The following is a 54,810-nucleotide window of genomic DNA, read 5'->3' as shown; positions in this document are numbered from 1 at the left end:
CTCGCGCTGCTGGCGGACGCCGCGCACATGTTCACAGATGCCTCGGCGCTCGTGATCGCTCTCATCGCGAGCACTGTCGCCGCTCGCCCGGCCGACGACCGCCGCACATTCGGGTATCAGCGTGCCGAGGTCCTCGGCGCGCTGGTCAACGCGGTGATCCTTATCGTGCTGTCGCTCAGCGTCGGCATCGAGGGCGTCCGGCGTCTCGTCGAGCCCGCCGCCACCGAGGTCGCAGGTCCCCTGATGCTCGTCGTCGCCGTGATCGGGCTGCTGGCCAACATGATCGCGATGTGGCTGCTCAGCTCAGCGCAGAAGACCAGCATCAACGTCCGCGGCGCATATCTCGAAGTCCTCGGCGACATGATCGGCTCGGCGGCTGTCATCGTCGCCGCGATCATCATCGTGACGACAGGGTGGATGCCGGCGGATGCCATCGCCTCGCTGTTCATCGCCGTCATGATCATTCCTCGCGCTATTACGCTCCTGCGGGAGGTGTTCTCGGTGCTTGCGGAGTCTGCGCCCAAGGACACCCACGTCAGCGAGATCCGCGATCACCTGCTCGGCTTCGATGGCGTCACCAGCGTGCATGACGTGCACGTGTGGCAGCTGACCCGCGGCGCGCCGGTGTTCACTGCCCACGTCGGGGTGAATCCGGGGGTGTTCGCACAGGGACGCGCGGGCGAGCTACTTGAGCAGCTCCAGGGCTGTCTTTCGGATCATTTCGACGTCGCGCACTCCACCTTCCAGCTCGAGCCCGATGGGCAAGCGGAATGCACCGATTCGCACGCCTGAGGGTGGTCACTCCCTGACGATGTCTGCCACGTCCTTGTCGGGGCGCAGACCCCGCCAGCGTGCGTGACGGAGCGATCCCTCCGATGTCCAGCCGGCGAACTCGACTTCGCCGACGAGTTCCGGCCGTAGCCACAGCGCATCGCGCGCATCTGGCGCGGGGACGCCATCCAAGGGATTCTCCGCAGTGCGCAGCGGGGTGAGACGCGTGAGCAAATCGCGCAGCATCCGGTCATCGAATCCTGTGCCGACCCGTCCGACGTAGCGGAGAGTGCCATCCGCGTCCGGAACGCCCACCAGCAGGGAGCCGAACGTGCCCGCACGGTTGCCGTTGCCGGGACGGATGCCGGCGATCGCGACCTCTTGCATCCGAGTGTGCTTGAGTTTCAGCCAGTCGCCAGAGCGGATGCCGGGGCGATACTTCGATCCGGATGCTTTCACTACGACGCCCTCGAGCTCCAGCTCGCGGCTGGTCTGCATCGCGGTATCCAGATCGTCGAAGACGGGAGGCACGATGATCGGGCCTTCTGCGCTCTCGGCGAGGGTTTCGAGCAGAGCACGGCGGTCGCGCAGCGGAACGCCGGTGAGGTCGTGCCCGTCGAGACGCATCAGATCGAACAGGTGATACGCGATCGGCGTTCGCACCACCTCTCGCTCGATCTCGCGCGCCTTCGTGAGGTGCATGCGCCGTTGGAGGAGTCCGAAGCTCGGTCGTCCAGAGGCATCCAGCGCGACGATCTCACCGTCGATGACCGCGTCGCTCGAGGCGAAGTGCGGCGCGCCATCAGCGGTGAGTTCAGGGTAGCGCTCAGAAATGTCCGTGCCGCTGCGGGCATGCAGGCGCAGGCGGCCATCCCGCCAGGTGCCCACGGCGCGGATGCCGTCCCACTTGATCTCGCTCCACGGGTCCGCGAGCGAGCGCGCAAGACCCGGCGTGCCTGATTCGGCGAGCATCGGGCGGATCAGTCCGGGCGAGCCGGAGGTGGAGGGGTCCTTCATGCGGTGCAGCAGCCACGATGACTTCTCACCAGAACCATCCGTGCGGATCAAAGCGAGCCGAGCACGGCCGAGGGGGCCTGACCCCGTGAACGTCCCGATGACTTCGTCCTCGCGCCATTTCTCGAGCTCAACCGTCCCGGTGTCCCAGATGGTCATGGTTCCGGCCCCGTACTCGCCGCGGGGGATCTCGCCGTGGAAGGTCAGGTACTCGAGCGGATGCGGCTCAGTCATCACAGCCAGGCGGTTGCGAGCGGGGGACTCCGGGACACCCTTGGGCACCGCCCAGCTCACCAGCACCCCGTCGCGCTCGATGCGCAGATCGAAATGGGTCGCGCGTGCGTGATGCTCCTGGATGACGAAACGAGTCAGTGGCCCTGCCGCGACGGCGAGGGCACGCTCCGGCACAGGCTCCGGGGTGCGCGCGGCATCGCGCTTCGCCCGGTAGGGGGCGAGGGCGGCATCCGCGGGCGAAGGCCCGATCCCCTCGAAAGGATCGATGCCAGCCTCGACGCGCGCGATGACCTCGTCGAAGCGGAGTTGACGCAGCTCAGGATCGTCGAGCTCATCCCACGTGCGCGGAGCAGCCGCGGTCGGAACCGCCCGGCCCCGAAGAGAGTATGGCGAGATCGTGGTCTTGGAACCGTTGTTCTGGCTCCAATCGATGAAGACCTTGCCGTCACGCACAGATTTCGACATCGTGCTGGTGGCGAGATTCGGATGGTCTGTCTCGATCGAGCGGGCGAGCTCGCGGGCGAGAGCGGATGCGTGATCGCTGGTCTGGCGTCCGTCGAGATGGCAGTACAGGTGGATGCCCTTGCTACCGCTCGTGACGGGTACCGGGTCGAGGCCGATATCGCGAAGGATGTCTCGGGTGATCCGGGCGATGAGTGCGCACTGGGCGAGGTCTGCGCCCGGCCCCGGATCGAGGTCGAGGACGAGACGGTCAGGATTCTGGCGTTCGTCGTTCGCACCGAACCGCCACTGCGGCACGTGCAGTTCAATGCTCGCCACCTGCGCCATCCACACGAGTGTCGGCACATCGGCCGCGAGAGGGTATTCCTTCGCACCGCCCGAATGCTCTATCGGCAGTCGGCGCACCCACTCCGGCGCACCGCGCTCCAACTGCTTCGCGAAGAATGCCTCCTCCGGAGCATCCGCAGTGCCGACCCCCCCGACCCACCGCTTGCGCGTGATCGGACGACCGGCCAGCAGCGGCAGCATCCGAGGGGCGACCTGCGTGTAGTACGCGATCACCTCGCCCTTCGTCGTGCCCGTCTCGGGGTACAGGACCTTGTCGAGGTTCGTCAGGCGCAGCCGTCTGCCGTCGACCTCGACCATCTGCGTCTCGCCTGGCATGTCGTCAGAGTAACGGCAACCCCCTGGTCAGAGGTGGAGCGGACAGTGTGTACTGGTGTCATGAGGTCGATCTGGAAGGGCGCCCTGACATTCGGGCTGGTGAACGTGCCGGTGAAGGTGTACTCCGCCACCGAGGACCACGACGTCTCGCTGCATCAGGTGCACGATGAGGACGGCGGACGCATCCGATACAAGCGCACGTGCGAGGTATGCGGACAAGTGATCGCGTATCAGAACATTGACCGCGCCTACGAAGACGATGGGCAGATGGTCGTGCTCACCAAGGACGATCTCGAGGCCCTCCCAGCAGAGCGCAGTCGAGAGATCGACGTCGTCGAATTCGTGCCGAGCGACCAGGTCGATCTGCTCACGCTCGATCGGGCGTACTACCTCGAGCCGGACTCGAAGTCCCCGAAGGCCTATGTGCTGCTGCGCAGGACGCTTGAGGAGACCGACCGCACCGCGATCGTCCGCTTCACACTGCGGCAGAAGACGCGGTTGGCTGCGCTTCGGGTACGCGGAGACGTGCTCGTGCTGCAGACCCTGTTGTGGGCTGACGAGGTGCGAGAGGCCGTGTTCGAATCATTGGAGGAGGACGTGAAGATCTCGAAGAAGGAGCTCGAGCTGTCTGCCAGTCTGGTGGAGAGCTATTCGAGTGACTTCGAGCCCGATTCATTCGTGGACGAGTATCAGAAGGAGCTCCGAACGCTCATCGACGCGAAGATCGAGGCCGGTGACACGTTCGATGTCGCCGAGACCTTCGCGGAAGATCAGGCAGAGGGCAAGGGCGGCGAAGTCATCGACCTGATGGAGGCGCTCAAGGCGAGCGTCGAGCGATCACGTGCGAAGAAGAAGGACGCCGGTTAGGACGAGCTTTCGGCGTCAGTGCTTGCCGTCGCCGTCGAGATCGGGTGCACGGTCGAACACATCGGCATCGAGCGTGAGCTCTTTCGCCTCGTCGGCATCGGTGTCGGGGTCGCCGCCCGAGGCGAGGGCCTTCTTGACCTTGTGACGCTCGGAGAAGTAGTGCCAGAGCGTGATCAGCGCGGTACCGCCGACGGCGGCGAGCAGGATGATGTCGATGTAGTCGGTGACCAGCTTCGCGATCCATGGGATGAATGCGATCAGGTAACCGAGCATCGTCAGTCCGAAGCCCCAGAGCACGGCTCCGATGAGGTTGTACAGGCTGTACCGCTTCCACGGCATGTGACCGACGCCCGCAGCGACGGGCGCGAACGTGCGCACGATCGGCACGAAGCGCGCGAGGATCACGGTGACTCCGCCGAAGCGCTCGAAGAACGCATTCGTGCGTTCGACGTTCTTGCGACTGAAGAGGCCCGATTCCTTGCGTTCGAACACCGCAGGGCCACCCTTGTGGCCGATGAAGTAGCCGACCTCACCGCCCAAGAAGGCAGCAAGGGCGATCAGCAGCGACACGATCCAGATGTTCACGCCGAACACGTTGCTGGTGTGGGTCAGCAGCCCCGCGATCACCAGCAGCGTGTCGCCTGGCAACAAGAACCCGACCAGAAGACCGGTCTCTGCGAAGACGATGAAACATACAACCAGCAGAGCCCATGGCCCGGCCGCGCCGATGATGACCTCGGGGTCCAGCCACGGGATGAGCGCAATGTGATGCATGTGCGGAAGGCGGGACTTGAACCCGCACGCCCTAGAGCACAGGAACCTAAATCCTGCGTGTCTACCAATTTCACCACTCCCGCGCAGAGATCAGTCTAGGGGTGCGATCGGGTGTGGAAGAAGTGGGGGCATCCGTCTTCGTAGGGAGGGAAAACCCGACTTCGCGCTGACCCGTTCATCCGACGAAGACCGGTGGGCGGTCTGTGGATAACTTTCGAGGCCGCCCGCCGATCTTTGCGAGGATGCCGGGGTGAGTCACCCCTCCCTCGTTGTCGCCGAGCGCGTTCGCCGTCGTCTGCGCGCCGAACAGACCGATCCCTCGCTCGCGCCCGATGAAGCAAGACGGATCACTCAGGCAGAGGTGCGTAGGCACAACGACCTCGCGCTTTCACGTGGGGATGCGACCATCGATGACGAGTCCGCCTGCGTGCGCGACGTACTGGCGTCGATCAGCGGCCTCGGACCACTCCAGCCCCTTTTGGATGATCCGAGCATCGAAGAGATCTGGCTGAATGGATCTGATCGGGTGTTCATTGCGCGCGGAGGAGTTTCGGAGCGGCTCCCGCTCGCACTGACAGACGCGATGGTGCGCGACTTGGTAGAGCGGATGCTGCAGTCCACCGGGCGCCGCGTGGATATCAGTCAGCCTTTCGTCGATGCATCTCTGCCCGACGGCTCCCGCCTGCATGTCGCGATCGCGGACGTCGTCCGTGGCTCGTGGGCTGTGAACATCAGGAAGTTCCTCCCGGGCCACCGCACGCTGGAGTCCCTGGTGGAACTGGGGTCGATGCCGGTCGAGGTCGCCGAGATGCTGCGTCGCGCGATGGGGGACGGGCTCAGCGTCATCGTGTCGGGGGCTACTCACGCGGGCAAGACGACCCTTCTCGGCGCATTGCTCGCTTCCTGCGCCGATGCACAGCGGATCATCACTGTCGAGGAGACGTTCGAACTCGCAGTGGATGGCCCGGATCTTGTGGCGCTGCAGGGCCGTCAGGCGAGCCTGGAGGGGACCGGGGAGATCACCCTGCGCCGTCTGGTCAAAGAAGCGCTGCGTATGCGACCTGATCGACTGGTGGTGGGGGAGGTCCGCGATGCGGAGGCGCTCGATCTCGTGCTCGCGCTGAACACGGGTGTGCCTGGTGCGGGAACTGTGCACGCGAACTCCGCTGTCGAAGCACTTGACAAGCTCTCGATCCTGCCGCTGCTCGCCGGGCGCAACATCGATCGCGCGTTCATCGCGCCTGCGCTCGCCGCATCGGTGTCATTGGTCGTGCACTGCGCTCGCGACGCGGTGGGTGCGCGTTACGTCGCCGAGGTGATCGCACCTACCGGAGAGGTCGTCGAAGGTCGCATCATCACCCGAACGGTGTACCGGGCGGAGGCGAGGACATGACGCTGCTTCTGGGCGCGCTGCTCGCAGCCGGGCTCCTGCTGAGCGCATCGCCGTGGCTGTGGCCCCGCACGTCTGAGCGGAAGCATCCGCAGCGTCGTGACGACCGGCTCACGCGGCTTATGGATGAAGCCGGCTTCGCGGCTGTCGAGCGGCATCGAGTGGTCGCGGTCATCGTGACGCTTGCCCTTGTCGTGGCTGCGGTCGCATGGCTCGGCACCGGAATCCCCGTGCTCGCAGCGCTGGCGGCCATCGCAGCGGGTGCTGCGCCGATCGCATTCCTCCGATCGCGGAGGCTTCGACTGCTGAGAGCACGCCGTCAGATGTGGCCGGACGTCTGTGATCTGCTGGTCGCGGCGATCAGAGTCGGCCTCTCGCTGCCCGATGCCGTCGCAAGCCTCTCCGAGTCAGCGCCGACGGCTGTGCGACCCGCGTTCGCGGTGTTCGCCCGAGATCTGCGCGCCACTGGCCGCTTCGAGAGCAGCATAGATCGCCTCAAGACGACGCTGGCCGATCCGACTGCCGATCGCATCATCGAGGCGTTGAAGATGGCGCGCCAGGTCGGCGGCACCGAACTGACCGGTGTGCTTCGTGCCCTGTCTTCATCTGTGCGTGCGGATGCCGCGCTGCGCGGCGAGATCGAGGCCAAGCAGTCCTGGATTCGCGGAGCAGCGGTGCTGGGCGTCGTCGCGCCGTGGGTGATCCTCGCGCTTCTCGCTCTGCGGCCCGAGGGCGCCCAGGCCTATGCGAGCGCGGAAGGCGTGATGGTGATCGTCGGCGGCGCAGTCGTCTCAGTGATCGCATTCCGCATCATGGTGCGAATCGGACGACTGCCAGAGCCGCGGCGGTGGTTCGCGTGAACCTCGTGACGGATGCTTCGATGGCGGTCCTATTGGGCGGACTGCTCGGCGCTGGCCTCATCTGTGTTCTGGCGGCATTGCCGCGATGGCGCGCGGCGTCGCTCATGACCCGGATCGCGCCCTACATACGCGATTCCGTCGATGATGTGTCGTTGCCACCGGGAGTCCTTCCGGCCGCTGGCATCTTGCCCGTCGACACCGCGTCAGGATGGCATCGCCTCCGAACGCGGCTGCTTCGTGGCGTTGGCGATAGCGAGGTCCTCGCTTTGAGGCTTGCGCAGTCAGGCTCGGATGAGACACCAAGCGCGTTCCGGGCCCGGCAGCTCGGCTGGGCGATCGGCGGCTTTGCCCTGGGAAGCCTTCTGGTGATCGTCCTCGCGGTGGCGGGGCGGATGACGCCGCCAGCAGCTGTGCTTCCAGTGATTCTCGGCGTCGGCGGTGCGATCGGCGTTGACATGGTGCTCACCTCCCGCGTCAGATCACGATTGGCACGGCTCAGCGATGAGTTGCCGACGACCCTCGAGTTCCTTGCGCTGTGTTTGTCGGCGGGGGAGGGATTCTTCGATGCCCTTCGCCGTGTCGCCGCCATCGGTTCGGGCGAGCTCACCCAGGAGCTGCGGGAGGTGGTGCTCGCCGTGGGCACCGGTTCGCCCCTGGCGGATGCACTCGGCGAGATGGCAACGCGTCTGCGTCAGCCCGGATTGTCGCGTGCCGTTGATCAGGTGACAGCAGCGCTCGAGCACGGCGCGCCGCTTGCCGCAGTGCTGCACGCGCAGGCGGCCGATGCGCGCGAGGACGCCAAGCGGGTGCTGATCGAGCAGGCCGGACGCCGAGAAATTCTGATGATGCTCCCGTTGGTGTTCTTGATCCTGCCGCTGTCAGTTCTGTTCGCCGTTTTCCCTGGAATGTTCATCCTGCGGCTTGGGCTCGGCTGAGCGATCCGGGGGCGGATCGAGGGCCCTGTGGATAACTTCTGCGGCGCATTGCGCTCACGCACCATACTCATCGACATGATCAAAGCGCGTATCAACAGGTTCCGATCACACGTATGGGCCTTCATCGAAGACGAGGCCGGTGACGTGCCCGGATGGGTCCTCGTCACGCTCATGACTGCCGGACTGCCAGTGGTAACGCTATTGGGGTAATATCAAGGCATGGTCGCCCACTCATCCCGCTACTCGCTTACGGACTTCGATGCGCTCGGTCCGGAAACGTGCGTCATCTACCTGCGCATCTCCCAGGACCGCACCGGACAACAGCTCGGTGTCGAGCGCCAAGAGAAGGACTGCCGCGCGCTCGCCAAGAGCATGGGGCTGCGCGTTGCTCGCGTGTACCGTGACAACGACATCTCAGCGACGAAGGGGAAGGTGCGGCCCGAATTCGAGGCGATGCTCAAGGCTCACCCTGAGGTGATCATCGCGTGGCATCAGGATCGTCTGCTGCGCTTGACGAGCGATCTGGAGAAGGTGATCTCGCTCGAGGTTCCGGTGCACATGGTGACCGCTGGATCTCTGGACCTCTCGACGCCAGCGGGGCGTGCCGTCGCGCGTACAGTAGCCGCGTGGTCGCAGTACGAAGGCGAGCAGAAGGCACTGCGCCAGCACGCTGCGAACCGCCAACGTGCTGAGAACGGCCATTGGCAGTTCAGCCGTCGACCGTACGGCTACGAGCGCCGCGATGGGCGCGTCGAGATCGTCGAGGCGGAGGCCGAGATTATCCGTGAGGGATACAGCCGGTACGTGGCGGGAGCGAGTTACTACGAGATCGCGAACGATTGGAACGATCGCGGTGTGCCGACGTTCACCGGCCCTTGGTCGATGGAACGCGTGCGGCAGATGTTCCGGAACCCGCGCTACGCGGGCATTGTCGAGCACAAGGGGACGCGGTTCGATGTCGAGCCGCAGTGGACGCCGATCATCGACGAGCGCACCTGGAGCGACTACATTTCGACCCGTGACGGGCGCAAGCGCGCGGGGTCGTGGTCGACGTCAACCAAACATCTGCTGAGCGGTCTGCTGCGCTGCGCTGTATGCGGCGGCAGCATGCTGGCGCGTCCGGATCGTGGCCGCCAGGTTTACGCGTGCACGAGCAATTGGTGCGTGTCGATTGGCGCGGATGAAACTGAGCGGTTCGTCGAGGCTTTGGTGCTCGGTCGGCTGGCGGATCGCAAAGTGATCGCAGCGCTGCGCCACGCGCCCGATACGGCGCCGCTGCAGGATGAGATGGCTGCGCTGCGCAAGCGTCGTGAGGACATCACCGACCTGCTGGCCGATGGCATTCTCGACCGTCGCAGCGCTCGAGCAAAGGCGACCGAGTTGACGCAGAGAATTGATGCCCTGTCAGGTCGATTGGCGGCGATGCGCCGCGAGTCGCCGTTGACAGATCTGGCATTGGCGCGTTCGGTGCCATCGCGATGGAGGAAGCTCCGCGTGCTGGACCGCCGCCGTGTGATCGAGGAGATCGGGCTGCGGGTGACGATCGAAAAGGGGCGCCCTGGGCGTGCCAAGCGTGACGATCAGGGCCGTCGGCTGCTGGACGTGCGCCGCGTGCATACAGAGTGGGTCGACCTGGATGCCGAGATCGAGACTATGACAGAAATAGCTTAGCTGACCTGGGCTTTACATGTGACCCTTCAAGCCCTAAGCTGAACACAACGCGAGGCGCATCGATATCGCTCGACTCTCAGGCTCATGACCTGAGGCGCTGACGAAAGGCCCCGTCTCCGGGCATTAGGCCGACTGCTCCAGTCTCGCACGCGGGAAGAGTGCAGCGGCTCACGGAGAAGGAGCCTGGCGTACCCGATCGGGGCGTCACCTCTCCACTGGGAGCCTTTCGTGTACGACACTCGCTTAGCAGGCCTCGCCGGTCGCGCCGGATCCACGAAACGTCATTACGGCGCCGATTCCAAACGCGCAGTCGAGGCCGCGCAGGATCTCACGGCAGCCCTCATCCAGCGCGACATCGAGCGACGCCTGGCCGCTGCACCGCCGCTTACAGACGAGCAGGCCGAGCGCCTGGCCGACCTGCTGCGCGGGGATCGATCATGAGTGCACGCATGGCCGAATTCCGCGCCACGCAGCGCAAGCTCCAGAGGGCTCGCGAGCAGTTCCGAGAACGGGAACGGCGCCATGAGCTGCCCGAGCTGCGGCGTCCGATAACGACCGACGACGAGTTGTCTGAACTCGATGATGGGCGTCTACTGTGAACGCCGAACATGAGGTTCTCGGTTGCGTGCTCCGAGACAATACGGTCTACGCCACGGCTGCCGAGATCATCACCGGCGACGACTTCACTAGCCCGACCCTCGGTGCCATCTTCGATGGGATCGGCAGGGCGCTCGAGTCCGGGAGGATGCTCGAGGCCTACACGCTTCAGAATCACTATCCCGAGTGGCAGGTGCGCGGCGTCGGTCTGGATGAACCAGGGCGCTGGCTTGACCTTGGCCTGTATCCCGAGATGATCGAGGAAGCGGCCCGAACGGTCCGTACGAACGCGACCCGACGCCGCGGACGCGAAGCCCTGACCGCTGCGCTGGACGACCTGCAGGACGCTGGCCGGGATCCCGATCAGGTGCTGCAACGCGTCACTGAGGCGATCGGCGCGACGATCAACCAACGTGGCACTCAGCGCGCTCCCGCTTACATCGACGTCGCTGCGATGCTCGATGGATCGCTGGCGGCGCCACAGACAGCCGCAGGTGGCCGCAGGAGCGACGGACTGCCGCTGCTGTACCTCGCAGCGGTGAACGTGTTATTAGGCGCTCCAGAGGCCGGGAAGACGCTCATAGCGGGAGCGATGGCCGCGGACGAGTTGTTCTCAGGTGGCTCGGTCCTCTGGATCGACCTTGATCACAATGGCGCCCCGGCGATCCTGAACAGGCTCCACGACTACGGCGTATCCCATGACCTGCTGGCTGACCGCGACCGGTTCCGGCTCGCCATCGCAGAGAACGCCGACGATATCCAGAGAGTCGTTGGCGATGCGAAAGCGTGGGCGCCGACGCTCGCCGTCGTCGACAGCATTGGTGAGCTGCTGCCGATGTTCGGAGCCAAGAGCAACGACGCCGACGACTACACCGACGTGCACCGCAAGATCCTCACCGCGCTCGCCGCAGTCGGCACTGCTGTACTTGCGATCGACCATGAGGCCAAGGGCGTCGAGTCACGCAATTATGGTGCTGGCGGGACGATGGCGAAGAAGCGAGCCGTAGACGGCGCTCTGCTGCGTGTGACGGCCACGAAGCAGTTCGCCCCTGGCGCTGGGGGTGAGGCTCATCTGTCGATCGTCAAAGACCGCCACGGCGCTCTTAGGATGAACGCTCACGGTTCCCGCGAGCCGATCATCACGACGTTCACATTGGTGCAGCTCGAGGACGGGCTCGACTACAGGTTCACCACACCGACGCGCCCCGTCGAGATCGACCAACCTCTCGCTGACGTCGACGAGCTGCTCAAGCTGGTGCCGCCGCCGGGGTCCGTTCGTGACGTCCGCGACCGAATGAAATGGGGCGCGACCCGAGCGACCAATGCGCTGCGCGCCTATCGGAACAGCATCGGTGAAACCCCCCGCGGGGCGTACCTCGAGGAGGCCGATTGAGATGGCCTCGAGGTACACCTCCGGGTACACCGACCCCGAAGACACGAACCCCCGGAAAATCAACGATCTCCGCGTACCGGGTACGTACCGGGTACGCGCCCGGTACGCCCTGTACCCGTGTACCTCCCCTCTAGAGAGGGAGGTACGGGGGTACCCCCTCCGAGGCGCATCTGAAATGAGCCGCCGAATGAGGAACAGACCACGGGAGCTGATCGGATGAACCTCGCCACCTCGAAAGCTGCTGCCGTCGCCGCATGGGAAGAGAACCAAGGCCGTAGCATCGATGACCTCACCGAACGACGGATACCCGGCGGCATCAGCATCTGGACGCTCGGCGCCTCAGTATGCGTCACCGAGTCACTGAGCGACGACGCCCCGGCCCGGTACATCGAGATCATCCGCCAACGCGTGCTGGCGAACCTCTCCGGACGCTGCCCCGAGTGCACCGCAGTCGCTGGCGTAGCTGCACAGGGTCGCGGCGCCATGCGCCACGCAGATCACTGCCCGGTCGGACGTCCGCCCGCAGCGCTCGCTGCCTACCTCGACCCGGCAGGAACAGCACACCTCCTCGCCGTAACCACGACATCCCGCTGAAAGGACACAGAGAGCATGACCGACAACGAACGAACCCGAGCAGAGCGACGACTCGCAGACGCCCTCGCGCACAACGACCGTGCCCCGCGTGCTGCGCGAATCGCACTCGCAGCCATCGACGCTGGCGCATCACCCGCAGCACTCGCAGCACGGCTGCGCAACAGCGGCGCCTGTACGGCCCGTGAAGCCGACAGAATCGCCGCTGCGCTGGACGGGGTGGGACGATGACTGCCGACGCCGTACAGGCCATCCAGGGCTGGCGTGCAGCAGACCTGGCCGAACCCCTCCGCGTCCCCGTCGAAGACGTTGAGCGGGTCCTCAACGAAGCAGTTGCCAGCGGCGCCGTCATCCGCCTCGAGTGCGGTCCCGAGACCCTCTACGCCAGCGGACGCATCGCACCACACAACGGGAACACGCCATGAGCCGCGCTCGCCGCAGGAAGAAGTACAAGCCGATTGCCAAGCCGTCGCCGACACCGCGACCCGACACCCCGATGCATCTTGTCGGCTGGTCAGTCCAGACGCTCGCCGCTGAGATCGGCATCGAGAAAGGCCAAGCATTCCGCGTCCTCGAGCGTGGCGTGCGCGAAGGCAGCATTGTCCGCCTCGAGTGCGGATCCAAGATGCTCTACGCGCGACTCGGCGGAGGACTCATCGAAGAAATTCCGGCACCACGACACGACCCAGAAAGAGCCAGACCATGACCACGGCAGACACAGACAGGGATGACGCCATGATCCTGAAAGGACTGCGAGCCAGACTCGCTGAGGCCACCGAACGAGAAGCGCAGCTGCCTCGGGCGCTCTGCCGCATCTGCGGCGGCGTGATCGCCAAAGGCCAAGGCGTCATCGAGCCTGAATCCGCTTGGTCGAGTTCGCGTCGGCAGTCATCCGAAATCATCGACCGCGAGCGCGTCAAGAAGGGACTGCCGCCGCTGCACAACTGGCGCCGATCCCACACTGGATGCGCTGGCGGCCCGGAGCGCACCATACGCGCCCTCACCGGCATCGACGTAACCCCCGCAGTAGCGGCTGCGGCGCTCGCGCAAATGTTCCCCCGTCGATACACCGCGTGCTCGTCGCACCCTGACCCCGGCCGAGCGCACCACGTGTTCAAAGAACCCAAACCGCAGCCGTGGTCCCACTTGAGCGATGTCGACCTCGTAGCGCTCGCCGCAGCCGTCCGAAAGACCCACGACCCGAGCATGCCTCGGCGCTGCCGTGACGGCGCGTGCGCCTGGTGCGGCGTCTCCCGCAGCCTGTCGTGGCACAAGTCATCCGAGAAGTGGGCAGACGGCAGCGAAGCGCCGCTGTGCGGTGACTGCTACCCGGTGTGGCGCAAGCGCGGCGCATCTGGCGACCGAGAGGACCGGCGTGCAAACGCCCTCGAGGCGCTCTCAGGCGCCGCGTGGTTCCCGATGACCGGCGGCGGGATCCGCTGCTACGTCGACATCGCAGGCGACGACCGTGGCGGCACGCTAGGGCGCTGGGAATACGCGCACGAGCCCCTGGCCGAGCTGCGAGAAACCGCGCGCATCAAGAAGCCCGAATCTCTACCCGGAGAGATCCGCGACGAGTACCGCGAGAAGCGCCGACAAGCGATGCTCGACTCTGAGGCCAGAGCACATCACGTAGCCGAGCTGGCCGCCGCCGAGGCTGAGCAGGCCGAGCGAGAAGCAGCCATCGCAGCAGGTTGGCCGCTGAGCACTTGATCGACACAATGCAGAGGGCGCCGCGGGTATCGACTCTCGGCGCCCTACGCGCTGCTCTGGTCGGCAGGCAGTACGTCCAGCTCGAGTACATCGTCCTCAGCTTCGAGTACCTCGATATGCCCTGAACGCGCCACGAGCTGCTGCACAAGCTGCTCGAGCTGCGCCTCCGCAGGCGTGAACTCATACCGCGTCGGAGCATCCAAACCATCCAAAGCCGCAGCACGCTGCGCAATAGCAACGCCAGCACGGATCGCACCAGGCCGACCGGCCTCAGCATCACGCGCCGCAGCGCTCCAGAGATGCTCCATGCGAGCACGCCACACAGTGCGCGTTTCCTCAGCATCCGGCTGCGGGAGACGACCCACGTACCTTCTGACGGCTCGGATGGCGTTGGCGTCGTTGGCGAAGCCGACCGCCTCTGCGATCTCGGCCCATGTCTTGCCGAGCACGCGCAGGTGCCATGCTTGCGCGGCTCGCTGCATTGCGTCGCCTCTGGTGCCCATTGTGTACCCCAACCTGTCCGTTGCCTGTCATTAGGATACCCCCCAGGGGTATCATCGACGGCGAACACGAACCCGCGCGCTCGACCGTCAGGCGAGCGTTTCTGGAGCTGGCGCAGATGGGCTGGTCAGCCTAGTGGCACCGGCACCTGGATTCGGCAGACTAGCCGATCTTGACGAACTCGCCGCAGCCCTCGACATGGAACGAGAAGTCGCTCGGCTCTACTGTCACCTCGACCTGGGTAGCGGACGGAACGAAGTTATTCTCGATCGTGCCGCCTGCCGCATCGAGTCTCGCCCAATAGCAATTCTTGATGTCTCCAGACGCGCGATAGGTGCCGGGCTGGATCTGCGCGCCGATCTCTCGCACGCCGTCGCCGAACCGCACTCCCGCGGCGCGCTCTTGTTGTTCGGCTGACCCGTTTGCCATGATCGCCGCGCTGGGATGATCGGGGCAGAGCATCAGCGCGCCTGCTATTTCTGCTCGCTGAACGTCGTTGAGTGGGCCATTCGTCTGGTACGGCCCATCGACGTCCGCGCATACCGACCAGAGAATATCCGCTGATGAGATCGGGTCGTCCGTATATGCCGCAGCGACGGCAGCGTACTCAGTAGTCGAGTACGGGCCGTTCTCGACAATTGTCGTGTTGCAGGTGGTGGGCGCTGGCGACTGTGCCCAGACCTCTTGGACGCTGTTGAACACAACAGACTCTGACTTAGCGGTCTCCCATTCGTGTTCCTTGGGCAACGGAACGTAGCACGTGAATCCGACCTTGCGCACTTGGGCTGGCGTTGGCGTTGGCGTTGGCGTTGGTGACGCGCTCGCCGATGGCTTGCCTGCCGGGGTCGCGCTTGGCGTCGCCTCAGAGACGGCAGCCGACGGAGCGCAGCCAGTGATAGCCAACATCGACATAACAATGCATGCCAGGAATCGTTTCCGCATGTCCCCACCTATCCCCAGGTCGACTGATGATCTGAACCTAGTGGAAACGTGTGACTATCCGCGCGCGGCAGCGGGTACCGTTTCTCGAATGGACGACATCGAACGCCAGCGCCAGCTGCGGCAGCTGCGTGACGAACTGCTGAGCACGCCCAACTGCCCGGCCTGCCTGCACCAGATGGAAGCCGCAGAGGTCAACGGCCAACCGCTCTGGCGCTGCCTTGAGTGCGGCGCAGTTCAAGCTGACTAGGGTTTCTCTTAGTCCCTCTTGCGCGTCGCAGCAATGACCTGTGCGGAGGCGCCCAAGATAGCCGGGATAATTCCCGCGATCGAGGCGAGCGGAAAGCCCGTCACAATAAGGACTACCGCGGCTACCAACCCGCCGATAGTGAGCAGTTGAGCACCGACGGCACCGATCATGACGGCAGACGATTCTGCCGTAGTCAACCTGGTGAGTGCGTCGGCCGCAGCCTTTTCGCCGTACAGGTGACCGTCGATGATCTTCTTCGCGCTACCGGGGACAATACTGTTGTACGCCGACAGGGTCTGCTCGTGGGGGAGCGGTCCGCTGAAGGAACGCGCGATCTCTACAACTTGGGTGAACTCTTCAGAGTCTTGATCTGCGTCAGCTTCTTCGAGGATTTCGTGACGACTCGCTTCGATGTCCTCGAGTTGAGCGCGACCTTCATCGACTTCAGGCGAGTCGTGTCGCCGGTCACTCCTACGTACGCTCCGTGCCCCAGCGCCCGGATCGACGCCTCTGCCGTCGGCTTCATCATGAGACAAACCTACAACCTTTCGCTGAGCGCGGCCTCAACCCCGGATTAGCATCCGCGGTACTGCTATTTCCAGAAGGTAGCAGTTGTCCGCCGTCTCGGAGTGCTACGACAAAGGGGACGTGGCCTGATCTTCCGAAACCGCGCTCAACCGCGAGGGCGGACAGCGACCATTTCCGACCTCGAAAGCCGAAACACAGGGGTATGGGGGTCGGTTGGCGGCTTGTGTCATCTCCCGAGATCTCGCGGCGGAATCGACTATTACTCACGTATTGATAGTGCCGGGCTTGTTGTGTTGATCTGGGCGGTCGCCGGTCCCGCGCTGACAGGGCTGTTCGAGCAGGCGATCTCCAGGGTGGGCGGACTCTGAGATGAGTGCCCGGGTGGCGAGCGATGATCGAGGGTCGAGTGCGGTGGACTTCGTGCTCGTCGGTGCGTTGCTCACCGCCCTCACACTTGCGGTCCTTCAGCTGGGGTTCGCGGTCTACGTGCGAAATGTCGTTCACGATGCCGCCGTCGAGGGTGCACACTATGCCGCGCTCGCCGACACCTCTCTTGCTGAGGGAGCAGAGCGCACCCGACTGGCCATCACGCGCGCTGTCGGCGGTTCGTACGCCGAAGACATCACGGTCAGCGAGAGCGACCGCCTGGGTCATCCTGCTGCTGTCGTGACAGTGCGCACCACTCTGCCGATCATCGGTCTTCTCGGGGTGCCGTATGGGCTGGAGGTGGATGCGGATGCGCCGATGGAGTCTCTGGGCGAAGAATGACGAGGGCTCGGCCGCATTGGAGTTCATCACGATCGGCGTGGTTCTTCTGGTTCCACTGGTGTATCTGGTTCTGACTCTCGGCGCGGTGCAGGAGACGATGCTCGGCGCCGAGGCCGCAGCGCGTCATACCGCGCGCGTGATCGGACAGGCCGAGAATGCGGATGCCGCGGCGCGCAGTGGCGACGCCGTGCTCTCGAGCGTCATCGACGAGTACGGCATGAATGCGGAGAACGTCGGTGTCTCTGTGACCTGCACCCCGGCAGGTGCGGCGTGCCCCGCCGCAGGGTCGACCGTGATCGTGAGGGTCGAGACGTACGTGTCGCTGCCGTTCGTTCCACCCATTTTCGGGCTTGATCGGGCTACGCGCATCCCCCTGCAGGCTGCGGCAGCACAGAAGGTGTCGCGGTTGTGGGGCGCGGAATGATGCCTTCAGAAGTCGGGGCAGATGATGAGGGCAGCGTCCTGCCCCTGCTGCTCGGCTACGTCATCCTCGCGATCGCCGTCGTCTTCGTCTGCACCTGCGCCACAGACCTCTACATCGCGCAGAAGCGGCTCGATTCGCTGGCGGATGCTGCGGCTCTTGCAGGTGCCGACGGCTTCACGCTGGTCGTGGAGGGGGAAGGAGTGCGCGCCGAACTCACTGACGACGGCGTCCGTGACCAGGCTGTCGCGATCGTCGATGCCATGGCATCCGGAGCGCAGCTGGTCTCGGCATCCGCTCCCGACGGCGTGTCCGCGCAGGTCACGGTCGCCGCGTCGTGGCATCCACCGGTCATCTCGGCGTTCGTGCCAGACGGGGTCTTGCTTGAAGCGACCGCGACCAGCAGGACGGCGCTTCGCTGAGCGGGCGGCGCTGGTCACACCACCCTCCGCCGTCGGCCGCAGTATTCGTCAGCGGCGTTACGAGAACATCTGATTCAGCACCGTGAGGTCGCCGGCGTCAAGTGCCCGCTGGATCATGTCGATGTGCTCCGGATTGCTGAACATCGCCGACAGCTCATCGGCCCAGATTGCGCGCATGGCATCGACGTCGCCTGCGTCTCCCGCCGCAGCCATCGCCTCGATCGCCTGCTGATACGGAATCTGCTGGAATCCAGCGGGTGCGTCATGAGGGTTGAAGTAAGGAACCCACGCAACATCGGGGTCGAGGCTGAGCCGCAGCACCTGACCCGGATGGATCGTACGCACATGGTTGAGCTGGGGGAGCCCGACCGCATAGTCGATGCAGAGTCGGTCCCCGATTGCGACCGGGGCGTCACCGGGCGCGACGGTGTACGACACGATGTTGCCGTCGTCATCGAGGCCGACGGTGCCTGTGGCGAACTCTCGGGGGCCCTGATCCACGAGCTTCCCACTGATATTCGCGCGCATTGTTCCGAAGTGAATCCGGGCCAGGAAGTGCGGGCAGGTATCGGCGTCGACGTCCGCTGCCGTCGGCGTCGCGCTCGGAAGCGGCGCTTGGCCTGCGGGCTTCGTCAACGGGTCAGCCGCCGGTGGTTCTGCCACAGAGGTGCAACCGACGAGCGTGATTGCGGCAAGCACCAGCGCAGAAGAGGTTGCCGAGAGCTTAGCGACGCTGGTGTTCATGCTTGCCCTCAATCGTCGAGAGTTCGGTGCGGGCTGAACCGCGGAATCCACCGGATGAAGCCGAGTGCGCCCAGGAACCCGATGATACCCATCGCGGCTGCGGCCACTGAGATCGACGCGATCGCTGTCACTCCTGAGACGAGCAGCGGTGCGGCAGCGCCACCGGCATCCGTCAGAGTCCGCCACGATCCGAGGAACGGCGCCGGATCATGCGCCGGGGCGGCATCCGCTCCGAGCGTCATCAGGATGCCGCTGGAGAGGCCGTTGCCCACTCCGAGGACGGCCGCCAGCATCCCGAACCACAACACAGCGGCATCGCCGTTGTGCGTGAACGAGAGCACGAGAAACCCTGCGCCCATCAGAACCATGGCGGGCATCGCCGCCCACAGTCTGCCGAACCGGTCCATCACCTGGCCGCTGACGTAGAACAGGGCGAAGTCGATGGCGCCGGACACGCCGACCACGAGCGCGATCGTCTGCGCATCCATTCCGAGCGAGACGCCCCACAGCGGAAGAAGCACCTGTCGGGCAGAGCGTGTTGCCGAAAGGCACGCGGCAGCGATACCCAGTCTGCTGAGCACCGCTCTGTGACGCCACATCGTGCGGAACACTCCGGCGCGCTCGAATGTCGGGATCGAGCCAGAGACCGCTTCGCCGGAGTCCTCGACGAGCATCGACGAGGATGCTGGGGCGATCGTCTTCTCCGGATCTGGCCCGAACAGCACGAGAACCACCATCACGGCCAGACACCCGAGGAAGAACCAGATCGCTGCGTGCTCATCGCCGAAGATCTGCAGGAGCGCGGCAGTGACAAACGGGCCCACGAAGATGCCGAGCCGGAAGCTCCCGCCCAGAAGGGCGAGCGCACGCGCGCGGAACGCCACAGGTACGCGGGTCGTCATGAACGCATGCCGGGCCAGTCCGAACGCCGCAGCACAGAAACCCAAGAGAAAGACGGATGCGGCGAACATCGCGATCACCGGTGCGAAAACCATGCCCATGACCGCGCCCATCGAGATGATGCCCGCGATGACCATCGTGTAGCGCTCGCCGATGCGCGCGACCGCCCATCCGGCGGGAAGATTTCCGCACAGCTGTCCGACAACCAGGGCTCCGGCGACGAGCGCCGCAGTGGCGACGTCCGCCCCCATGCTTGCGGCGATCACCGGAATGAGGGGGATGACAGCGCCCTCGCCCATTGAGAACAGGATTGTCGGCAGGTACACCATCGGGCCGAATCGCCTGAGCACCGTTGACGCGCTGTTCACCCGGTTCACGCTACCCGCCCGCAACTCCCAGCAGAGCACGATAGGCTGAGTCGTCATGCTCGAACTCGATCTCTCCGCCGAAATTCAGGCGCTCAGGCACACATACGGCGACATCAGCGAGGTCGTCGACGTCACGCGACTCCAGGCCGACATCGCAAGGCTCAGCGAGGAGGCCGGCGTCCCCGATCTCTGGGATGACCCGGAGAAGGCGCAGAAGGTCACCAGCGCGCTCAGCCACAAGCAGGCCGAGCTCAAGCGGGTGAGTGAGATCGGTCAGCGTCTGGATGACCTCGAGGTCCTCATCGACCTCGCCAATGAGATGGAAGACGAGGATTCCGCGGCCGAAGCGCGCGCAGAACTCGCAACCCTCGGCGTCGTCATCAACCAGCTCGAGGTGCAGACGCTCCTCGATGGCGAGTACGACGATCGCAGTGCCATCATCACCATCCGCTCGGGTGCCGGCGGCGATGACGCCACGGACTTCGCCGAAATGCTCATGCGCATGTATCTGCGCTGGGCGGAGCATCACAAGTACCCCGCGAAGGTCATGGACACGTCCTACGCCGAGGGCGCGGGCATCAAGTCGGCCACTTTCGAGATTGACGCCCCTTACGCTTTCGGCACCCTGTCGGTAGAAGCGGGCACGCATCGTCTTGCTCGCATCAGCCCGTTCGGCTCCGCAGACAAGCGGCAGACGTCATTCGCTGCAGTCGAGGTCATCCCGCTCATGGAAGAGGCGACTGAGGTCGACATCCCTGAGAACGACATCCGTGTCGACGTCTTCCGCTCTTCGGGCCCCGGTGGGCAGTCGGTCAACACGACCGACTCCGCCGTTCGCCTGACACACCTTCCCACGGGCATCGTCGTCTCGATGCAGAATGAGAAGTCGCAGATCCAGAACCGTGCTGCCGCCATGCGCGTGCTGCAGACGCGCCTTCTGCTGCTGCAGAAGGAAGAAGAAGCAGCGAAGAAGAAGGAGCTTGCGGGGAACATCACCGCGAGCTGGGGCGACCAGATGCGCTCGTACTTCCTCTACGGTCAGCAGCTTGTGAAGGACCTACGCACAGGACACGAGTCCGGAAACCCGGCATCCGTGTTCGACGGCAACCTCGATGACTTCATCTCGGCGGGCATCCGCTGGCGCAAGCGCCGGGAAGACGAAGACTGACGTCAGGGTGTCGCTCGCGGCAAGGCGCGCACCCGCGCTTAGGCTCATAAAGCCATGATTCGGTTCGAGAACGTCACCAAACGCTACCGCGGCACGAAGCGACCAGCCCTGGCGGGCGTCGACTTCGAGGTCGAGCGCGGCGAATTCGTCTTCCTCGTCGGCGCATCGGGGTCGGGTAAGTCCACCTGTCTGCAGCTGATGCTCCGCGAAGAGGTCCCCACGTCCGGACGCGTTGCCGTGCTCGGACGAGACCTTCGTTCGCTTGCCAACCGCAAGGTGCCATACTTCCGGCGCCATATCGGCTCTGTCTTCCAGGACTTCCGGCTGCTGTCGACGAAGACGGTGTTCCAGAACGTCGCCTTCACGCTGCAGGTCACCGGTTCCTCGCGAGGATTCGTGCAGCAGGCCGTGCCCGAAGCGCTCGCGTTGGTCGGTCTTGCCGGAAAAGAGAAGCGGATGCCGCATGAGCTCTCCGGCGGTGAGCAGCAGCGTGTGGCGATCGCTCGTGCGCTGGTGAACCGGCCCCAGGTGCTGCTGGCCGACGAGCCGACCGGAAACCTCGACCCGGCCACCTCGGTCGACATCATGCAGCTGCTTGCGCGGATCAACGCTGGCGGCACGACCGTGCTCATGGCAACCCACGAAGCGGCTTTCGTGGACCAGATGCAGCGCAGGGTGATCGAATTGCGCGACGGCGAGCTCGTGCGCGACGAGATCCACGGCGGTTACGGTGACCGATCGATGATTCCGCAGTTGGTGCCGCAGGAAGAGCGCGGCGCCGCCGCGACGGCGGCGCTCAGCGCAGTGCAGGAAGTCCAGCGTGAGACCGAATCGCTTGAGCCGCTCACTGCCGAGATGATCGCATCGATGAAGGCGGCACGCGATGCTGCGCCTTCCGTCGGTGATGCAGAGTCGTCTCCGACGAGCGCCAGACCGATCACTCGCCCGGTACTTCGGCCAGACGTCGACGTCGCTGAGCTCGGCGTCGCCGACAGACTCGGTCTGTCGCGCGCCGATGACGACGAGGAAGTAGGGCCCACCTCGTGAGAGTCGGACTGATTCTGATGGAGGCCCTCGGTGGCCTCCGTCGCAATATCTCGATGGTGATCTCCGTCGTGCTCGTGACTTTCGTGTCGCTGACCTTCGTCGGCGCGGCGATCCTCATGCAGGGCCAGATCTCGACGATGCGCGATTACTGGACCGAGCGCGCGCAGGTCGCGGTGTACATGTGCTCGCCGGTGACCGATACGGAGAAGACTCCGACCTGTATCGACGGCGAAGCAACCGATGAGCAGGTCGAGCAGGTGCAGAGCGAGCTCGAGGGCCCTGCGCTGAACGCTCTCATCACCGATTTCCGTTTCGAGACCAAGGCAGAGGCCTACGACAAGCTGCTCGATCAGCTCGGAGATGAGCAGGCGAGTGTGCTCACCGAAGATCAGATGTTCCAGAGCTTCTGGATCACTCTGAAAGATCCCAGTCAGTCGCAGGTCATCGTCGAGGCGTTCAGCGGCGTCAACGGCGTAGAGGAGGTACTGGATCAGCTCCAGTACCTTGATCCGCTCTTCTCCGCGCTGACGGTCGCCACCTACATCGCTGTCGGCATCGCCGTGCTGATGCTCATCGCTGCCGTGCTGCTGATTGCGACGACGATCCGATTGTCGGCGTACGCGAGACGCAAAGAGATCGGAATCATGCGCCTTGTCGGCGCGTCGAACCGATTCATCCAGACACCATTCGTGCTCGAGGGCGTTTTTGCGGCTTTCCTCGGCTCAGCCCTCGCGAGCGCGGCAGTGATCGCCGGCATGCACTTCGGCGTCGAAGGATATCTGAAGGGTCGGGTGCCCTTCATCACTACCTGGGTCAGCATGCAGGATGCCATCATCGTCGTACCGATCCTGATTGCGATCGGTGTGATCCTCGCGGCTCTCTCGGCAGGGTTCGCGATCCGCAGGTGGCTGCGCACCTAGTAAGCTGGGACGCTTGTCAGCTGGAAGATTGGAACCGTCATGCCCAGGGAACGCGGGGAGAAGGTCATCGCGACCAACCGTCGCGCCCGTCACGACTACAACATCGAGAAGTCGTACGAGGCGGGCATGGTGCTCACCGGCACCGAGGTGAAGTCGTTGCGCCAAGGGCGCGCGAATCTCTCTGACGGTTACGCCTTCATCAAGGCAGGTGAGATCTTCCTCGATTCGGTGCACATCCCGGAGTACTCGCAGGGGCACTGGACGAATCACTCGGCCAAGCGCGTGCGCAAGCTTCTCATGCACCGCGAGGAGATCCACAAGCTCGAGCACGCGGTCTCTGCCGGCGGGTACACGCTCGTGCCGCTGAAGCTGTACTTCCTCGATGGCAGAGCCAAGGTCGAGATCGCTCTTGCCAAGGGCAAACGCGAGTTCGACAAGCGTCAGACGCTCCGCGAGCGTCAGGACACCCGCGAAGCAGCGCGCGCCATGCGGTTGCGCAACCGCATGGGCGACTAGCGCTCAGGCTCAGAAGCCGAAGGCCCGACCTAGAAACGCGATTTCGCGCTCGAGTGCATCGATGATCGTCTCCGCTCGCCGGAATCCGTGACCCTCTCCGGGATAAAGCACGTATTCGTGCGCGACACCGCGCAGAGCCAGCGCGTCACGGATCGCCTCTGACTGCGCGGGAGGGACGACCCGGTCGTCCTCGCCCTGCAGCAGCAGCACTGGCACGTCGATTCGATCGACGTGCGTGAGCGGCGAGCGGTCGATGTACACCTCTTCGGCTTCGGGCAGGGGCCCGACGAGACCGTCGACGTAGTGCTTCTCGAAGTCATGGGTGTCTTGCGCCAGCATCCGCAGATCGGCGACCCCGTACCTGCTGATGCCGGCGCTGAAAACTCCACCGCGCACAAGCGCGGAGAGCACGGTCCATCCGCCGGCAGATCCGCCGCGAATCGCGATTCGGGCGGGATCGGCGCGGCCGGACTCTGCAAGACCGCGAGCGGCGGCGAGCACGTCGTCCACATCGACGATGCCCCACTGGCCATCGAGACGCTCACGATAGTCGCGACCGTAACCGGTTGATCCGCCGTAGTTCACATCGAGCACGCCGATTCCCCGGCTCGTGTAGAACGCGATGGCCGCGGAAGCTGCGCCGGCCGCGTGTGCGGTCGGACCGCCGTGCACGAAGACGATGTACGGAGGTCGCTCGCTGTCGGGTGCGGACGCTTCGGGGTTGGCCGGCGCGTAGTCGAAAGCATGCACAGGTCCGTGCGTCCCCTCGATCGTGATCTGGGGGGCAGACGGCATCCAGCGGGGATCGGTGGGCGCGCCTCCGCGGATGGCGACGACCTCGCCGGAATCGACGTCCACACTCCACAGGCCAGCGGTGACGGCTGCGCCGCCGCCGGAGAGGAGCACGCGAGTGCCCGTGGCGTCATCGACGCTGATGTGCGCACTCGCGGGCATATCAAGCGCACGCGCAGTGCCGTCGGTGCCGATCACCACAACCTCGTCTGAACCGTTGGTGCGCACGGCGACGATACGGCTGTCGGCGAGCGGTTGGTACCAGCGATTGCCGAGTACCCACAGTCCATACCCGGTGTCGGCATCGGCAGGGGCGAATGGCGTCGGCTCCGATGCGCGGATGCCGTCCAGCTGCAGTCGCTGAAGCGCCCAGCGACCAGTCGGGTCGTCTGCGTACATGAGTTCGGTGTCACTCAGCCATTCCGGCTGCAGGCAGGCACGGGCGTGTGTGGAGGCGAGGGCGCCGTCATCGAGGGACATGACGCGCAGCGCCGCGCTCTGCCACGGCATCTGGCCATCTGGCCACTGCACCCAGGCGATGCGCGTGCCATCCGGTGAGAGCGCGGGGTGCGCGTAGAACGCATTTCCTTCGGTGATGACCCGCACGTGTGTGTTGTCGTCAGCCGCCGAGCCATCAGTGGGGATCTCGATGATCGCGCGAAGGTGCGGATCGACTGTCAGATCCTCGCGGACTGCGAGAATTCGGCCGTTCTGCACTCGAAGGCCGCCATGGTTCGGACCGGGAGCGGTGAGTGGGCGCGGCTCTTCGCCCGGGCGCCTCGCGTACACCCGCTGATCGCCTGCGTCGACGAAGAGCAACGTGCGCTCGGCATCCGCGGTCCATGCCCCGCCGCCGTACTCGTGAACGCGCGACCGCGCGCTCCACGGTGCGGGGAGCAATACCTCTCCCGTGGAGCTGCGTACCGTCACCCGTCCCTTCTCGGCGGGGACGGATTCACCCCACCACACCTCGTCGCCGACGAAACGGGCTCCGTCGATCTTCGGGCTGGATGCGGCGATGTCAGCGGGTGCGAATGGCGATGGCCAGGTTCCATACGGGTGGGACATGCTTCGAGCCTATGCGGGACGACCGACATGCGAGCTCATGCCGATCTGCCCCGGCGCGGATGCGGCCGCGGCGGAAAGATCAGACCGCGCGCAGCACTGCAACGACCTTGCCGAGCACGACGGCATCATCGCCGAGGATGGGCTCGAACGAGGTGTTGCGGGGGAGTAACCAGGTGTGACCGTCGCGCTGACGGAATGTCTTGATGGTCGCCTCGCCATCGAGCATCGCCGCGACGATCTCTCCGTTCTCCGCGGTGTTCTGCGTGCGCACGACGACCCAGTCGCCGTCGCAGATGGCGGCGTCGATCATCGACTCGCCGGATACCTTGAGCATGAACAGGTCGCCCTTGCCGACCAACTGTCGGGGGAGCGGGAAGATCTCATCGACCTGCTGGTCTGCGGTGATGGGGATTCCGGCCGCGATCTGACCGACCAGCGGCACCATCGCCGCATCGCCCACGGGAGTCGTGGAGTCCGCCGGGTTCTCGCCGCTCGTGCCAGGAAGGTCGATGAGCACTTCCATGGCGCGCGTCTTTCCCGGATCGCGACGCAGATAGCCGCTGAGCTCGAGCTGCCCGAGCTGATGGGTGACGCTCGAGAGCGACTTCAGCCCCACCGCATCGCCGATCTCGCGCATGCTCGGCGGGTAGCCGTACTTCGCGATCGAGGTCTGGATGACCTCGAGGATGGCCATCTGCTTCGGGCTGAGACTCTTGCGCCGACGAGTGCGAGGCGCCTCGGCGTCGGTGGCGGAGATGTCGCTCATGGTGCTCCTTCGTGCGCGATTCCGGGGCTGCTCTTCGAATGTCTGTGGCCCGTGGTGGGGTGTGGTTATCGAAACCGTATCCGAGAAACCGCCTGATTCGGAAGATCTGTTCGAGCGTGTCCGATGTTTTGGTTGCTCGGTTTCGAATAAATCTTGACAGATGTTCGAATTCGAATATATATTCGGTACGTAGCTTCGCATTCGTCGCTCCCGGCCGAGTGCCGAATGCGAACGCTACGCCAAAGAGGCAGAGGAGAAACCCATGAGCACGATCAGCATCGCAGCCCCGGCAGTCCACCCCGTTCGCTCAGCGACACGGCTCCGACTGACGACGCGTGGTCGCCGTGTGGTGACCGCTCTTGCGGCCCTCCCTCTTGCTGCGGGAATCGCGTTTGCGGCGATCGGCGGCGGATCAGCGATCGCATCGGGCGACGTCGTGCAAACGGCCTCCTTCGAGACGGTTACGGTCATGCCTGGCGACACGCTCTGGTCCATCGCGGAGTCTGTGGCACCGGCCGTCGACCCTCGCGCCGTGATCAGCGACATTCAGCGTCTCAACGCGCTGGGGCATGGCTCACTCCAGGTGGGTCAGCAGCTGGCGCTGCCTGCCGAGTACGCAGGCTGATCGCGCCGCTAAAATGAGGAGGGTGACTTCACTTGGTGATCTGCCCCTCCGCGACGATCTTCGCGGTCTCACTCCGTATGGCGCACCGCAGGCGCCGCTCGCCGTTGCGCTGAACGTCAACGAGAACACGCATCCCGTCCCCGACGAGGTGGCAAGCGACATTCTCGATGGCATCGCAGTGGCGCTGCGCGAAGTGAATCGTTACCCAGATCGAGAGTTCACTGCGCTCCGTGAAGCCTTCGCAGAGTACTTGGGCCACGGGCTCGAGGTCGATCAGATCTGGGCAGGTAACGGGTCGAACGAGGTGCTGCAGCACATCATGCAGGCCTTCGCCGGCCCTGCCCGAACGGTGTTCGGTTTCGCGCCGACCTACTCCATGTACCCGCTCCTCGCGCAGGGGACAGGTGCGAAGTGGATCGCCGGCATTCGTGAGGCCGACTACACGATCACTGCAGAAGACGCCGCAGCGCAGGTCGAGCAGGCCGATCCTGATGTCGTGATCCTCTGCACGCCCAACAACCCCACCGGCACCCCTCTCGGCCTCGACGTGATCGAAGCCGTCTATGAGGCAGCGCGCGGCGTGGTGATCGTCGACGAGGCGTACTTCGAGTTCGCCCCGCGTGACGCGGTGTCCGCGCTGACTCTGCTCGAGGGGCGCCCTCGCTTGGCCGTCTCGCGCACGATGAGCAAGGCCTTCGCCTTCGCCGGCGCGCGAGTCGGGTATCTGGCCGCTGATCCGGCATTCATCGACGCGCTGCGGCTCGTGCGTCTTCCGTACCACCTGAGCGCCCTCACACAGGCGGCCGCAGTAGCCGCATTGCGCAACTCCGAGACCATGCTCGGCATGGTCGACGAGATCGTCGCACAGCGCGATCGGATCACAGCGACACTCGAAGCTCTGGGCTACGAGCCACACAAGTCGTGGTCGAACTTCGTGCTGTTCGGCGGCGTCGCTGACCCTCGCGCGACGTTCGAATCACTGTACGAGCGTGGGGTGCTCGTGCGCGATGTCGGGATCCCGAATCACCTGCGTGTCTCTGCCGGTACTGAGGCGGAGACGACGGCGTTCCTTGACGCGCTGGCCTCGATAGACTCGGCGTCATGAGCGCTTCTCGCACCGCGTCCCGCACGCGCAGCACTTCTGAGTCTTCCGTCGAGCTCGAACTGAACCTCGACGGCACAGGTCGCAGCAGCATCGACACCTCTGTGCCTTTCTTCGATCACATGCTCACGGCGTTCGCCAAGCACTCACTCACGGACCTGACGATTCGTGCAACGGGTGACACGCACATCGACGCGCACCACACCGTCGAAGACGTATCGATCGTCCTCGGGCAGGCCATTGCCGAGGCCCTCGGCGACAAGTCGGGCATCGCACGTTACGGTGACGCTCTTGTGCCGCTCGACGAAGCGCTCGCGCAGGCCGTTGTCGACATCAGTGGACGCCCCTTTCTCGTGCACAGCGGCGAGCCCGTGGGGTTCGAACACCACCTGATCGGTGGCCACTTCACGGGATCCCTCGTGCGGCACTCGTTCGAAGCGATCGCATTCCATGCAGGCCTCACGGTGCATGTACGTGTTCTCGGTGGGCGCGACCCGCACCACATCGCCGAGGCGGAGTACAAGGCGTTCGCCCGCGCGTTCCGCGAGGCCAAGACGCTCGATCCGCTGGTTGAGGGGATCCCCTCGACCAAGGGAGCTCTATGACAAAGCCCACGGTCGTCGTCTACGACTACGAATCAGGCAACGTGCACTCCGCGGTCAAGGCATTGATCGCTGCGGGAGCCGACGCGAAGCTTTCCGGCGACCGCGACGAGGCGCTGGAGGCTGACGGACTGTTCGTTCCCGGCGTCGGGGCTTTCGCCGCGGTGCGTGCGGCGCTGCTCGCACGCGGCGGCGATGAGATCATCGACCGACGCCTCGCTGGCAGCCGACCGGTGCTCGGCGTCTGCGTCGGGATGCAGGTGCTCTTCTCTCACGGCGTCGAGCGCGGTCAGAATGTCGAAGGGCTGGGGGAGTGGCCGGGAACGGTCACTGAACTGAATGCGCCAGTGCTCCCGCACATGGGATGGAACACCGTCTCTCCGGATACGGGCAGCGTGCTGTTCCGCGGAATCGAAGACGAGCGTTTCTACTTCGTCCACTCGTTCGCAGCCCAGCAGTGGGAACTCGACGTCATTCCACCCTTTCCGAGGCCGAAGCTGACCTGGACGACTTACGGCGATCCCTTCCTTGCCGCCGTCGAGAACGGACCTCTCTCTGCGACCCAATTCCACCCCGAGAAGTCGGGTGAAGCAGGCATCCGCCTGCTCAAGAACTGGGTTGAGAGTCTTTGAAGACGTCGGCGTTTTTGAACCCGGCGTCACGTCGGGCTAATGTCGGGTGTCGTGCCCGGCATCCGGTGCACTCCACTCACCTGAGGATGACATGAACGACTTCGCGTCCACTCCCAAACTCACTCTTCTTCCGGCCGTCGATGTGGCCGGTGGCAAGGCGGTCCGCCTCACCCAGGGTGAGGCAGGATCCGAGACGAGCTACGGCGACCCGTTGGACGCCGCTGCCGAGTGGGTCGATCAGGGCGCGGAGTGGATCCACCTCGTCGACCTCGACGCTGCTTTCGGGCGCGGCAGCAACACTGCCGTCCTGCGCAAGGTGATCAAGCAGCACCGTCACGTGAACATCGAGCTCTCCGGCGGGATCCGCGATGACGCGAGCCTCGAGGCCGCTCTGGAGAGCGGCGCAGCGCGCATCAACCTCGGTACCGCAGCTCTTGAGAACCCGGAGTGGGCAGCCGACGTGATCAGCCGCTACGGCGAAGCTGTGGCCGTGGGACTCGACGTGCGCGGCACCACGCTCGCCGCTCGCGGATGGACGAAAGAGGGCGGAGACCTCTGGGAGGTTCTCGAGCGGCTCGAGGATGCCGGCTGCAGTCGCTACGTCGTCACCGACGTCACCAAGGACGGGACCCTGCGCGGACCGAACCTCGACCTGTTGCGCGAAGTGACCTCTCGTACCCCGAAGCCCGTCGTCGCATCGGGCGGGATCTCGAGCCTCGACGACATCATCGCGCTGCGCACGCTCGTGCCTCTCGGGGTCGAGGGTGCCATCGTCGGTAAGGCGCTCTACGCTGGCGCGTTCACGTTGGCTGAGGCGCTGGATGTCGCAGGCTCCTGACGACGGCGGCGACCACGGAAACACTGGCGATTCCGCCGGCGTCCCGTGGGAAGGGCGCAGTTTCGAGTCGAATCCGCATGCCGCGGACGACGGCTCCGCCGACCCGGCACTGCTCGCGGCTCTGCTGCGCTTTCGCGCGGGGGAGGGGAGCGAGATCGAAGTCGTGGATGCCTTCCGCAATGCGCGAGTGCTGATCCCGCTCATCGCTGAGAAGGGTGAAGAGGGCGTAGCCCCGAGCGGTCTGGCTGTCGACAAGACGCAAGAGCTGTCGATCGTGACGGTGTCGGCACCCGACGGGCGACGCGTCCAGCCGGTGTTCTCCTCCGTCGAGGCGATGCGGAAGTGGGATGCCGCGGCGCGACCGATCCCGGTCGAGGCCGTGCGTGCAGCACTTGCGGCATCCTCAGAGGACACCGATCTCATCGTTCTCGATCCGACCTCGCCGACTGAGTTCGTGATCCGTCGACCTGCGGTCTGGGCAGTCGCCCAGGGGCATGCCTGGGAACCGAGTCACCTCTCGCCCGAGGTGTTCTCAGCTCTCCAGGAGAGCGTTGCTCACGAACTGGCCGTGATCGATGTGTCAGTTGCTTCCGGTGACCCGGACGCGCGCTTGCATGGCCCTGAGCTCGTCGTCGTCCTTGAGCTCGTCGACGGCCTCGAACGCGAGGTCCTCGACGCAGTGCTGGCGCGACTCGCTCAGCGCTGGGCGTCCGATGACCGCATCGCGGTGCTCGCGGACTCGTTGACGGTCAAGCTCCGCCGCGCTAGTTGACCGGACCGGTCCACTTCTCGCCGGGCCCCTTGCCGATCGGGTCGGGGATGGTGGATGCTTCGCGGAATGCCAGCTGCAGTGAGCGTAGGCCGTCTCGCAGCGAACGAGCGTGCATGTCGCTGATCTCGGGAGCCGCAGCGGTGATCAGACCCGCGAGCGAGTTGATCAGCTTGCGCGCCTCATCGAGGTCCAGCTGCGAATCGGGGTCGTCGGCAAGGCCCAGCTTGACGGCCGCCGCGCTCATCAGGTGCACGGCAGTGGTCGTTATCACCTCGACTGCGGGAACATCCGCGATGTCGCGAGTGGCAGCGGATGCCGCGTCCTCTTGCTGCTGCCAGCGCTCGTTGCGCTCGTCGTGGCCATGATCATGAGCAGGAATCGTCACTTCGCCTTGCCTTCTGTTAGACTTTGGCGGGCTTCGGGGCGTAATGCTCCGAGTCGAAAGAGGATTCACTTCCCACCCGCGCTTGCCGTTCCAGGCTACCGGGTCTTGTACTCCGCCGGTTCACGCCGGTAGATCGGACGATGTCCGGTGTTCAGGGTGCGAAGCCGACGTCTGAATGTCGGCGGGTGGGTAGGCGTCTCCGTTTTCACGGTGCGTCGCAGAATGCGTCGCAGTGGCCAATCCCATCGTCTAAGGAGTTCCGCATCAGCGATCCCCGTACCAATGAGCGCATCCGCGTCCCCGAGGTCCGCCTCGTCGGCCCCGCGGGTGAGCAGATCGGCGTTGTCGCCATCCAGGTCGCGCTCCGCCTCGCGCAGGAAGCCGACCTCGACCTCGTCGAGGTTGCCCCCAACTCGAAGCCGCCCGTGGTCAAGATCATGGACTACGGCAAGTTCAAGTACGAGGCTGCCCAGAAGGCGAAGGAAGCTCGCCGCAACCAGGCGAACACGATCCTCAAGGAAGTCCGCTTCCGACTGAAGATCGAAGCTCACGACTACACGACCAAGCTCAAGCGCGCCGAGGGCTTCCTCAAGGCCGGCGACAAGGTCAAGGCAATGATCCTGTTCCGCGGTCGTGAGCAGTCCCGCCCAGAGCAGGGCGTCCGTCTGCTGCGCAAGTTCGCTGAGGACGTCGCCGAGCTCGGCACTGTCGAGTCCAACCCGACGATCGACGGACGAAACATGGTCATGGTGGTTGCACCCCTCAAGAACAAGTCCGATGCGAAGGCCGAGCAGAATGCTGTCCGTGTCGCGAACAAACAGGCTGCTCGTGACGCACGCACGTCCGACGAGTCTGAAGAAAAGCCTGCGGAGTAACGCCGCACTCACACTCCCGCATTGCGCGGGTTGACACCGTCGCCTGAAAAGGCGCCACACGAAGGAAGAGAAGATGCCGAAGCAGAAGACCCACTCGGGTGCTAAGAAGCGCTTCAAGATCACTGGTAGCGGCAAGCTGAAGAAGCAGCAGGCCGGTATGCGCCACAACCTCGAGCACAAGTCGAGCCGCCGCACGCGCCGCCTCAACCAGGACCAGGTGCTCTCGAAGGCCGACACCAAGGTCGCGAACAAGCTTCTCGGCCGCGGCTGAGCGCGACGCAAGCACGAATAGGAACACAGGAAAATGGCAAGAGTCAAGCGGGCGGTAAACGCCCACAAGAAGCGTCGGGTCATCCTCGAGCGCGCCAAGGGTTACCGCGGTCAGCGTTCGCGCCTCTACCGCAAGGCCAAAGAGCAGGTCATCCACTCGCTGGTCTACTCGTACCGTGACCGTCGCAAGCGCAAGGGCGACTTCCGTCGTCTGTGGATCCAGCGCATCAACGCTGCTGCCCGCCAGAACGGCATCACGTACAACCGCTTCATCCAGGGCCTCGGCCTCGCGGGTGTCCAGGTCGACCGTCGCATGCTCGCTGAGCTCGCGGTGAACGAGCCGGCAACCTTCGTGTCGCTCGTCGAGACGGCCAAGAAGGCTCTGCCTTCGGACGTCAACGCGCCGAAGTCGGCAGCGTAAGCTTCCACTCGCGAACGGGTGCTCTCCTTCGGGAGAGCGCCCGTTCTGCATTCACCCGCCCGTATCCGTAGACTGAGCACGTGCTGGAGAATCCGCGGTCCCCCCGTGTCCGAGCCGTTGCGAAACTCACCAAGCGCAGCGCACGAACAGATACTGGTCTCTTCCTGCTCGAAGGCCCGCAGGCGGTCCGTGAGGCGCTCTCATATCGCCCGGATGCCATCGTTGAACTCTTCGCGACGCAGACGGCATGGGAGAAGCACGCTGACCTGCGTGCAGCGACCGCCGAGCAAGGTGTGCGCGTCGAGTTCGTCACAGATGACGTGCTCAGTGCGATGGCCGACACTGTCACACCTCAGGGTGTGGTCGCCGTCAGCCGCCAGATTCCCACGGCACTGGACGATATCTTCGCGGCTTCCCCCCGACTGGTCGCGATCTGTGAAGAGGTGCGCGATCCCGGCAACCTCGGCACGATCATCCGCGCAGCGGACGCGGCAGGCGCGGATGCTGTCGTACTCACCGGACGCACGGTCGACCCCTACAACCCGAAGGTGGTGCGCTCCACGACAGGTTCGCTGTTTCACCTCCCGGTGTCCATCGGCGGGGATCTCGAAGACGTGGTTGAGCGTGCACACGCGGCGGGCCTCATCATTCTCGCCGCGGACGTGAAGGGCGATGACCTGCTCGCCGCACGCGCCGAGGGGGTGCTGACACAGCCGACAGCGTGGTTGTTTGGCAATGAGGCCCGCGGCCTTGAAGAGTCGTCCCTGGCGTTTGCCGACCATGTGCTCAAGCTGCCGATCTTCGGGCGAGCGGAATCGCTCAATCTCGCTACAGCGGCGAGCGTCTGCCTGTACGAGAGCGCCTTCTCCCAGCGGGCCGCTGACGGCGACTGAGAATATCGGTGGGTTACAAGTGGGTAACCCGCACGTGCTGGCCCTGGTTCCCGAGCCGGTGTGCTTCTAGTGTGGGGGAATGACCCAGACTGGCGCGCCACTTGTCGTGGTGGACAACGTTCAGAAGCACTACGGCGATTTTCAGGCCCTGACCGATATCAGCCTGACGGTGCATTCGGGCGAGGTGGTGGTCGTGATCGGGCCATCCGGCTCAGGAAAATCGACGCTCTGCCGCACGATCAACCGTCTTGAGACGATCACGAGCGGCACGATCTCGATCGACGGCAATGAACTGCCCGCAGAGGGCAAAGGCCTCGCCAAGCTGCGCGCCGACGTCGGCATGGTCTTCCAGTCGTTCAACCTGTTCGCGCACCTGACCATTCTCGAGAACGTCACTCTCGGACCGATCAAGGTCCGGGGGTTGTCGAAGGCGAACGCCGAGAAGGAGGCGATGGCGCTCCTTGAACGCGTCGGCGTGGCCCAGCAGGCGTCGAAACTGCCCGCACAGCTCTCCGGCGGACAGCAGCAGCGTGTCGCGATCGCCCGCGCCCTGGCGATGCACCCGAAGGTCATGCTCTTCGACGAACCAACCAGCGCCCTCGACCCCGAGATGATCAACGAGGTCCTCGATGTCATGGTGCAGCTGGCGAAAGAGGGGATGACGATGATCGTCGTCACTCACGAGATGGGCTTCGCGCGCAAGGCAGCTGACCGTGTGGTGTTCATGGCCGACGGTCAGATCGTCGAAGAGGCGACTCCGGAAGAGTTCTTCACGAACCCTCAGAGCAGCCGCGCCAAAGACTTCCTCTCCAAGCTCCTCACCCACTGATCTCTTCTCATACACAGCACCCAGCACACGAAGGAGACGCAATCATGCGACGCACACGCACACTGGCGGGAATCGGAATCGCCGCGGCAGCGCTGTTGGCCCTGACCGCCTGCAACAGCGGCACGCCGACGGAGCCGGGCAGCGACGGCGGAGACGCCAGCGCAGAGCCCTCTACCTGGTTCGAGGTCGCCAGCGACGTCCAGCTCGAAGGCAGCCCGACTTTCGACGAGATGGTCGAGGCCGGCAAGGTCACCATCGGTGTCAAGGAAGACCAGCCGAACCTCGGCTACCTCGATGTCACCACCAACGAACGTGCCGGCTTCGACATCGACATCGCTCGGTGGATCGCGGCATCCCTAGGCTTCGACGAGGAGCAGATCGAGTACAAGCCGATCGCGTCGGCCAACCGTGAGCAGGCGATCGTGAACGGTGACATCGACTACTACGTCGGCACCTACTCGATCACTGACAAGCGCAAGGAGCAGATCGACTTCGCTGGTCCCTACTTCATCACCGGCCAGGGCTTCCTCGTCGGCGTAGACAGCGACATCACCGATGTGAAGGATGTCTCCGACTTCAACGGCAAGACCGTGTGCTCGGCGACGGGTTCCACCCCGATCCAGAACATCAAGGAGAACTACCCCGAGATCAAGACCGAGGAGTACGACCTGTACTCCGCGTGCGTCGAAGACCTCATCAACGGCAAGGTCGACGCCGTCACGACCGACCAGGCGATTCTGATCGGCTACGCGGCCAAGTACCCGGACGAGGTCAAGGTCGTCGGCGAGCTATTCACCGAGGAGCGCTACGGCGTCGGACTCCCGAAGGGCGATACTGTCCTTCTCGACCACATCAACACCCTCTTCACCGATGGCGGCGACATCTGGCAGGCAATCTTCGACAAGAACCTCGGTTCGTCGGGAATCGAAGTCGAGCAGCCTGCTGTCGACTGAGTGATCTCAGGGGCGATTCCATCTTGGGATCGCCCCTCTCAACCTTCTGAAGGGGAGGACGACGCGTGGACGTCATCTTCGGGAACCTCGATCTCTGGGGCGAGGCCTTGGGCAACACCCTCTTGGTGTTCGTCTTCGGCGGCATCATCGCCCTTGTGCTCGGGCTGATCATCGGCGCGATGCGCGTCTCCCCGGTCCCGGTGGCGCGTGCAATCGGGACGGCCTATGTCAACATCATCCGCAACACCCCGTTGACGCTTGTCTTCTTCTTCTTCGTCTTCGGTTATCCCGTGCTCGGGCTGCCGAACCTCTCCAACACCGTGCTCGGCATCCTGGCGATCGGCATCTACACCGCCACCTACGTCGCCGAGACTCTGCGCGCCGGCATCAGCACGGTCCCTGTTGGCCAGGCCGAGGCGGCCCGAGCGATCGGCCTTCCATTCGGACAGGTGATGTCGCTGGTCATCCTGCCGCAGGCCTTCCGCTCCGTCGTTCCGCCGATGATGAGCGTGTTCATCGCGCTGCTGAAGAACACCACGGTTGCCGCAGGATTCTCGATCGGTGAGCTCGCGGCCCTGCGAGCGACGATCAACGACTCGCATGATCGAGCGGGCAGCCCGATGGAGGTTCTCCTCTGGGTCGCCGTCATCTTCGTCATCATGGTGCTGCTCATGAGCTGGGTCCAGCGCTATCTCGAGAACCGATGGAGGATCGCGCGATGACTTCTGTCCTCTACGACGTCCCCGGCCCGCGGGCACGGCGACGCAATGGCCTCCTGGCGATCGCGACTGTCGTTCTCGTCGCCGCCGTTGTCGGCTTCCTCATCTACCGCATGGCTGTCTCTGGACAGTTCGCGCCGGCGAAGTGGTACGTATTCACCTTCTCCACGGTGTGGGAGCAGATCCTCGAGGCGCTCGGGAACACACTTGCTGCCTTCGCCGTCGCCGCGATCCTCAGCCTCACGCTTGGCTTCGTCCTTGCGATCGGGCGAGTTTCCGACCACGCGTGGGTGCGCGTTCCTGTCACTGCGATCACCGAAATCTTCCGCGCCGTGCCGGTGCTGGTCATGATGATGCTGCTGTACTACGGCCTTCCGAGCATCGGCATCAAGATGGACCCGTACTGGGCTGTCGTGATCGCACTCATGGTCTATAACGGTTCCGTGCTGGCCGAGGCTCTGCGTGCGGGTATCGAGTCGCTTCCGCGGGGTCAGAAGGAAGCAGGCTACGCGATCGGGCTTCGCAAGAGCGGCGTGATGCGACTGATCCTGCTGCCTCAGGCGATCCGCGCAATGCTCCCGGTGATCGTGGCTCAGCTCGTCGTCACGATGAAGGACACCGCGCTCGGGTTCATCATCACCTACCCGGAGCTGTTGTACTACGCCAAGCTGCTCAGCTCGCAGGAGGGGCGTCCGATCCTGCAGTCGGCAATCGTCATCGGTGGCATCTACATCGTGATGTGTCTGATCCTGTCAGGCATTGCGAAGTGGGTCGAGATCAAGACCCGTCACTCGCCGAAGCTGAAGGTCATCGCCGCAGACAACGCCGCGGTTATGCACGAGGGGACCGACACCGAGATCATCGCGGCCCAGAAGGGCACGGGCAAGTTCGACGGGAACAGCACCGGCGGGGGAATCTGACGCACACCCCCGGTAGACTCGGTTCTCGTGTCAGACGCTCCAGAAATCACTCCAGAGGCGGTGGAATCCGCCGTCGCCGCCGCTCTCGACGCGATCGGTGCCGCCGCCAGCACCGCAGAGCTGAAAGCCGCCCGCGCCGCGCATGTCGCAGAAGGGTCGCCGCTGGCGGTTCTGAACGCATCGATGCGTCAGGTTGCGCCCGAGCACAAGGCCGCCTTCGGCAAGCTGATCGGCCAGGGCCGCGGCCAGGTCACTCAGGCTATGGCGGCGAAGGAGACGGAGCTCGCTGAGGCAGAGCTGGCTGCGCGGCTCGAAGACGAGCGCGTTGACATCACCGCCGTCGCATCGCGCACGCGCGTCGGAGCGCGGCATCCGCTGCCTCTGCTGCAGGAAGAGATCTCTGACATCTTCGTCAGCATGGGCTGGGAGGTCGCCGAAGGCCCCGAGCTCGAGCACGAGTGGTACAACTTCGACGCTCTGAACCTCGATCCTGACCACCCGGCGCGGCAGATGCAGGACACCTTCTACGTCGACCCCGCGAGCCGCCATCTGGTCATGCGCACGCAGACGAGCCCTGTCCAGATGCGCACGATGCTCACCCGCGAGGTGCCGATCTACGTCATCTCACCCGGCCGCGTATTCCGCACCGACGAGTACGACGCCACCCACCTGCCGGTCTTCACTCAGGTGGAGGGCCTCGTGGTCGACGAGGGCATCACGATGGCGCACCTCAAGGGCACCCTCGATCACCTCGCACGCCAGCTCTTCGGCGCCGAGGCGAAGACGCGCCTGCGCACCAACTTCTTCCCGTTCACCGAGCCGTCGGCGGAGTTCGACCTGTGGCACCCCACCTTCAAGGGCGGCGCCCGCTGGATCGAGTGGGGCGGCTGCGGCATCGTCAACCCCAACGTGCTCCGGGCGGCGGGAATCGATCCCGAGATCTACAGCGGGTTTGCGTTCGGGATCGGCGTTGAGCGGGGACTGATGTTCCGCAGCGATGTACAGGACATGCGCGACATGGCCGAAGGCGATGTGCGCTTCAGCGAGCAGTTCGGGATGGTGGTGTGATGCGCGTCCCGCTTTCGTGGTTGCGTGAGTACGTCGAGATGGCACCGGATGCCACGGCTGAGGACGTCTTCGCCTCGCTGGTGTCCGTCGGGTTCGAAGAGGAAGAGCTGCACGGCTTCGAGATCGAAGGCCCTGTCGTCATCGGGCAGGTGCTCTCCTTCGAGGAGGAGCCGCAGAAGAACGGCAAGACCATCCGCTGGTGCCAGGTCGACGTCGGTGAGGAGAACGGTGGGGTCCGCGGCATCGTCTGCGGTGCCGCCAACTTCGCCGTCGGGGACAAGATCGTGGCGACTCTTCCCGGCTCGACCCTCCCGGGGCCGTTCCCGATCGCCGCGCGCAAGACCTACGGGCATGTCTCTGACGGCATGATCGCCTCCGCTCGAGAGCTCGGACTCGGCGATGAGCATGACGGCATCCTGATTCTCTCCTCGCTCGGCCTTGACGCACCGGTCGGCACCGATGCGATCGCGTTGCTGCACCTGGACGACGAGGCCGTCGAGATCAACGTCACGCCTGATCGTGGCTACGCATTCTCGATCCGTGGTGTGGCGCGCGAGTACTCGCACGCCACCGGCGCCGACTTCCGCGATCCCGCAGCCCACGAGTGGGATGACGTGCAGCCTGGCACCGGGTTCCTGCTCGCCGTGGATGCAGAGCCGATCCGTGAGGGCAAGCCGGTGCAGGAGTTCGTTGCGCGCGCGGTGCGCGACGTCGATCCCTCCCGCCCGACGCCGCCCTGGATGGTCGCGCGCCTGTCGCTCGCCGGCATCCGTTCGCTCGGCATCCTCATCGACATCACCAACTACGTGATGCTCGAACTGGGAAACCCGATCCACGGTTACGACCTCGACAAGCTCTCCGGTGGCATCACGGTTCGCCGTGCCACCGCGGGGGAGAAGCTCACGACGCTCGACGGGCAGGAGCGCAAGCTCCACGTCGAGGACCTGCTGATCACCGACGAGTCCGGTCCGATCGGGCTCGCCGGGGTCATGGGCGGCGGCACGACCGAGATGACGGATGCCACGCGCAACGTGCTCATCGAGGCCGCGATCTTCGACCCGATCTCGATCGCCCGCTCCGCGCGCAGGCACAAGCTGCCCAGCGAGGCCTCCAAGCGCTTCGAGCGCGGGGTCGACCCGCTGATCCCGTTCGTCGCGGCCAAACGCGCAGCCGACCTCATGGTCGACCTCGCCGGCGGACGGATCGACGAGCTCGGCGGCGCGCTGTACGGCGAGTTCGAGATCGCCGGCATCGACCTGCCAGCAGAGTTCGTCCCTGGGCTCATCGGTGTGGACTACACCGATCAGGAGATCGTCGACGCGCTCGAGACGATCGGCGCGGAGGTCACTGAGACTGCTGAAGGATGGCAGGTCATTCCGCCGAGCTGGCGGCCAGACCTCACCGACAAGTGGACGCTGGCCGAAGAGGTTGCGCGCATCCACGGACTCGACCGCATCCCCTCCGTGCTGCCGGTGCCGCCGGCAGGGCGCGGCCTTACCGCTGCGCAGCTCGGTCGTCGCCGTATTGCGAACGCGCTTGCGGCTGCGGGACTTGTCGAGACGCCGACCTTCCCGTTCACGACCGATGCGCTCAACGACCTGCACGGCTCCGTCTCGGGGGAGAAGCAGCCCAGCATCAAGCTCGCGAATCCGCTCGATGGCCAGGTACCGTTCTTGCGCCGTTCGCTCGTGCCGACGCTGCTGCCGACCGCGCACCGCAACATCGCGCGCGGCCTGACCGATGTCGCGATCTTCGAGATCGGCGCGGTGTTCCTGCCTGAAGCCGGAGTCTCGTACGGCACCGATGACGTGCCGCCGCTCGGTCAGCGCCCCTCCGTTGACAAGCTCGCAGAGCTGAACGCGTCGATTCCGGCGCAGCCGCGTCACCTCGCGGCGCTGTTCACCGGAAACGTCACGCCGCGCCAGCCCGGTCGCGAGGCAGAGGCTTACGGCCTCACCGAAGCACTGGATGCCGTGCGCGTCGTCGCTGTCGCGGCCGGCGTGGACATCGATGTGGCCCAGGGCAGCCGTGCCGCGCTGCACCCCGGACGCGCGGGCGTGCTGAGCGTCGCAGGCACCGAGGTCGGATACGTCGGAGAGCTGCACCCGAACGTGGCTGCAGACGCCGACCTTCCCGGTTGCGCGGTCGTGTTCGAGCTCGACCTCGACGCTGTGCTCTCGCTTGCTGGTGACCGGGTCGTGGCAGCATCCCTGTCGCGCAACACCGCTGCCACGCAGGATGTCTCGCTCGTCGTTCCCATCGACGTCACCGCCGCTGACCTGCGCGCTGCGCTGGTCGAGGGTGCGGGTGAGCTGCTCGAATCCGCTCGCCTCGTCGACGACTACCGCGGCCAGGGCGTGGATGCGGGGCACAAGAGCTTGACCTTCGCGCTCCGCTTCCGCGCTGCCGACCGCACCCTCACCGCAGCCGAGGCGACCGACGCGAAGCTCGCCGGTGTCGCCGTGGCGACCGAACGGTTCGGCGCAAGCATCCGGGACTGACCGCGGGTCAGGTGCAAAGCGATTCGCAGAGCAAATCGCAGAGTGGAGAGGATGGTCGCACGACCTCCTGCGGTGGGTAGCCTAGGCAGATGAGAAGTCGTGCGATTGCCGCGGCATTCCTGGCGGTAGGCATCGGACTTGCGGGGTGCGCCGCCTCTGGCGATTCCGCTGAGCCATCGACACCGCCGACGCTCACAGCCACTCAGGCTCCGACCCCCACCCCCACCCCCACCCCGACTCCTCTGACGCCCGGAGAGCAGGCAGCGCAGCAGGTCGCACGCATGACCATCGCCGAGCAGGCGGCGCTGGTCGTCATGGGCACTGCTCCTGGAACGGACGCGGCCGCTCTGGCCGACTACGTCTCGGTGGGCCCCGATGGCCTCATCCTGATGGGCGGCAACGTTCCAGCGACGCCGGACGAGCTTCGCGGTCTGACCGACACGGTTCACGCGGCATCCGATCAGGCGCTCATCGCGATCGACCAGGAAGGCGGGGACGTCAGGCGGATGCCGTGGGATGAGCTTGCTTCGTCGTACGAGCTGAAGACAGCGGCACCTGCTGAGACCCAGGCCGCGTTCGCAGCGCGGGCCGGGCTGCTCGCAGCCGCGGGGGTCGACATCAACTTCGGCATCGTCGCCGATGTTCCTCGCACGCAGGACTCATTCATCTTCGGCAGGTCGTACGGAACCGACCCGCAGGCCGTCGCGGATCGCGTCGCCGCGGCAGTGGCCGGCGAACGCGGTGTCGTCGCATCCACGCTCAAGCACTTCCCTGGCCATGGCGCGGCCGAGGGAGATTCGCACAGCGCGATCCCGACCAGTGCGCAGACACTCGCGGAGTGGCGCACGTTCGACGCGATCCCGTTCGAAGCCGGCATCGACGCGGGAGCAGAATTGGTGATGACAGGGCACCTCCGATTCCCGTCGATTGCCGCGGAACCCGCGTCGCTCTCACCCGAGTGGTATCGGATTCTGCGCGAGGACCTCGGGTTCGACGGCGTCGCGGTGACCGACGATCTGGGGATGCTCGGCTCATCCGGTGAAGTAGCGTACGCCGATCCGGTCGCGAACTCAGTCGCCGCGATCGCGGCCGGTGCGGACCTCGTGCTCATGATCGCCGGATCCACCCCAGAGACGGCCGGACAGATCATCACGGCGCTGGAACAGCGTGCGTCCACGGATGCGACGTTCGCGGAGCGTCTTGCCGAGGCAGCATCTCGCGTGCTCATGCTCAAGTCCACCCTGTGACCCGGCCGGATTTGCGGATGCTCCAGATCCCGCGCTATCGTCCACACATGCCTTCGGCTCTCAACGACTCTGCGACGCTCGCTCCGAGCGTTACCGTCGTGCGCCGACGCCGCAGCCGTCTGGGCGGACGCCGACTTTAGGCGACCCCGTGCTCCCTCCGCTCGTGCGGGTGGTCGAGCACCGGTGTCGCCGCCGCTGTCCTCCGACCAGATCAGGGATGGAAGTCCCGACCGTTAAGGTAGAACCATGACGTATTCCGTCGCCGTCTCCGGCGCATCCGGTTATGCAGGTGGCGAGATTCTGCGCCTGCTCGCAGGCCATCCCGACATCGAGATCCGCACTGTCACTGCGCATTCGAATGCAGGTCAGCCGCTCATCCAGCACCAGCCGCACCTGCGCTCGCTCGCACACCTCACTCTGCAGGACACGACTCCAGAGATTCTCGCCGGACACGACATCGTCTTCCTCGCGCTTCCGCATGGTCAGTCCGGCCAGTACACGGATGCTCTGGGAGATGTGCCATTGGTCATCGATGCCGGCGCCGACCACCGCCTGACCTCACAGGAATCGTGGGATGCCTTCTACGGCGGCCACTTCCACGAGCCGTGGGCCTACGGCGTTCCTGAGCTCCTGATCGGTGGTGACGCCAAGCAGCGCGAGAACCTGCGCGGAGCGAAGCGCATTGCTGCCCCCGGATGCAACGCATCTACGGTCAGCCTCAGCCTCGCCCCTGGTGTCGCTGCCGGGGTGATCGACCCGAGCGATATCGTCTCCGTGCTCGCCGTCGGCCCGTCTGGGGCCGGAAAGAGCCTCAAGACGAACCTTCTCGGTAGCGAGCTCCTCGGCACGGCGAACCCCTATGCAGTCGGCGGCACGCACCGACACATTCCGGAGATCCAGCAGGCCCTCAGGCAGGCTCAGGGTCCGGATGCCGCCGATGTGCGCATCTCGTTCACTCCCGTGCTGGTCCCGATGTCTCGCGGTATTCTCGCCACGTCGACCGCGCCGATCATCCCCGGTGTGACCGATGAACAGATCCGCGCAGCGTGGGAGAGCGCGTACGGCGACGAGACTTTCGTGCAGCTGCTGCCGGAGGGACAGTTCCCGCGCACCGCGGATGTGGTCGGCGCGAACACGGCGCTGATCGGCCTCGCGATCGACCGCGCGGTGAACCGGGTCACGGTGGTCACTGCCGTCGACAACCTTGCCAAGGGCACCGCTGGCGCTGCCATTCAATCCATGAACCTCGCGCTCGGCCTTCCCGAAGACCGCGCCCTCACCGTGAACGGAGTGGCACCATGAGCGTCACCGCACCTCAGGGATTCGAAGCGGCCGGAGTCGCAGTCGGTCTCAAGTCCACCGGAAAGCCGGATGTCGCCGTTGTCGTCAACCGAGGCCCGCGCAAGATCGGTGCCGCGGTGTTCACGAGCAACCGCGCCAAGGCCAACCCGATCATCTGGTCGCAGCAGGTCATCCTCGACCGCACTGTCGAGGCGATCGTCCTGAACTCGGGAGGTGCGAACTGCTTCACCGGAAGCTTCGGCTTCCAGACCACGCACCAGACCGCCGAGAAGGCGGCAGAACTGCTCGACGTCAGCGCAGGGGACATCCTCGTCTGCTCCACCGGGCTCATCGGCACGGGAGACGAAGCGTTCCGCGCCAAGGTTCTCGCCGGCACACGGCAGGCGATCAGCGAACTCTCGGCAGAAGGGGGTGACAGTGCGGCCCACGCCATCATGACAACCGACACGATCGCGAAGACCGCGGTGATCACCCGCGACGGCTGGACGATCGGCGGCATGGCCAAGGGGGCAGGAATGCTCGCACCGGGCCTTGCGACCATGCTCGTCGTCATCACGACTGACGCCGACCTCGAGGCAATCGAGGCGGACACCGCGCTTCGCGCAGCCACCGGCCAGACCTTCGATCGCCTGGACTCCGATGGATGCATGTCGACGAACGACCAGGTGACGCTGCTCGCCAACGGTGCCAGCGGCATCCGGCCCGATCTCGAAGAGTTCACCGCAGCTCTTACCGAACTCAGCGATCAGCTCGCAGCGATGCTGCAGCGCGATGCTGAGGGCGCCAGCCACGACATCACGATCTGTGTCGCGAATGCGATGAATGAGCAGGATGCTGTGGAGGTGGGCCGCTCCGTCGCCCGCAACAACCTCTTCAAGGCCGCGATCTTCGGAAACGACCCGAACTGGGGTCGTGTACTCGCCGCGATCGGCACCACCGCTGCGCAGTTCGACCCCTATGACGTCGACGTGTGGATGAACGGCGTCCGCGTGTGCACGGAGGGGGGCCCTGACCGTCCGCGTGAAGACGTCGATCTCACGCCGCGCGAGACCGATCTGCTCATCGATCTGAAGGTGGGCGACGCCGAGGCGACGATCCGCACGAACGACCTCACCCATGACTACGTCCACGAGAACAGCGCCTACTCCTCATGACAGATATTCAGGACACGCCCCCCGACGTCGCGGCAGAAAAAGCGGCGACGCTCATCGAGTCGCTCCCGTGGCTGAAGAAGTTCCGTGACCAGATCGTGGTCGTCAAGTACGGCGGCAACGCCATGGTCTCCGATGAACTGCAGGAGGCATTCGCGCAGGACATCGCGTACCTGCGTTACGTCGGCGTCCAGCCGGTAGTCGTCCACGGCGGCGGTCCGCAGATTTCGAACATGCTGGATCGCCTTGCGATTCCCAGCGAGTTCAAGGGCGGCTACCGGGTCACCAACACTGAGGCGATCAGCGTCGTGCGCATGGTGCTCACCGGTCAGGTCAATCCGCAGCTGGTCGCGAAGATCAATTCGCACGGTCCGATCGCAACAGGGCTCAGCGGTGAAGACGCCGGTCTTTTCGGCGGCCGACGCCGCGGCGTTGAGATCGACGGCCAGCAGGTCGATCTCGGCCGCGTCGGAGACGTCGTGCAGGTCGATCCCACCGCGATCTTCGATCACCTGGCTGCCGGCCGCATCCCGGTGATCTCCAGCATCGCGCCGGACCTCGACAACCCGGGACAGTCGCTGAACGTGAACGCGGATGCCGCAGCATCCGCCCTTGCGGTCGCGCTGAACGCGCGCAAACTCGTGATCCTCACCGACGTCCCTGGTCTCTACGCCGACTGGCCGAATCGGGATTCGCTGGTCTCGCACCTGAACTCGCAGCAACTCACCCAGATGCTCCCGACTCTCGAGTCAGGAATGATCCCGAAGATGCGCGCGTGCCTCGATGCGGTCGAAGGCGGAGTGGATGCAGCGGCCATCATCGACGGGCGGGTGAAGCACTCAGTACTCGTCGAGCTGTTCACCAGCAAGGGAATCGGAACTGAAGTGGTACTTGAAAAATCGGGGGTGACGGCGTGACCGTCTGGAAAGAAGATGCGGCACGGGATCTCGTACTCAATGCGGGGGAGCGCTTCGCGATGCTCACTCGCGGCGAGGGATCGCATGTGTGGGACGACGAGGGCAAGCGCTACCTCGACTTCCTCGCCGGCATCGCCGTGAACTCACTGGGCCATGCACACCCGGTGTTCGTCGAAGCCATCTCGAAGCAGGCGGCGACCCTCGCTCATGTCTCGAACTACTTCGCCACGCCTCCTCAGCTCGAGCTCGCAGCACGCCTGAAGCGGCTGGCAGGGGCTGGTCTTGAAGGCCGCGCATACTTCTCGAACTCGGGTGCAGAGGCGAATGAGGCGGCGTTCAAGCTGGCTCGCCTGCACGGCGGCAGCGATCGCCCGCGCATTCTCGCCCTGGAGAACGCCTTCCACGGACGCACGATCGGATCCCTCGCGCTGACCGCGAAGGAGTCCTACCGTGCCCCCTTCGAGCCGATGCCCGGTGGGGTTGAGCACATCCCTGCAACAATCGAGGCGCTCGAGGCTGCTCTCGATGACCGCGTCGCGGCTGTGTTCGTCGAGCCCATCCAGGGTGAGGCAGGCGTCGTCGAACTGCCGGAGGGCTACCTCGCCGCGGCGCGGTCGCTGACACTCACGCACGGCGCCCTGCTGATCATCGACGAGATCCAGACCGGAGCCGGTCGCACCGGCGAGTGGTTCGGATTCAACCACGAGGGCATCACCCCTGACGCCATCACGATGGCGAAGGGGATCGGCGGAGGCTTCCCGATCGGCGCGCTGGTGACCTACGGATCGGCAAGCGCGCTGTTCACGCCCGGGTCACATGGTTCCACCTTCGGCGGTAACCCGCTCGGCACCGCCGTTGCGAACGCGGTGCTCGGCGAGATCGAGAACGCAGGCCTCGTGCAGAACGCGGCAGCTCGCGGCGAGCAGCTGCGCGCTGTGATCCTCGGGCTCGGGTCGGACCTGGTCGACGAGGTTCGCGGACGCGGATTACTCATCGGCGTCGGCCTCAGCGCGCCTGTCGCCAGTGAGGTCGTCACCGCGGCCCAGAACCGGGGCCTCATCATCAACGCGGCGAACGCCAGCACCGTGCGCATCGCGCCGGCTCTGAACATCGGCGACGCAGAGATCGAAGAATTCCACACGCTGTTCGCTGCTGCCCTTGCTGACGTGCAGGCGGTTCTTGCAGCATCTGAGAACGAGAAGGTAACACTGTGACCCGCCACCTGCTGCGCGACGATGACCTCACCTCCGCCGAGCAGGCGGAGATCCTTGATCTCGCGATCGAGCTGAAGAAGGACCGCTGGGCTGACAAGTCTCTCGCCGGACCCCAGACCGTCGCGGTGATCTTCGACAAGTCCTCCACGCGCACCCGCGTTTCGTTCGCGGTCGGGATCGCCGACCTCGGTGGTTCGCCGCTGATCATCTCGACAGCGAGCAGCCAGCTCGGCGGCAAGGAGACCCCCTCCGACACCGCGCGCGTGCTCGAGCGTCAGGTGGCGGCCATCGTGTGGCGCACCTACGCGCAGTCCGGACTCGAAGAGATGGCCAAGGGCACCCGCGTGCCGGTCATCAACGCGCTCTCCGATGACTTCCACCCCTGCCAGCTGCTCGCCGACCTGCTCACGATCCGCGAGCACAAGGGCGACCTGACCGGGCTGACACTCACGTTCTTCGGCGATGCGCAGAGCAACATGGCGCACTCTTACGCCCTCGCGGGTGTCACCGCTGGCATGCACGTGCGCATGGCATCGCCGGCGTCCTACGCTCCGCGTGCTGATGTCGTGGAGGCCGCAGAGCGCCGCGCTGCAGAGACGGGCGGTTCGATCACGCTCTACGCCGACCCCAACGAGGCGGCGGCTGGTTCCGACGTCATCGTCACGGATACCTGGGTCTCGATGGGCAAGGAAGAGGAGAAAATCGCACGCATTCGTGACCTCGGCGGTTACAAGGTGACGAACGAGACGATGGCTCTCGCCGGTCCCGAAGCGATCTTCATCCACTGCCTGCCCGCTGACCGCGGCTACGAGGTCGACCCGGAAGTCATCGACGGTCCGCAGAGCGTTGTGTGGGATGAGGCGGAGAACCGCCTGCATGCGCAGAAGGCCCTGCTGGTCTGGCTGCTGCGTCAGAGCTGAGCAAATGAGCGGGCGTCTGCGAACGAACTGGCAGCGACTGAACGGTCCTGCCCGGATCGCCGGCGTTGATCTCGCCCGCGGACTCGCCATCATCGGGATGTTCGCAGCGCACCTGCTCGATACGGGGGATGGCTTCGTCTGGACTGACCCAGGATCGTGGACAGCCCTCGTCGATGGACGATCGTCGATTCTGTTCGCGATGCTTGCCGGCGTCTCGATCGGTCTTGTCACCGGCGGTCGCACGCCGCTGGCGGGCCCACAGATGTCGGTCGCCCGAGGGCGGGTGGCGATTCGTGCCGCGGTGTTGCTCGTCCTCGGCATCCTGCTCATCCTCACCGGGGTGCCGGTGTTCGTCATCCTGCCCGCCTACGCGATCCTGTTCCTGATCGCACTCCCGTTCGCCGGGTTGCCAGCGCGCATCATCCTGTGGGTGGCGGCGGTGCTCGCACTGATCATGCCTTTCCTTCAGCCGCTGCTTGACGAACTGCCGATCTGGCAGATGCCCTTCGGGCCGGAGCTGGACGTGTTCATCGGATGGCACTATCCGTTCACGATCTGGATCGTCTTCGTGCTCGCGGGTCTCGGCATCTCGAGAGCGGGAGTCACCAGAACCTCGGTCCAGGTGCGGATGCTGATCGCCGGCGCAGTGCTCGCGGCTGTCGGGTACGGGCTGGCGCTACTGCCAGGGGCAGAGTCAGATCCGTACTGGCGGTCGGTATGGTCGGTCGAGCCGCACTCGGCTGGCCTGTTCGAAGTCTTAGGCTCCGCGGGGTTCGTTCTCGCGACGCTGGCAATCTGCTTGCTGCTGTGCCGACTCAGCGTGCTGAAGGCGATCACGCTGCCTCTGCGTGCGGCTGGTGCCATGCCGCTGACGGCCTATACCGCGCAGATCGTCGTCTGGGCGATCGTCGCGGGAATCGCGTTGGGTAATACGCAAGATCTCGGCGGTTTCCGTGAGCTCGAGCCGTTCTGGCCGATGACTATCACCACGCTGATCGGGTGTACCGCGTGGGCGCTGTTCATCGGGCGCGGACCGCTGGAGTGGTTGCTGGATCGCGCCGCGAAGGCCGTCGTGACCTCGCAGCCCCGCCGGTAGGCTGGAACGATGAGCGAGGCGAAGCATGACGGCACGAACGAGGGCGCACTCTGGGGCGCACGATTCGCATCGGGGCCATCCCCCGAGCTGGTAGAACTCAGCCGGTCTACGCACTTCGACTGGATCCTCGCGCCCTATGACATCGCGGGGTCCCACGCGCACGCGACAGCGCTTGCGGCCGCTGGATACCTCGAGCCCGACGAAGCGCAGAAGATGCATGAGGGGCTCGATGCCGTCGCGCGCAAGGTTGCCGACGGGACGATCGTTCCGGCACCGACCGACGAAGATGTGCACGGTGCACTCGAGCAGGCGCTGATCGCCGAGCTCGGCCCCGAGCTCGGCGGTCGTCTTCGTGCCGGACGCTCGCGCAACGATCAGATCGCGACGCTCGTGCGGATGTATCTGATCGATCACGCGAAGGTGATCGCCCGCGACATTCTGCGTGTCATCGATGCACTCGTCGCTCAGGCCGAAGCGCATCCGGAGGCGATTCTTCCTGGACGCACTCATTTGCAGCACGCACAGCCCGTACTTCTCGCGCACCACCTGCAGGCGCATGCGTGGCCTCTTGTGCGTGAGCTCGAACGCCTCGTCGACTGGCGCGTGCGCGCCGGTGTCTCGCCGTACGGCGGAGGAGCGCTAGCGGGATCCACACTCGGTCTCGATCCCGATCTCGTCGCCCGTGAGCTCGGTCTGGATCGTCCGGCCGAGAACTCGCTCGACGGCACGGCAGCTCGTGATGTCGTTGCGGAGTTCGCGTTCATCACCGCGATGATCGGCGTCGACCTCTCGCGCCTGTCGGAGGAGATCATCCTCTGGAACACACGTGAGTTCGGTTTCGTCACGCTGCACGACAGCTACTCGACAGGGTCGAGCATCATGCCGCAGAAGAAGAACCCCGACATCGCCGAGCTCGCCCGCGGCAAGTCCGGTCGCCTGATCGGAAACCTGACCGGTCTGATGGCGACGCTCAAGGGCCTGCCGCTCGCGTACAACCGTGACCTGCAGGAAGACAAAGAGCCGGTCTTCGACTCGGTGAACACGCTTGAAGTCGTACTGCCTGCCTTCGCCGGCATGATCGCGACTCTGCGTTTCGATACTGCTCGCATGGCAGAGCTGGCGCCGCAGGGCTTCTCACTCGCGACGGATGTGGCCGAATGGCTCGTGAAGCGTCGGGTGCCCTTCCGTGATGCGCACGAGATCTCCGGTGCGCTTGTCCGTGCCTGCGAGGAGCGGGGGATCGGCCTCGAGGATGCAGATGACGCACTGCTCGCCGATGTCTCCGCACACTTGACCTCTGAGGTTCGTGAGGTCCTCAGCATCGAAGGGTCGGTTGCTTCGCGCACCGGCACTGGCGGAACTGCACCGGTGCGTGTCGAAGAGCAGCGCGCTGAACTGATCGCACGCACGCAGAAGGCTGCACACGCACTGGGGCTCTGACCTGGAATCGCTGATATTCCCGCGCAATAAGTGGATGACTTATATCTCGAGAATATTAGTGATAACCTCATGTCATGTCCATCGCGGTGACCGCCGACATCATCGGCTCTCGGCAACTCGCTGATCGCGTCAGCGCGCAACGAGCGTTCGACGACGCGATCGCTCGCGTCGAGCAAGACCTCCCCGTGGCGACGCAGGGTCTGCGCCCCACTGTGGGCGATGAGCAGCAGGCTGTCTATCCGAGCATCGACGCCGCACTCGGTGCGATTCTGCTTTTGCGCTTGGCTCTGCCAGACGGTGTGGAGTTTCGATATGGCATCGGCATCGGCGACGTGAACCGGGTGCCATCGTCAGCATCCGAAAAGGGCATCTCCGAAGGCCCAGGCTGGTGGGCGGCGCGCAGCGCCATCGAACACGTTGAGATGCTGCAGAAGCGCACCGCTCCTCAAGCCCGCAGCTGGATCATCGCTGACGAGAGCGTGGCAGATCAGCACGCGGATGCTGTGCGATGGGCCAACGTCTATCTGCTCACGCGCGACGAGATCGTCGGCACGATGTCTGAACGCGTGCGCCGATTGACCTACGGACGCTGTCTGTCCAGGACGCAGCGCGAACTCGCCGAGGCAGAGGGAATCACCCAGTCCGCGGTGTCTCAGGGGCTGTCGACCGCGGGTGCTGCTGCCATCGTCGAAGGCTTCCGGATGCTCGACCTGCTCTGACCGTGGCTCGGTCGGCTCAGGTCAGTGCGAGACGGATGACCGCGCCGATCACGCCGGCCCACAGCAGGCTCGCCACCGTGCCGATGATGAACCGTTCGCGAGCTTCGGGCTCGGCAAGCTCGGGGAAGCGGCCGATGCCCTTGACCGCGATGATCGCGGCGATCGCTTCTGGAAACCCGACCGCGACCGAGATCACCATGGCCACACGCTCCAGATAGCCGATCACCGTGCCGCCGCGCATGAGGGTGCGCGCGCTCTCGGGGTCGGAGGCCTGCGCGGCGATGATGAGGATGCCGCCGTCCTCGGTTTCGCGGACCCTTTTTCCTGTGGCGATATCGAGAGCCCGACGCGTGAACGGGTTGCCGCCGATTGTCGCGGCGGCGATCCCGAGCACCGCGATCAGTGCGCCGATGTAGATCGGGATTCCGGACGGTCGCACGACCACGATCGCCACCAGCGCAACCCCCGCCAAGATGCTCGCGACCGCCATCGGCATCGTCGCGGGCTTGCGCAGGGTGGCCAGCGAGATCACGAGCGCGGCGCCCAGCAGCACGGCCACGCTCGCTCCCACGATGATCGATAGCAGTGCCGCAGACATGCCGACAGCTTCGCACGAGCATCCGACATCGCGCGGAATGGTGGGGGCGAGGCGCTGATAACCTGGAACGCGTGTCGAATCCTCCTCTGACGACTGCCCCGCAGGCGATTGATCCCGCGTTCGAAAACGTGTGGGATGAACTCGTGTGGCGCGGCCTCGTCCATGTGTCCACTGACCAGGAGGCGCTGCGCGCCCTTCTCGGCGGGGACCCGGTCACGTATTACTGCGGATTCGACCCGACAGCTCCGAGCCTGCACCTCGGCAACCTCGTGCAGCTGCTGACGCTTCGCCGTATCCAGCTCGCCGGTCACAAGCCGCTCGGCCTCGTCGGCGGATCGACCGGACTCATCGGCGACCCGCGTCCCACCGCCGAGCGCACGCTGAACACCCGCGAGACGGTCGAGGAGTGGGTGGGGCGCCTGCGCATGCAGGTCGAGCGCTACCTCAGTTTCGAGGGCGAGAACGCCGCGCGCATGGTGAACAACCTCGACTGGACCGCGCCGATGAGCGCAATCGACTTCCTGCGTGAGATCGGCAAGCACTACCGCGTCGGAACGATGCTCAAGAAGGATGCCGTCGCTGCGCGGCTGAACTCCGATGAGGGGATCAGCTACACGGAGTTCAGCTACCAGATCCTGCAGGGCATGGACTTCCTCGAGCTCTACCGCCAGTACGACTGCGTGCTGCAGACCGGCGGATCGGACCAGTGGGGAAACCTGACCAGCGGCACCGACCTCATCCGTCGTGCCGAAGGCGTCTCCGCGCACGCGATCGGCACTCCGCTGATCACCAACAGCGACGGCACGAAGTTCGGCAAGAGCGAGGGCAACGCGATCTGGCTGGATGCCGAGATGTGCAGCCCATACAGGATGTACCAGTTCTGGCTGAGCACCGCTGACTCCGACGTCATCGAGCGTCTGAAGATCTTCACATTCCTCACCCGCTCCGAGATCGAAGAGTACGAGAAGCTCGTCGAGACGGAGCCGTTCCGCCGTGCCGCGCAGAAGCGCCTCGCTCTCGAGGTCGTCGCGACGGTGCACGGGGCGGATGCCACGGCTGCCGTCATCGCGGCATCTGACGCGCTGTTCGGTCAGGGCGATCTGAGCACGCTCGATGCTGCCACTCTGCGCTCGGCACTCGATGAACTCCCGAACGCCACGGTTGCCGTGGGCACCTCCGTGGTCGACGCGCTTGTTGCGACCGGACTCGTCGTGAGCCTGTCCGAAGCGCGCCGCGCGATCGCACAGGGCGGTGTCTCTCTCGACGGTGTCCGCATAGAAGACGAGACCGCCGCAGTGCAGGGAACCCTGCCAGGAGGAGTGTCAGTGCTGCGCCGCGGCAAGAAAACCCTCGCTGGCGTGTTCATCGGCTGACGCTTGCCGTTCACACCGAGTCACGCGGTCGTCGCGCTGCCGTTCCTGCGCACACCGCTGGTTCCGGCAGCAATCGCGATCGGGGCGATGACCCCGGACCTGCCGCTGTTCCTGCGTGGCTTCGGGGTGACCTACTCGTTCACGCACAGCTACGCGAACATCGTCTGGACCGCCGTCGTCGCGCTCGGACTGTTCCTGCTGTGGCGCGTGGTGCTGCGACCAGCGGCGGGGGAGCTCTCGCCGACGTGGCTGGCGCGACGGCTTCCCCCCGAGTGGGACGAGGTCGGTTCCGACGCTCTGAATGATGCCCTCGGCATCGGACGACGATGGACCTACGGGCTGTGGCTCACGGTATCCCTGCTGTTGGGCGTCCTCTCGCACATCGTGTGGGACTCGTTCACGCACGAAGGGCGGCTGGGTCTGCAGCTCATCCCCGGGCTCGACGAACAGTGGGGCCCGCTGCAGGGTTATAAGTGGCTGCAGCACGGGTCGAGCGTTGTCGCTCTTCTGGTGCTCGGCGTCTACGCGCTGATCTGGCTGCGACGTGCTGAAGCCCGGCCGGTGCGAGTGCGCAGGCTGCGGCCGTGGGTGCGGATCGTCTGGTGGCTGTCGCTGCCGATCATCCTCATCGCCGCATGGAGCATCGGCTACGCGACGCTCGGACCATTCACCGCTCAGTTCACGCTCCAGCACCTGGCGTACCGCACGCTCCCTGCCGCTTGCGGGGTCTGGGCCATGCTCACTCTCGCGTTCTGCGTCGGGCTCACCATCGTGGGGCGTCCGAAGCCCACAGATGCGGTGCCGCGAAGCTGAATCCCGGCAGCGCTGATCGCACCGTTGTCACCGTGTGCTCCTGCACGGCGAAGTCTTCGAGGTGATCCGAGGGATCGATGGCGACCTCGGCTTCTGGGGCCACGCGCCGTGGCATCCCGAGCAGCTCGGCGGCGATCCGGCGAAGCGATGTGCTCACCTGCCAGGTGCCGCCCTCGACTCTGCGACGCGCGAGAACAGCGCAGATGCCCGCCGCGAGCAGATACCCGGCACTGTGATCGAGGGCCTGGGCGGGCAGCACACCGGGGGTCTTGCCATCGACCGATTCGATCATTGCGATTCCCGACTCCGCTTGGACCAGGCTGTCGAAGCCGACGCGGTTCGGATATTCCGTACCCCACGCCGTCAGCTGCGCGATGACGAGACCCGGATGCCGCCGTGCAAGAGCTGCCGGGGAGAGGCCGAGCCGCTCCATGGTCGCCGCGCGATAGCCGAGTATGACCACGTCGGCCTGCTGAAGGAGAGATTCCATCTGGGGGTCTCGCGCATCGAGCAGCGCGGAGCGCTTGCCATGACCGGTGTCGAGATGCTGCCAGCCGATCTCAGGGAGGTCAGGTGGATCAATGCGCAGCACATCAGCACCGAGCAGCGCGAGCGTTCGTGTGCAGACGGGACCAGCGATCACACGCGTGAGGTCGAGAACGCGGATGCCGCGGAGGGGGGACATCGCCTCTGCCTGTGCACCACCTTGAGGACGAGAGTCCGTGCTGATCTTGTTGATGTCGATAAGCGCAGTGGTGCGCAGCGCAGCATCTGTCTTTCGGTCCTCCGGGTTTACGAGGACGGCGAGGCCGCCGGCGTGGGCAACGCGCGCTACCGCTTCTCGACCAGTCATCGACGCGATGATTGCTTCGATGTGTTCTGGCGAAGCGCTCTTACCGAGATCGAGCGCTTCGCGGAATGCGCGCGCGTGGTGCGGGTAGTTGCCGTGGCTTCGTATCCACCCGTCTGATGTGCGCCAGAAGCGGGAGTACGGCGACCACGCGCTCTGCGTCTTTCCATCGAGGCGAAAGAAGCGGTCGCTGCGATAGGCCATGGCGATCCGGGCTGGGTCGGGTATTGCAACGGGGCAGTGCGCGGAATGCGCGGCGGTGCCAGCTGCGACCACGCTGGCCCAGGCGAGAGATGCAGTGTCAAGACGCGAGGGAAGAGGCACCCTGCAGGGAGGATCCGGTATGTCGATCTGTGCGTCTGCGAGCATCAACCTCATGGCGCGATCGTACTCTTTCGCCCGAAATCTACGCTGACCAGGAGCAATGGCGCGGAGCGACCATCGAGACACGCCCGGGATCTCACCTGGATTTGCCGAGATCCCGCATTCCACGTAAATTATTACTTGTTCGCCCCACAGGGTTGAGAAAGGGCCAAGGCTCACCTCCCCTCAAGTGGCGGACCACCTCCCAGAAACAGAAACTCACCTCGTGAGATCCTGCATCTGGGATGCTCTGTGGTTCCGCAGATCGCACCGAGTTCGCTCGGATCGCCGATTTGACAAACGGAAGCCACGGGGTAAGATTGAGAAGTTGCCCTGCGGGCCTGGTTGT

General features: G+C 65.0%; 62 protein-coding genes and 1 tRNA gene (1 of these 63 only partly in view). 50 read left to right on the top strand and 13 right to left on the bottom strand.

Annotation, left to right across the window (positions count from 1 at the left end):
* A protein-coding gene (locus tag ACTU6V_RS12795; RefSeq protein WP_443475764.1) for a cation diffusion facilitator family transporter crosses the window boundary here: on the top strand, nt 1-792 show its 3' portion. 120 nt of this gene lie to the left of the window's left edge; only the last 792 of its 912 coding nucleotides appear in the window; the start codon falls outside the window, past its left edge; its stop codon occupies nt 790-792.
* A gap of 6 nt (nt 793-798) precedes the next feature.
* Here ACTU6V_RS12795 and ACTU6V_RS12790 read toward each other — a convergent pair whose 3' ends face one another.
* Nucleotides 799-3,144 carry an ATP-dependent DNA ligase gene (locus ACTU6V_RS12790; protein ID WP_443468909.1) on the bottom strand — a complete coding sequence of 782 codons (2,346 nt, stop codon included), beginning with the start codon at nt 3,142-3,144 and terminating at the stop codon, nt 799-801.
* A 60-nt stretch (nt 3,145-3,204) separates the two neighbouring features.
* Between ACTU6V_RS12790 and ku the strand changes: the two genes are divergently transcribed.
* Nucleotides 3,205-4,011 (top strand): non-homologous end joining protein Ku, encoded by an 807-nt coding sequence (ku, locus tag ACTU6V_RS12785; protein WP_443468908.1) that lies wholly within the window; start codon nt 3,205-3,207, stop codon nt 4,009-4,011.
* Between the two features lie 15 nt (nt 4,012-4,026).
* Here ku and ACTU6V_RS12780 read toward each other — a convergent pair whose 3' ends face one another.
* Both ACTU6V_RS12780 and ACTU6V_RS12775 read right to left on the bottom strand, forming a co-directional pair.
* The gene (locus tag ACTU6V_RS12780) at nt 4,027-4,785 is read right to left on the bottom strand and encodes a DedA family protein (protein WP_443468907.1); all 759 of its coding nucleotides are present in this window, start codon (nt 4,783-4,785) and stop codon (nt 4,027-4,029) included.
* A 1-nt stretch (nt 4,786) separates the two neighbouring features.
* Nucleotides 4,787-4,868: transfer RNA gene (locus ACTU6V_RS12775), tRNA-Leu, on the bottom strand.
* A 167-nt stretch (nt 4,869-5,035) separates the two neighbouring features.
* Between ACTU6V_RS12775 and ACTU6V_RS12770 the strand changes: the two genes are divergently transcribed.
* The 13 genes from ACTU6V_RS12770 to ACTU6V_RS12710 all read left to right on the top strand — a co-directional run bounded on the left by ACTU6V_RS12770 (nt 5,036) and on the right by ACTU6V_RS12710 (nt 13,935).
* The gene (locus ACTU6V_RS12770; protein WP_443468906.1) at nt 5,036-6,178 is read left to right on the top strand and encodes a TadA family conjugal transfer-associated ATPase; all 1,143 of its coding nucleotides are present in this window, start codon (nt 5,036-5,038) and stop codon (nt 6,176-6,178) included.
* Nucleotides 6,175-7,035 carry a type II secretion system F family protein gene (locus tag ACTU6V_RS12765; RefSeq protein WP_443468905.1) on the top strand — a complete coding sequence of 287 codons (861 nt, stop codon included), beginning with the start codon at nt 6,175-6,177 and terminating at the stop codon, nt 7,033-7,035. Before ACTU6V_RS12770 ends, ACTU6V_RS12765 begins: the two co-directional genes overlap by 4 nt.
* A 20-nt stretch (nt 7,036-7,055) precedes the next feature.
* Complete coding sequence (locus ACTU6V_RS12760) at nt 7,056-7,970, top strand: type II secretion system F family protein (protein ID WP_443468904.1); 915 nt, start codon at nt 7,056-7,058, stop codon at nt 7,968-7,970.
* Between the two features lie 75 nt (nt 7,971-8,045).
* Nucleotides 8,046-8,180, top strand: coding sequence for a hypothetical protein (locus ACTU6V_RS12755; protein ID WP_443475763.1), 135 nt, complete (start codon nt 8,046-8,048; stop codon nt 8,178-8,180).
* 9 nt (nt 8,181-8,189) lie between these two features.
* A complete protein-coding gene (locus ACTU6V_RS12750; RefSeq protein ID WP_443475762.1) occupies nt 8,190-9,641 on the top strand; it encodes a recombinase family protein in 1,452 nt (483 codons plus the stop codon).
* Nucleotides 9,642-9,869: 228 nt separating this feature from the next.
* The gene (locus ACTU6V_RS12745; protein ID WP_443475761.1) at nt 9,870-10,082 is read left to right on the top strand and encodes a hypothetical protein; all 213 of its coding nucleotides are present in this window, start codon (nt 9,870-9,872) and stop codon (nt 10,080-10,082) included.
* Nucleotides 10,079-10,240 carry a hypothetical protein gene (locus tag ACTU6V_RS12740; protein WP_443475760.1) on the top strand — a complete coding sequence of 54 codons (162 nt, stop codon included), beginning with the start codon at nt 10,079-10,081 and terminating at the stop codon, nt 10,238-10,240. The genes ACTU6V_RS12745 and ACTU6V_RS12740 overlap by 4 nt, the downstream gene beginning before the upstream one ends.
* A complete protein-coding gene (locus tag ACTU6V_RS12735) occupies nt 10,237-11,631 on the top strand; it encodes a DnaB-like helicase N-terminal domain-containing protein (RefSeq protein WP_443475759.1) in 1,395 nt (464 codons plus the stop codon). Before ACTU6V_RS12740 ends, ACTU6V_RS12735 begins: the two co-directional genes overlap by 4 nt.
* A gap of 216 nt (nt 11,632-11,847) precedes the next feature.
* Nucleotides 11,848-12,225: a hypothetical protein gene (locus ACTU6V_RS12730; protein ID WP_443475758.1), complete on the top strand. Its 378-nt coding sequence runs from the start codon at nt 11,848-11,850 to the stop codon at nt 12,223-12,225.
* A gap of 15 nt (nt 12,226-12,240) precedes the next feature.
* Nucleotides 12,241-12,453: a hypothetical protein gene (locus tag ACTU6V_RS12725; RefSeq protein WP_443475757.1), complete on the top strand. Its 213-nt coding sequence runs from the start codon at nt 12,241-12,243 to the stop codon at nt 12,451-12,453.
* Nucleotides 12,450-12,647 (top strand): hypothetical protein, encoded by a 198-nt coding sequence (locus tag ACTU6V_RS12720; RefSeq protein WP_443475756.1) that lies wholly within the window; start codon nt 12,450-12,452, stop codon nt 12,645-12,647. Before ACTU6V_RS12725 ends, ACTU6V_RS12720 begins: the two co-directional genes overlap by 4 nt.
* Nucleotides 12,644-12,928: a hypothetical protein gene (locus tag ACTU6V_RS12715; protein WP_443475755.1), complete on the top strand. Its 285-nt coding sequence runs from the start codon at nt 12,644-12,646 to the stop codon at nt 12,926-12,928. Before ACTU6V_RS12720 ends, ACTU6V_RS12715 begins: the two co-directional genes overlap by 4 nt.
* Nucleotides 12,925-13,935 (top strand): hypothetical protein, encoded by a 1,011-nt coding sequence (locus tag ACTU6V_RS12710; RefSeq protein WP_443475754.1) that lies wholly within the window; start codon nt 12,925-12,927, stop codon nt 13,933-13,935. Before ACTU6V_RS12715 ends, ACTU6V_RS12710 begins: the two co-directional genes overlap by 4 nt.
* Nucleotides 13,936-13,979: 44 nt before the next feature.
* Here ACTU6V_RS12710 and ACTU6V_RS12705 read toward each other — a convergent pair whose 3' ends face one another.
* Both ACTU6V_RS12705 and ACTU6V_RS12700 read right to left on the bottom strand, forming a co-directional pair.
* Complete coding sequence (locus ACTU6V_RS12705; protein ID WP_443475753.1) at nt 13,980-14,417, bottom strand: hypothetical protein; 438 nt, start codon at nt 14,415-14,417, stop codon at nt 13,980-13,982.
* Between the two features lie 181 nt (nt 14,418-14,598).
* The gene (locus ACTU6V_RS12700; RefSeq protein ID WP_443475752.1) at nt 14,599-15,138 is read right to left on the bottom strand and encodes an Rv1352/Rv1906c domain-containing protein; all 540 of its coding nucleotides are present in this window, start codon (nt 15,136-15,138) and stop codon (nt 14,599-14,601) included.
* Between the two features lie 328 nt (nt 15,139-15,466).
* Between ACTU6V_RS12700 and ACTU6V_RS12695 the strand changes: the two genes are divergently transcribed.
* Entirely contained in the window at nt 15,467-15,625 is a 159-nt protein-coding gene (locus tag ACTU6V_RS12695) for a TFIIB-type zinc ribbon-containing protein (protein ID WP_443475751.1), read from the top strand.
* Between the two features lie 8 nt (nt 15,626-15,633).
* Here the strand turns inward: ACTU6V_RS12695 and ACTU6V_RS12690 are convergent, their stop codons facing one another.
* A complete protein-coding gene (locus ACTU6V_RS12690) occupies nt 15,634-16,161 on the bottom strand; it encodes a hypothetical protein (RefSeq protein ID WP_443475750.1) in 528 nt (175 codons plus the stop codon).
* 373 nt (nt 16,162-16,534) lie between these two features.
* On the opposite strand from ACTU6V_RS12690, the gene ACTU6V_RS12685 reads away from it, so the two are divergent.
* Genes ACTU6V_RS12685 through ACTU6V_RS12675 form a run of 3 tightly spaced genes read left to right on the top strand, consistent with a single transcriptional unit; the run spans nt 16,535 to nt 17,764 of the window.
* Nucleotides 16,535-16,921: a TadE/TadG family type IV pilus assembly protein gene (locus ACTU6V_RS12685; RefSeq protein WP_443468902.1), complete on the top strand. Its 387-nt coding sequence runs from the start codon at nt 16,535-16,537 to the stop codon at nt 16,919-16,921.
* A complete protein-coding gene (locus tag ACTU6V_RS12680) occupies nt 16,890-17,345 on the top strand; it encodes a TadE family protein (RefSeq protein ID WP_443468901.1) in 456 nt (151 codons plus the stop codon). The genes ACTU6V_RS12685 and ACTU6V_RS12680 overlap by 32 nt, the downstream gene beginning before the upstream one ends.
* Nucleotides 17,342-17,764, top strand: a complete 423-nt coding sequence (locus ACTU6V_RS12675; protein ID WP_443468900.1) for a pilus assembly protein TadG-related protein — start codon at nt 17,342-17,344, stop codon at nt 17,762-17,764. The genes ACTU6V_RS12680 and ACTU6V_RS12675 overlap by 4 nt, the downstream gene beginning before the upstream one ends.
* A gap of 57 nt (nt 17,765-17,821) precedes the next feature.
* Here ACTU6V_RS12675 and ACTU6V_RS12670 read toward each other — a convergent pair whose 3' ends face one another.
* Together ACTU6V_RS12670 and ACTU6V_RS12665 are read right to left on the bottom strand one after the other, a co-directional pair.
* The gene (locus ACTU6V_RS12670) at nt 17,822-18,508 is read right to left on the bottom strand and encodes a hypothetical protein (RefSeq protein ID WP_443475749.1); all 687 of its coding nucleotides are present in this window, start codon (nt 18,506-18,508) and stop codon (nt 17,822-17,824) included.
* A gap of 8 nt (nt 18,509-18,516) precedes the next feature.
* On the bottom strand, nt 18,517-19,737 hold the full coding sequence (locus ACTU6V_RS12665; RefSeq protein WP_443469231.1) for an MFS transporter: 1,221 nt from the start codon (nt 19,735-19,737) through the stop codon (nt 18,517-18,519).
* 94 nt (nt 19,738-19,831) lie between these two features.
* On the opposite strand from ACTU6V_RS12665, the gene prfB reads away from it, so the two are divergent.
* The 4 genes from prfB to smpB are packed head-to-tail and all read left to right on the top strand — an operon-like array spanning nt 19,832 to nt 23,427.
* Complete coding sequence (prfB, locus tag ACTU6V_RS12660) at nt 19,832-20,944, top strand: peptide chain release factor 2 (protein WP_443468898.1); 1,113 nt, start codon at nt 19,832-19,834, stop codon at nt 20,942-20,944.
* 54 nt (nt 20,945-20,998) lie between these two features.
* Nucleotides 20,999-21,991 carry a cell division ATP-binding protein FtsE gene (gene ftsE / locus ACTU6V_RS12655; protein WP_443475748.1) on the top strand — a complete coding sequence of 331 codons (993 nt, stop codon included), beginning with the start codon at nt 20,999-21,001 and terminating at the stop codon, nt 21,989-21,991.
* On the top strand, nt 21,988-22,911 hold the full coding sequence (gene ftsX / locus ACTU6V_RS12650) for a permease-like cell division protein FtsX (RefSeq protein ID WP_443468896.1): 924 nt from the start codon (nt 21,988-21,990) through the stop codon (nt 22,909-22,911). Before ftsE ends, ftsX begins: the two co-directional genes overlap by 4 nt.
* Nucleotides 22,912-22,950: 39 nt before the next feature.
* Nucleotides 22,951-23,427, top strand: a complete 477-nt coding sequence (gene smpB / locus ACTU6V_RS12645) for an SsrA-binding protein SmpB (protein WP_443468895.1) — start codon at nt 22,951-22,953, stop codon at nt 23,425-23,427.
* A 9-nt stretch (nt 23,428-23,436) separates the two neighbouring features.
* On the opposite strand, the gene ACTU6V_RS12640 is transcribed toward smpB, so the two are convergent.
* Nucleotides 23,437-25,287 carry a S9 family peptidase gene (locus ACTU6V_RS12640; RefSeq protein ID WP_443475747.1) on the bottom strand — a complete coding sequence of 617 codons (1,851 nt, stop codon included), beginning with the start codon at nt 25,285-25,287 and terminating at the stop codon, nt 23,437-23,439.
* 79 nt (nt 25,288-25,366) lie between these two features.
* Complete coding sequence (gene lexA / locus ACTU6V_RS12635) at nt 25,367-26,053, bottom strand: transcriptional repressor LexA (protein WP_443475746.1); 687 nt, start codon at nt 26,051-26,053, stop codon at nt 25,367-25,369.
* A gap of 262 nt (nt 26,054-26,315) precedes the next feature.
* On the opposite strand from lexA, the gene ACTU6V_RS12630 reads away from it, so the two are divergent.
* The 6 genes from ACTU6V_RS12630 to ACTU6V_RS12605 all read left to right on the top strand — a co-directional run bounded on the left by ACTU6V_RS12630 (nt 26,316) and on the right by ACTU6V_RS12605 (nt 30,624).
* Nucleotides 26,316-26,678, top strand: a complete 363-nt coding sequence (locus ACTU6V_RS12630; protein ID WP_443468892.1) for a LysM peptidoglycan-binding domain-containing protein — start codon at nt 26,316-26,318, stop codon at nt 26,676-26,678.
* Nucleotides 26,679-26,691: 13 nt separating this feature from the next.
* Nucleotides 26,692-27,783, top strand: a complete 1,092-nt coding sequence (locus tag ACTU6V_RS12625; RefSeq protein ID WP_443475745.1) for a histidinol-phosphate transaminase — start codon at nt 26,692-26,694, stop codon at nt 27,781-27,783.
* On the top strand, nt 27,780-28,385 hold the full coding sequence (hisB, locus tag ACTU6V_RS12620; RefSeq protein WP_443468890.1) for an imidazoleglycerol-phosphate dehydratase HisB: 606 nt from the start codon (nt 27,780-27,782) through the stop codon (nt 28,383-28,385). Before ACTU6V_RS12625 ends, hisB begins: the two co-directional genes overlap by 4 nt.
* Nucleotides 28,382-29,014, top strand: coding sequence for an imidazole glycerol phosphate synthase subunit HisH (gene hisH / locus ACTU6V_RS12615; protein ID WP_443468889.1), 633 nt, complete (start codon nt 28,382-28,384; stop codon nt 29,012-29,014). The genes hisB and hisH overlap by 4 nt, the downstream gene beginning before the upstream one ends.
* 91 nt (nt 29,015-29,105) lie before the next feature.
* Nucleotides 29,106-29,852, top strand: a complete 747-nt coding sequence (priA, locus tag ACTU6V_RS12610; RefSeq protein WP_417510510.1) for a bifunctional 1-(5-phosphoribosyl)-5-((5-phosphoribosylamino)methylideneamino)imidazole-4-carboxamide isomerase/phosphoribosylanthranilate isomerase PriA — start codon at nt 29,106-29,108, stop codon at nt 29,850-29,852.
* Nucleotides 29,836-30,624: an SseB family protein gene (locus ACTU6V_RS12605; RefSeq protein WP_443468887.1), complete on the top strand. Its 789-nt coding sequence runs from the start codon at nt 29,836-29,838 to the stop codon at nt 30,622-30,624. Before priA ends, ACTU6V_RS12605 begins: the two co-directional genes overlap by 17 nt.
* Here the strand turns inward: ACTU6V_RS12605 and ACTU6V_RS12600 are convergent.
* Nucleotides 30,617-31,009, bottom strand: a complete 393-nt coding sequence (locus ACTU6V_RS12600) for a DUF1844 domain-containing protein (RefSeq protein WP_443468886.1) — start codon at nt 31,007-31,009, stop codon at nt 30,617-30,619. The two genes, ACTU6V_RS12605 and ACTU6V_RS12600, sit on opposite strands and share 8 nt — an antisense overlap.
* 239 nt (nt 31,010-31,248) lie before the next feature.
* Between ACTU6V_RS12600 and infC the strand changes: the two genes are divergently transcribed.
* The 19 genes from infC to ACTU6V_RS12505 all read left to right on the top strand — a co-directional run bounded on the left by infC (nt 31,249) and on the right by ACTU6V_RS12505 (nt 50,464).
* The gene (gene infC / locus ACTU6V_RS12595) at nt 31,249-31,884 is read left to right on the top strand and encodes a translation initiation factor IF-3 (protein WP_443469230.1); all 636 of its coding nucleotides are present in this window, start codon (nt 31,249-31,251) and stop codon (nt 31,882-31,884) included.
* Nucleotides 31,885-31,957: 73 nt separating this feature from the next.
* The gene (rpmI, locus tag ACTU6V_RS12590; RefSeq protein WP_087133207.1) at nt 31,958-32,155 is read left to right on the top strand and encodes a 50S ribosomal protein L35; all 198 of its coding nucleotides are present in this window, start codon (nt 31,958-31,960) and stop codon (nt 32,153-32,155) included.
* Nucleotides 32,156-32,188: 33 nt separating this feature from the next.
* Complete coding sequence (rplT, locus tag ACTU6V_RS12585) at nt 32,189-32,575, top strand: 50S ribosomal protein L20 (protein WP_417510501.1); 387 nt, start codon at nt 32,189-32,191, stop codon at nt 32,573-32,575.
* 80 nt (nt 32,576-32,655) lie between these two features.
* A complete protein-coding gene (locus tag ACTU6V_RS12580; RefSeq protein WP_443468885.1) occupies nt 32,656-33,468 on the top strand; it encodes a TrmH family RNA methyltransferase in 813 nt (270 codons plus the stop codon).
* 79 nt (nt 33,469-33,547) lie between these two features.
* On the top strand, nt 33,548-34,297 hold the full coding sequence (locus ACTU6V_RS12575) for an amino acid ABC transporter ATP-binding protein (protein ID WP_443468884.1): 750 nt from the start codon (nt 33,548-33,550) through the stop codon (nt 34,295-34,297).
* A 44-nt stretch (nt 34,298-34,341) separates the two neighbouring features.
* A complete protein-coding gene (locus ACTU6V_RS12570; protein WP_443468883.1) occupies nt 34,342-35,250 on the top strand; it encodes a glutamate ABC transporter substrate-binding protein in 909 nt (302 codons plus the stop codon).
* Nucleotides 35,251-35,315: 65 nt separating this feature from the next.
* Entirely contained in the window at nt 35,316-35,972 is a 657-nt protein-coding gene (locus ACTU6V_RS12565; RefSeq protein ID WP_443475744.1) for an amino acid ABC transporter permease, read from the top strand.
* Nucleotides 35,969-36,889: an amino acid ABC transporter permease gene (locus ACTU6V_RS12560; protein WP_443468881.1), complete on the top strand. Its 921-nt coding sequence runs from the start codon at nt 35,969-35,971 to the stop codon at nt 36,887-36,889. Before ACTU6V_RS12565 ends, ACTU6V_RS12560 begins: the two co-directional genes overlap by 4 nt.
* A gap of 27 nt (nt 36,890-36,916) precedes the next feature.
* Nucleotides 36,917-37,957 (top strand): phenylalanine--tRNA ligase subunit alpha, encoded by a 1,041-nt coding sequence (gene pheS / locus ACTU6V_RS12555; RefSeq protein ID WP_443475743.1) that lies wholly within the window; start codon nt 36,917-36,919, stop codon nt 37,955-37,957.
* The gene (pheT, locus tag ACTU6V_RS12550; RefSeq protein WP_443468879.1) at nt 37,957-40,458 is read left to right on the top strand and encodes a phenylalanine--tRNA ligase subunit beta; all 2,502 of its coding nucleotides are present in this window, start codon (nt 37,957-37,959) and stop codon (nt 40,456-40,458) included. The genes pheS and pheT overlap by 1 nt, the downstream gene beginning before the upstream one ends.
* A gap of 89 nt (nt 40,459-40,547) precedes the next feature.
* Nucleotides 40,548-41,705 (top strand): glycoside hydrolase family 3 N-terminal domain-containing protein, encoded by a 1,158-nt coding sequence (locus ACTU6V_RS12545; protein ID WP_443475742.1) that lies wholly within the window; start codon nt 40,548-40,550, stop codon nt 41,703-41,705.
* Between the two features lie 246 nt (nt 41,706-41,951).
* A complete protein-coding gene (gene argC / locus ACTU6V_RS12540) occupies nt 41,952-43,007 on the top strand; it encodes an N-acetyl-gamma-glutamyl-phosphate reductase (RefSeq protein WP_443468877.1) in 1,056 nt (351 codons plus the stop codon).
* Nucleotides 43,004-44,161, top strand: coding sequence for a bifunctional glutamate N-acetyltransferase/amino-acid acetyltransferase ArgJ (gene argJ / locus ACTU6V_RS12535; RefSeq protein ID WP_443468876.1), 1,158 nt, complete (start codon nt 43,004-43,006; stop codon nt 44,159-44,161). Before argC ends, argJ begins: the two co-directional genes overlap by 4 nt.
* Nucleotides 44,158-45,075: an acetylglutamate kinase gene (gene argB / locus ACTU6V_RS12530; RefSeq protein ID WP_443468875.1), complete on the top strand. Its 918-nt coding sequence runs from the start codon at nt 44,158-44,160 to the stop codon at nt 45,073-45,075. Before argJ ends, argB begins: the two co-directional genes overlap by 4 nt.
* Nucleotides 45,072-46,289, top strand: a complete 1,218-nt coding sequence (locus ACTU6V_RS12525; protein WP_443468874.1) for an acetylornithine transaminase — start codon at nt 45,072-45,074, stop codon at nt 46,287-46,289. Before argB ends, ACTU6V_RS12525 begins: the two co-directional genes overlap by 4 nt.
* Nucleotides 46,286-47,209, top strand: coding sequence for an ornithine carbamoyltransferase (argF, locus tag ACTU6V_RS12520; protein ID WP_443468873.1), 924 nt, complete (start codon nt 46,286-46,288; stop codon nt 47,207-47,209). The genes ACTU6V_RS12525 and argF overlap by 4 nt, the downstream gene beginning before the upstream one ends.
* Before the next feature lie 4 nt (nt 47,210-47,213).
* A complete protein-coding gene (locus tag ACTU6V_RS12515) occupies nt 47,214-48,305 on the top strand; it encodes a DUF418 domain-containing protein (RefSeq protein WP_443475741.1) in 1,092 nt (363 codons plus the stop codon).
* Nucleotides 48,306-48,314: 9 nt separating this feature from the next.
* Nucleotides 48,315-49,745: an argininosuccinate lyase gene (argH, locus tag ACTU6V_RS12510; RefSeq protein ID WP_443475740.1), complete on the top strand. Its 1,431-nt coding sequence runs from the start codon at nt 48,315-48,317 to the stop codon at nt 49,743-49,745.
* A 74-nt stretch (nt 49,746-49,819) separates the two neighbouring features.
* Complete coding sequence (locus ACTU6V_RS12505; RefSeq protein WP_443475739.1) at nt 49,820-50,464, top strand: SatD family protein; 645 nt, start codon at nt 49,820-49,822, stop codon at nt 50,462-50,464.
* Between the two features lie 16 nt (nt 50,465-50,480).
* Here the strand turns inward: ACTU6V_RS12505 and ACTU6V_RS12500 are convergent, their stop codons facing one another.
* Entirely contained in the window at nt 50,481-51,062 is a 582-nt protein-coding gene (locus ACTU6V_RS12500; RefSeq protein ID WP_443468869.1) for a hypothetical protein, read from the bottom strand.
* Nucleotides 51,063-51,133: 71 nt separating this feature from the next.
* On the opposite strand from ACTU6V_RS12500, the gene tyrS reads away from it, so the two are divergent.
* Together tyrS and ACTU6V_RS12490 are read left to right on the top strand one after the other, a co-directional pair.
* Nucleotides 51,134-52,435, top strand: coding sequence for a tyrosine--tRNA ligase (tyrS, locus tag ACTU6V_RS12495; RefSeq protein WP_443475738.1), 1,302 nt, complete (start codon nt 51,134-51,136; stop codon nt 52,433-52,435).
* A gap of 3 nt (nt 52,436-52,438) precedes the next feature.
* The gene (locus ACTU6V_RS12490; protein ID WP_443475737.1) at nt 52,439-53,248 is read left to right on the top strand and encodes a DUF4184 family protein; all 810 of its coding nucleotides are present in this window, start codon (nt 52,439-52,441) and stop codon (nt 53,246-53,248) included.
* On the opposite strand, the gene ACTU6V_RS12485 is transcribed toward ACTU6V_RS12490, so the two are convergent.
* The gene (locus ACTU6V_RS12485) at nt 53,199-54,476 is read right to left on the bottom strand and encodes a CoA transferase (RefSeq protein WP_443475736.1); all 1,278 of its coding nucleotides are present in this window, start codon (nt 54,474-54,476) and stop codon (nt 53,199-53,201) included. The two genes, ACTU6V_RS12490 and ACTU6V_RS12485, sit on opposite strands and share 50 nt — an antisense overlap.
* Nucleotides 54,477-54,810: the final 334 nt, after the last annotated feature.

Origin of the sequence: Microbacterium zouquanmingi (assembly GCF_052266675.1) — a bacterium.
Taxonomy (GTDB): domain Bacteria; phylum Actinomycetota; class Actinomycetes; order Actinomycetales; family Microbacteriaceae; genus Microbacterium.
Note: the sequence above shows the minus strand (reverse complement) of the source record. Positions and strands in the feature narration are given on the sequence as shown.

Excerpts from the sequence above, each read along its gene's own strand:
- ACTU6V_RS12790 (WP_443468909.1), bottom strand. The coding sequence starts at position 3,144 with ATGCCAGGCGAGACGCAGATGGTCGAGGTCGACGGCAGACGGCTGCGC.
- ku (WP_443468908.1), top strand. The coding sequence starts at position 3,205 with ATGAGGTCGATCTGGAAGGGCGCCCTGACATTCGGGCTGGTGAACGTG.
- ACTU6V_RS12780 (WP_443468907.1), bottom strand. The coding sequence starts at position 4,785 with ATGCATCACATTGCGCTCATCCCGTGGCTGGACCCCGAGGTCATCATC.
- ACTU6V_RS12765 (WP_443468905.1), top strand. The coding sequence starts at position 6,175 with ATGACGCTGCTTCTGGGCGCGCTGCTCGCAGCCGGGCTCCTGCTGAGC.
- ACTU6V_RS12760 (WP_443468904.1), top strand. The coding sequence starts at position 7,056 with ATGGCGGTCCTATTGGGCGGACTGCTCGGCGCTGGCCTCATCTGTGTT.
- ACTU6V_RS12755 (WP_443475763.1), top strand. The coding sequence starts at position 8,046 with ATGATCAAAGCGCGTATCAACAGGTTCCGATCACACGTATGGGCCTTC.
- ACTU6V_RS12750 (WP_443475762.1), top strand. The coding sequence starts at position 8,190 with ATGGTCGCCCACTCATCCCGCTACTCGCTTACGGACTTCGATGCGCTC.
- ACTU6V_RS12740 (WP_443475760.1), top strand. The coding sequence starts at position 10,079 with ATGAGTGCACGCATGGCCGAATTCCGCGCCACGCAGCGCAAGCTCCAG.
- ACTU6V_RS12730 (WP_443475758.1), top strand. The coding sequence starts at position 11,848 with ATGAACCTCGCCACCTCGAAAGCTGCTGCCGTCGCCGCATGGGAAGAG.
- ACTU6V_RS12725 (WP_443475757.1), top strand. The coding sequence starts at position 12,241 with ATGACCGACAACGAACGAACCCGAGCAGAGCGACGACTCGCAGACGCC.
- ACTU6V_RS12720 (WP_443475756.1), top strand. The coding sequence starts at position 12,450 with ATGACTGCCGACGCCGTACAGGCCATCCAGGGCTGGCGTGCAGCAGAC.
- ACTU6V_RS12715 (WP_443475755.1), top strand. The coding sequence starts at position 12,644 with ATGAGCCGCGCTCGCCGCAGGAAGAAGTACAAGCCGATTGCCAAGCCG.
- ACTU6V_RS12710 (WP_443475754.1), top strand. The coding sequence starts at position 12,925 with ATGACCACGGCAGACACAGACAGGGATGACGCCATGATCCTGAAAGGA.
- ACTU6V_RS12705 (WP_443475753.1), bottom strand. The coding sequence starts at position 14,417 with ATGCAGCGAGCCGCGCAAGCATGGCACCTGCGCGTGCTCGGCAAGACA.
- ACTU6V_RS12695 (WP_443475751.1), top strand. The coding sequence starts at position 15,467 with ATGGACGACATCGAACGCCAGCGCCAGCTGCGGCAGCTGCGTGACGAA.
- ACTU6V_RS12680 (WP_443468901.1), top strand. The coding sequence starts at position 16,890 with ATGCGCCGATGGAGTCTCTGGGCGAAGAATGACGAGGGCTCGGCCGCA.
- ACTU6V_RS12675 (WP_443468900.1), top strand. The coding sequence starts at position 17,342 with ATGATGCCTTCAGAAGTCGGGGCAGATGATGAGGGCAGCGTCCTGCCC.
- ACTU6V_RS12670 (WP_443475749.1), bottom strand. The coding sequence starts at position 18,508 with ATGAACACCAGCGTCGCTAAGCTCTCGGCAACCTCTTCTGCGCTGGTG.
- ACTU6V_RS12665 (WP_443469231.1), bottom strand. The coding sequence starts at position 19,737 with ATGGTGTACCTGCCGACAATCCTGTTCTCAATGGGCGAGGGCGCTGTC.
- prfB (WP_443468898.1), top strand. The coding sequence starts at position 19,832 with ATGCTCGAACTCGATCTCTCCGCCGAAATTCAGGCGCTCAGGCACACA.
- ftsE (WP_443475748.1), top strand. The coding sequence starts at position 20,999 with ATGATTCGGTTCGAGAACGTCACCAAACGCTACCGCGGCACGAAGCGA.
- smpB (WP_443468895.1), top strand. The coding sequence starts at position 22,951 with ATGCCCAGGGAACGCGGGGAGAAGGTCATCGCGACCAACCGTCGCGCC.
- ACTU6V_RS12640 (WP_443475747.1), bottom strand. The coding sequence starts at position 25,287 with ATGTCCCACCCGTATGGAACCTGGCCATCGCCATTCGCACCCGCTGAC.
- lexA (WP_443475746.1), bottom strand. The coding sequence starts at position 26,053 with ATGAGCGACATCTCCGCCACCGACGCCGAGGCGCCTCGCACTCGTCGG.
- ACTU6V_RS12630 (WP_443468892.1), top strand. The coding sequence starts at position 26,316 with ATGAGCACGATCAGCATCGCAGCCCCGGCAGTCCACCCCGTTCGCTCA.
- ACTU6V_RS12625 (WP_443475745.1), top strand. The coding sequence starts at position 26,692 with ATGAGGAGGGTGACTTCACTTGGTGATCTGCCCCTCCGCGACGATCTT.
- hisB (WP_443468890.1), top strand. The coding sequence starts at position 27,780 with ATGAGCGCTTCTCGCACCGCGTCCCGCACGCGCAGCACTTCTGAGTCT.
- hisH (WP_443468889.1), top strand. The coding sequence starts at position 28,382 with ATGACAAAGCCCACGGTCGTCGTCTACGACTACGAATCAGGCAACGTG.
- priA (WP_417510510.1), top strand. The coding sequence starts at position 29,106 with ATGAACGACTTCGCGTCCACTCCCAAACTCACTCTTCTTCCGGCCGTC.
- ACTU6V_RS12605 (WP_443468887.1), top strand. The coding sequence starts at position 29,836 with ATGTCGCAGGCTCCTGACGACGGCGGCGACCACGGAAACACTGGCGAT.
- rpmI (WP_087133207.1), top strand. The coding sequence starts at position 31,958 with ATGCCGAAGCAGAAGACCCACTCGGGTGCTAAGAAGCGCTTCAAGATC.
- rplT (WP_417510501.1), top strand. The coding sequence starts at position 32,189 with ATGGCAAGAGTCAAGCGGGCGGTAAACGCCCACAAGAAGCGTCGGGTC.
- ACTU6V_RS12575 (WP_443468884.1), top strand. The coding sequence starts at position 33,548 with ATGACCCAGACTGGCGCGCCACTTGTCGTGGTGGACAACGTTCAGAAG.
- ACTU6V_RS12570 (WP_443468883.1), top strand. The coding sequence starts at position 34,342 with ATGCGACGCACACGCACACTGGCGGGAATCGGAATCGCCGCGGCAGCG.
- ACTU6V_RS12560 (WP_443468881.1), top strand. The coding sequence starts at position 35,969 with ATGACTTCTGTCCTCTACGACGTCCCCGGCCCGCGGGCACGGCGACGC.
- pheT (WP_443468879.1), top strand. The coding sequence starts at position 37,957 with ATGCGCGTCCCGCTTTCGTGGTTGCGTGAGTACGTCGAGATGGCACCG.
- ACTU6V_RS12545 (WP_443475742.1), top strand. The coding sequence starts at position 40,548 with ATGAGAAGTCGTGCGATTGCCGCGGCATTCCTGGCGGTAGGCATCGGA.
- argC (WP_443468877.1), top strand. The coding sequence starts at position 41,952 with ATGACGTATTCCGTCGCCGTCTCCGGCGCATCCGGTTATGCAGGTGGC.
- argJ (WP_443468876.1), top strand. The coding sequence starts at position 43,004 with ATGAGCGTCACCGCACCTCAGGGATTCGAAGCGGCCGGAGTCGCAGTC.
- argB (WP_443468875.1), top strand. The coding sequence starts at position 44,158 with ATGACAGATATTCAGGACACGCCCCCCGACGTCGCGGCAGAAAAAGCG.
- ACTU6V_RS12515 (WP_443475741.1), top strand. The coding sequence starts at position 47,214 with ATGAGCGGGCGTCTGCGAACGAACTGGCAGCGACTGAACGGTCCTGCC.
- argH (WP_443475740.1), top strand. The coding sequence starts at position 48,315 with ATGAGCGAGGCGAAGCATGACGGCACGAACGAGGGCGCACTCTGGGGC.
- ACTU6V_RS12505 (WP_443475739.1), top strand. The coding sequence starts at position 49,820 with ATGTCCATCGCGGTGACCGCCGACATCATCGGCTCTCGGCAACTCGCT.
- ACTU6V_RS12500 (WP_443468869.1), bottom strand. The coding sequence starts at position 51,062 with ATGTCTGCGGCACTGCTATCGATCATCGTGGGAGCGAGCGTGGCCGTG.
- ACTU6V_RS12485 (WP_443475736.1), bottom strand. The coding sequence starts at position 54,476 with ATGAGGTTGATGCTCGCAGACGCACAGATCGACATACCGGATCCTCCC.